This window comes from Streptomyces sp. NPDC047971, assembly GCF_040653355.1.
In the GTDB taxonomy this organism is placed as follows: Bacteria; Actinomycetota; Actinomycetes; order Streptomycetales; family Streptomycetaceae; genus Streptomyces.
This window is the reverse complement of record NZ_JBEZNW010000028.1, coordinates 1-56423: the sequence shown is the minus strand read 5'-3', so window position 1 is coordinate 56423 and position 56423 is coordinate 1. Positions and strand designations below refer to the sequence as shown.

General features: G+C 71.5%; 50 protein-coding genes and 1 pseudogene. 26 read left to right on the top strand and 25 right to left on the bottom strand.

All coding sequences use genetic code 11. The features are described from left to right. The first annotated feature begins 222 nt into the window (after positions 1 to 222). Entirely contained in the window at positions 223 to 1326 is a 1104-nt protein-coding gene (locus AB0D99_RS24585) for an endonuclease/exonuclease/phosphatase family protein (protein ID WP_362366080.1), read from the top strand. Between the two features lie 82 nt (positions 1327 to 1408). Here the strand turns inward: AB0D99_RS24585 and AB0D99_RS24580 are convergent, their stop codons facing one another. Together AB0D99_RS24580 and AB0D99_RS24575 are read right to left on the bottom strand one after the other, a co-directional pair. Continuing rightward, positions 1409 to 1672, bottom strand: a complete 264-nt coding sequence (locus AB0D99_RS24580) for a protealysin inhibitor emfourin (RefSeq protein WP_362366077.1) — start codon at positions 1670 to 1672, stop codon at positions 1409 to 1411. 12 nt (positions 1673 to 1684) lie between these two features. Further along, complete coding sequence (locus AB0D99_RS24575) at positions 1685 to 2752, bottom strand: M4 family metallopeptidase (protein WP_362366074.1); 1068 nt, start codon at positions 2750 to 2752, stop codon at positions 1685 to 1687. A 325-nt stretch (positions 2753 to 3077) separates the two neighbouring features. Here AB0D99_RS24575 and leuA point away from each other — a divergent pair, with 325 nt between their 5' ends. Both leuA and AB0D99_RS24565 read left to right on the top strand, forming a co-directional pair. Continuing rightward, positions 3078 to 4835, top strand: a complete 1758-nt coding sequence (gene leuA, locus AB0D99_RS24570) for a 2-isopropylmalate synthase (protein ID WP_362366071.1) — start codon at positions 3078 to 3080, stop codon at positions 4833 to 4835. A 221-nt stretch (positions 4836 to 5056) separates the two neighbouring features. Next, complete coding sequence (locus tag AB0D99_RS24565; RefSeq protein WP_362366068.1) at positions 5057 to 5749, top strand: TerB family tellurite resistance protein; 693 nt, start codon at positions 5057 to 5059, stop codon at positions 5747 to 5749. 16 nt (positions 5750 to 5765) lie between these two features. On the opposite strand, the gene AB0D99_RS24560 is transcribed toward AB0D99_RS24565, so the two are convergent. Further along, complete coding sequence (locus AB0D99_RS24560) at positions 5766 to 7148, bottom strand: FAD-binding oxidoreductase (protein WP_362366065.1); 1383 nt, start codon at positions 7146 to 7148, stop codon at positions 5766 to 5768. Between the two features lie 215 nt (positions 7149 to 7363). After that, positions 7364 to 9094 (bottom strand): LuxR C-terminal-related transcriptional regulator, encoded by a 1731-nt coding sequence (locus AB0D99_RS24555; protein WP_362366062.1) that lies wholly within the window; start codon positions 9092 to 9094, stop codon positions 7364 to 7366. A 284-nt stretch (positions 9095 to 9378) separates the two neighbouring features. Here AB0D99_RS24555 and AB0D99_RS24550 point away from each other — a divergent pair, with 284 nt between their 5' ends. The 3 genes from AB0D99_RS24550 (at position 9379) to AB0D99_RS24540 (ending at position 13391) form a co-directional block, all read left to right on the top strand. Further along, positions 9379 to 11487, top strand: a complete 2109-nt coding sequence (locus AB0D99_RS24550; protein ID WP_362366059.1) for an MMPL family transporter — start codon at positions 9379 to 9381, stop codon at positions 11485 to 11487. A gap of 63 nt (positions 11488 to 11550) precedes the next feature. After that, positions 11551 to 12738: a histidine kinase gene (locus AB0D99_RS24545; protein ID WP_362366056.1), complete on the top strand. Its 1188-nt coding sequence runs from the start codon at positions 11551 to 11553 to the stop codon at positions 12736 to 12738. A gap of 50 nt (positions 12739 to 12788) precedes the next feature. Further along, positions 12789 to 13391: a response regulator transcription factor gene (locus AB0D99_RS24540; protein ID WP_362366204.1), complete on the top strand. Its 603-nt coding sequence runs from the start codon at positions 12789 to 12791 to the stop codon at positions 13389 to 13391. 166 nt (positions 13392 to 13557) lie between these two features. Here AB0D99_RS24540 and AB0D99_RS24535 read toward each other — a convergent pair whose 3' ends face one another. Then, positions 13558 to 14931 (bottom strand): FAD-dependent oxidoreductase, encoded by a 1374-nt coding sequence (locus AB0D99_RS24535; protein WP_362366053.1) that lies wholly within the window; start codon positions 14929 to 14931, stop codon positions 13558 to 13560. Between the two features lie 364 nt (positions 14932 to 15295). Here AB0D99_RS24535 and AB0D99_RS24530 point away from each other — a divergent pair, with 364 nt between their 5' ends. The 6 genes and pseudogenes from AB0D99_RS24530 to AB0D99_RS24505 form a co-directional block, all read left to right on the top strand. Further along, positions 15296 to 16258, top strand: a complete 963-nt coding sequence (locus tag AB0D99_RS24530) for a cytochrome ubiquinol oxidase subunit I (RefSeq protein ID WP_362366051.1) — start codon at positions 15296 to 15298, stop codon at positions 16256 to 16258. Positions 16259 to 17197: 939 nt separating this feature from the next. Continuing rightward, positions 17198 to 17413 (top strand): hypothetical protein, encoded by a 216-nt coding sequence (locus AB0D99_RS24525; protein ID WP_362366048.1) that lies wholly within the window; start codon positions 17198 to 17200, stop codon positions 17411 to 17413. Between the two features lie 134 nt (positions 17414 to 17547). After that, the gene (recO, locus tag AB0D99_RS24520; protein ID WP_352187931.1) at positions 17548 to 18297 is read left to right on the top strand and encodes a DNA repair protein RecO; all 750 of its coding nucleotides are present in this window, start codon (positions 17548 to 17550) and stop codon (positions 18295 to 18297) included. A 19-nt stretch (positions 18298 to 18316) separates the two neighbouring features. Then, on the top strand, positions 18317 to 19141 hold the full coding sequence (locus AB0D99_RS24515; protein ID WP_362366201.1) for an isoprenyl transferase: 825 nt from the start codon (positions 18317 to 18319) through the stop codon (positions 19139 to 19141). A gap of 173 nt (positions 19142 to 19314) precedes the next feature. Further along, positions 19315 to 19842: a YcxB family protein gene (locus AB0D99_RS24510; RefSeq protein WP_362366044.1), complete on the top strand. Its 528-nt coding sequence runs from the start codon at positions 19315 to 19317 to the stop codon at positions 19840 to 19842. Positions 19843 to 19945: 103 nt separating this feature from the next. Then, positions 19946 to 20239, top strand: a pseudogene (locus tag AB0D99_RS24505) (transposase); the annotation flags it as partial. 19 nt (positions 20240 to 20258) lie between these two features. Here the strand turns inward: AB0D99_RS24505 and AB0D99_RS24500 are convergent. Beyond that, positions 20259 to 21128, bottom strand: coding sequence for a hypothetical protein (locus tag AB0D99_RS24500; RefSeq protein WP_362366041.1), 870 nt, complete (start codon positions 21126 to 21128; stop codon positions 20259 to 20261). Between the two features lie 181 nt (positions 21129 to 21309). Here AB0D99_RS24500 and AB0D99_RS24495 point away from each other — a divergent pair, with 181 nt between their 5' ends. Then, the gene (locus AB0D99_RS24495; RefSeq protein ID WP_362366038.1) at positions 21310 to 21741 is read left to right on the top strand and encodes a hypothetical protein; all 432 of its coding nucleotides are present in this window, start codon (positions 21310 to 21312) and stop codon (positions 21739 to 21741) included. 143 nt (positions 21742 to 21884) lie between these two features. On the opposite strand, the gene AB0D99_RS24490 is transcribed toward AB0D99_RS24495, so the two are convergent. The 4 genes from AB0D99_RS24490 to AB0D99_RS24475 are packed head-to-tail and all read right to left on the bottom strand — an operon-like array spanning position 21885 to position 25059. Next, the gene (locus AB0D99_RS24490) at positions 21885 to 22301 is read right to left on the bottom strand and encodes a Fur family transcriptional regulator (RefSeq protein WP_362366035.1); all 417 of its coding nucleotides are present in this window, start codon (positions 22299 to 22301) and stop codon (positions 21885 to 21887) included. A gap of 46 nt (positions 22302 to 22347) precedes the next feature. Continuing rightward, a complete protein-coding gene (locus AB0D99_RS24485) occupies positions 22348 to 23265 on the bottom strand; it encodes a metal ABC transporter permease (protein WP_362366198.1) in 918 nt (305 codons plus the stop codon). 10 nt (positions 23266 to 23275) lie between these two features. Next, positions 23276 to 24037 carry a metal ABC transporter ATP-binding protein gene (locus tag AB0D99_RS24480; RefSeq protein WP_362366032.1) on the bottom strand — a complete coding sequence of 254 codons (762 nt, stop codon included), beginning with the start codon at positions 24035 to 24037 and terminating at the stop codon, positions 23276 to 23278. A 23-nt stretch (positions 24038 to 24060) separates the two neighbouring features. Then, positions 24061 to 25059: a metal ABC transporter substrate-binding protein gene (locus AB0D99_RS24475; RefSeq protein WP_362366029.1), complete on the bottom strand. Its 999-nt coding sequence runs from the start codon at positions 25057 to 25059 to the stop codon at positions 24061 to 24063. A gap of 245 nt (positions 25060 to 25304) precedes the next feature. On the opposite strand from AB0D99_RS24475, the gene AB0D99_RS24470 reads away from it, so the two are divergent. After that, the gene (locus AB0D99_RS24470; RefSeq protein WP_362366026.1) at positions 25305 to 26687 is read left to right on the top strand and encodes a glycine--tRNA ligase; all 1383 of its coding nucleotides are present in this window, start codon (positions 25305 to 25307) and stop codon (positions 26685 to 26687) included. Between the two features lie 69 nt (positions 26688 to 26756). On the opposite strand, the gene AB0D99_RS24465 is transcribed toward AB0D99_RS24470, so the two are convergent. Both AB0D99_RS24465 and AB0D99_RS24460 read right to left on the bottom strand, forming a co-directional pair. Next, entirely contained in the window at positions 26757 to 27344 is a 588-nt protein-coding gene (locus tag AB0D99_RS24465; protein ID WP_362366023.1) for a TetR family transcriptional regulator, read from the bottom strand. A gap of 30 nt (positions 27345 to 27374) precedes the next feature. Continuing rightward, a complete protein-coding gene (locus tag AB0D99_RS24460) occupies positions 27375 to 28406 on the bottom strand; it encodes an aldo/keto reductase (RefSeq protein ID WP_362366021.1) in 1032 nt (343 codons plus the stop codon). A 257-nt stretch (positions 28407 to 28663) separates the two neighbouring features. On the opposite strand from AB0D99_RS24460, the gene AB0D99_RS24455 reads away from it, so the two are divergent. After that, on the top strand, positions 28664 to 28864 hold the full coding sequence (locus AB0D99_RS24455) for a DUF6243 family protein (RefSeq protein WP_362366018.1): 201 nt from the start codon (positions 28664 to 28666) through the stop codon (positions 28862 to 28864). A gap of 96 nt (positions 28865 to 28960) precedes the next feature. Here AB0D99_RS24455 and AB0D99_RS24450 read toward each other — a convergent pair whose 3' ends face one another. After that, a complete protein-coding gene (locus AB0D99_RS24450; protein ID WP_362366015.1) occupies positions 28961 to 29419 on the bottom strand; it encodes a TIGR03618 family F420-dependent PPOX class oxidoreductase in 459 nt (152 codons plus the stop codon). Positions 29420 to 29569: 150 nt separating this feature from the next. Then, entirely contained in the window at positions 29570 to 31015 is a 1446-nt protein-coding gene (locus AB0D99_RS24445; protein WP_362366012.1) for an MFS transporter, read from the bottom strand. 101 nt (positions 31016 to 31116) lie between these two features. On the opposite strand from AB0D99_RS24445, the gene AB0D99_RS24440 reads away from it, so the two are divergent. From AB0D99_RS24440 to AB0D99_RS24425, 4 genes are all read left to right on the top strand, one after another. Then, a complete protein-coding gene (locus AB0D99_RS24440; protein WP_362366010.1) occupies positions 31117 to 32040 on the top strand; it encodes a helix-turn-helix domain-containing protein in 924 nt (307 codons plus the stop codon). Next, positions 32041 to 33177: a tRNA dihydrouridine synthase DusB gene (dusB, locus tag AB0D99_RS24435; RefSeq protein ID WP_362366007.1), complete on the top strand. Its 1137-nt coding sequence runs from the start codon at positions 32041 to 32043 to the stop codon at positions 33175 to 33177. 409 nt (positions 33178 to 33586) lie between these two features. Continuing rightward, positions 33587 to 36298, top strand: coding sequence for a pyruvate, phosphate dikinase (ppdK, locus tag AB0D99_RS24430; RefSeq protein WP_362366004.1), 2712 nt, complete (start codon positions 33587 to 33589; stop codon positions 36296 to 36298). A 565-nt stretch (positions 36299 to 36863) separates the two neighbouring features. Then, the gene (locus AB0D99_RS24425) at positions 36864 to 37904 is read left to right on the top strand and encodes a winged helix-turn-helix domain-containing protein (protein WP_362366001.1); all 1041 of its coding nucleotides are present in this window, start codon (positions 36864 to 36866) and stop codon (positions 37902 to 37904) included. Here the strand turns inward: AB0D99_RS24425 and AB0D99_RS24420 are convergent. Next, positions 37874 to 39034 (bottom strand): alkaline phosphatase PhoX, encoded by a 1161-nt coding sequence (locus tag AB0D99_RS24420; RefSeq protein ID WP_362365998.1) that lies wholly within the window; start codon positions 39032 to 39034, stop codon positions 37874 to 37876. The two genes, AB0D99_RS24425 and AB0D99_RS24420, sit on opposite strands and share 31 nt — an antisense overlap. Positions 39035 to 39524: 490 nt before the next feature. On the opposite strand from AB0D99_RS24420, the gene AB0D99_RS24415 reads away from it, so the two are divergent. Next, positions 39525 to 39935 carry a VOC family protein gene (locus AB0D99_RS24415; RefSeq protein ID WP_362365995.1) on the top strand — a complete coding sequence of 137 codons (411 nt, stop codon included), beginning with the start codon at positions 39525 to 39527 and terminating at the stop codon, positions 39933 to 39935. A 13-nt stretch (positions 39936 to 39948) separates the two neighbouring features. Here AB0D99_RS24415 and AB0D99_RS24410 read toward each other — a convergent pair whose 3' ends face one another. The 5 genes from AB0D99_RS24410 to AB0D99_RS24390 form a co-directional block, all read right to left on the bottom strand. Further along, positions 39949 to 40710: an SDR family oxidoreductase gene (locus tag AB0D99_RS24410; RefSeq protein WP_362365992.1), complete on the bottom strand. Its 762-nt coding sequence runs from the start codon at positions 40708 to 40710 to the stop codon at positions 39949 to 39951. A gap of 94 nt (positions 40711 to 40804) precedes the next feature. After that, positions 40805 to 41389, bottom strand: a complete 585-nt coding sequence (locus AB0D99_RS24405) for a TetR family transcriptional regulator (RefSeq protein WP_362365989.1) — start codon at positions 41387 to 41389, stop codon at positions 40805 to 40807. A 64-nt stretch (positions 41390 to 41453) separates the two neighbouring features. After that, complete coding sequence (nirD, locus tag AB0D99_RS24400; protein WP_362365986.1) at positions 41454 to 41801, bottom strand: nitrite reductase small subunit NirD; 348 nt, start codon at positions 41799 to 41801, stop codon at positions 41454 to 41456. A gap of 4 nt (positions 41802 to 41805) precedes the next feature. Continuing rightward, positions 41806 to 44346, bottom strand: a complete 2541-nt coding sequence (gene nirB, locus AB0D99_RS24395) for a nitrite reductase large subunit NirB (RefSeq protein ID WP_362365983.1) — start codon at positions 44344 to 44346, stop codon at positions 41806 to 41808. A gap of 1 nt (position 44347) precedes the next feature. Continuing rightward, positions 44348 to 45577 carry an FAD-dependent oxidoreductase gene (locus AB0D99_RS24390; protein ID WP_362365980.1) on the bottom strand — a complete coding sequence of 410 codons (1230 nt, stop codon included), beginning with the start codon at positions 45575 to 45577 and terminating at the stop codon, positions 44348 to 44350. 210 nt (positions 45578 to 45787) lie between these two features. Between AB0D99_RS24390 and AB0D99_RS24385 the strand changes: the two genes are divergently transcribed. The 3 genes from AB0D99_RS24385 to AB0D99_RS24375 are packed head-to-tail and all read left to right on the top strand — an operon-like array spanning position 45788 to position 48192. Beyond that, positions 45788 to 47179 carry a ferric reductase-like transmembrane domain-containing protein gene (locus tag AB0D99_RS24385; RefSeq protein ID WP_362365977.1) on the top strand — a complete coding sequence of 464 codons (1392 nt, stop codon included), beginning with the start codon at positions 45788 to 45790 and terminating at the stop codon, positions 47177 to 47179. Next, positions 47172 to 47375, top strand: coding sequence for a hypothetical protein (locus AB0D99_RS24380; protein ID WP_362365974.1), 204 nt, complete (start codon positions 47172 to 47174; stop codon positions 47373 to 47375). Before AB0D99_RS24385 ends, AB0D99_RS24380 begins: the two co-directional genes overlap by 8 nt. A 37-nt stretch (positions 47376 to 47412) precedes the next feature. Then, a complete protein-coding gene (locus AB0D99_RS24375; RefSeq protein WP_362365971.1) occupies positions 47413 to 48192 on the top strand; it encodes a TSUP family transporter in 780 nt (259 codons plus the stop codon). Between the two features lie 10 nt (positions 48193 to 48202). Here AB0D99_RS24375 and AB0D99_RS24370 read toward each other — a convergent pair whose 3' ends face one another. From AB0D99_RS24370 to AB0D99_RS24350, 5 genes are all read right to left on the bottom strand, one after another. Then, complete coding sequence (locus AB0D99_RS24370) at positions 48203 to 48820, bottom strand: class F sortase (protein ID WP_362365968.1); 618 nt, start codon at positions 48818 to 48820, stop codon at positions 48203 to 48205. Positions 48821 to 48951: 131 nt separating this feature from the next. Next, entirely contained in the window at positions 48952 to 49458 is a 507-nt protein-coding gene (locus tag AB0D99_RS24365) for a hypothetical protein (protein WP_362365965.1), read from the bottom strand. Positions 49459 to 49742: 284 nt separating this feature from the next. After that, positions 49743 to 50141: a hypothetical protein gene (locus AB0D99_RS24360; RefSeq protein WP_362365962.1), complete on the bottom strand. Its 399-nt coding sequence runs from the start codon at positions 50139 to 50141 to the stop codon at positions 49743 to 49745. Next, positions 50138 to 51850 (bottom strand): right-handed parallel beta-helix repeat-containing protein, encoded by a 1713-nt coding sequence (locus AB0D99_RS24355; protein WP_362365960.1) that lies wholly within the window; start codon positions 51848 to 51850, stop codon positions 50138 to 50140. The genes AB0D99_RS24360 and AB0D99_RS24355 overlap by 4 nt, the downstream gene beginning before the upstream one ends. A gap of 107 nt (positions 51851 to 51957) precedes the next feature. After that, positions 51958 to 52728, bottom strand: a complete 771-nt coding sequence (locus AB0D99_RS24350; RefSeq protein WP_362365957.1) for an aminotransferase class IV — start codon at positions 52726 to 52728, stop codon at positions 51958 to 51960. Positions 52729 to 52807: 79 nt separating this feature from the next. On the opposite strand from AB0D99_RS24350, the gene AB0D99_RS24345 reads away from it, so the two are divergent. The 3 genes from AB0D99_RS24345 to AB0D99_RS24335 all read left to right on the top strand — a co-directional run. Then, positions 52808 to 53446 carry an NAD(P)H-dependent oxidoreductase gene (locus tag AB0D99_RS24345; protein WP_362365954.1) on the top strand — a complete coding sequence of 213 codons (639 nt, stop codon included), beginning with the start codon at positions 52808 to 52810 and terminating at the stop codon, positions 53444 to 53446. A 15-nt stretch (positions 53447 to 53461) separates the two neighbouring features. Continuing rightward, positions 53462 to 55195: an ABC transporter ATP-binding protein gene (locus AB0D99_RS24340; protein ID WP_362365951.1), complete on the top strand. Its 1734-nt coding sequence runs from the start codon at positions 53462 to 53464 to the stop codon at positions 55193 to 55195. Further along, positions 55192 to 56423: ABC transporter transmembrane domain-containing protein (locus tag AB0D99_RS24335; protein WP_362365948.1), on the top strand; the 1232-nt coding region annotated here is incomplete at its 3' end. The genes AB0D99_RS24340 and AB0D99_RS24335, both read left to right, overlap by 4 nt.

Here is a 56423-nt window from a genome sequence, read left to right as displayed (position 1 = left end):
CCTGTCGCGCCGCGGATGACGCCGTTCCTCCGGGAACGGCGTTCTGCTTTTCCCGGGCCCCCGCGTGTTGTTGTTTGTTGTTCTCTCTTGTGTGACTGCGTGATCGATGCGCAGACTTTCCCCCACATTCACCCGTCGTTCGGAGTGGGCGTCCAGGCTTCGTGCCGTCCGTGTCACGGCGGTGCGCGGGCGCGTTCGTTCGTTGATTCGTGGAGGTCGTGCATGGTCAGGCGTCGTGAGCTGCTCGGGATGGTCGGTGCGACGGTCGGGGCGGGGGTGCTGGGCGCGGGGACCGCGCGGGCCGCGTCCCCGGGCGGCGGGGACCTCCACCGGTCCTCGCACCGCACGCTCAAGGTCCTGCAGTTCAACATCTGGCTCGGTGGCAGCAGGGTCGAGGGTGGCCGTGCGGGCATAGCCGACACCATCGCCGCGGTCGAGCCGGACGTGGTCATGCTCAGCGAGTCGAATCCGGAGCGCGTGGCCAACCTGCTCTCCGACCTCGCCGACCGCGGCCTGACCTTCCACGACAACCGCAACCCCACCGACCCCGCGGTGATCTCGCGCTACCCGATCGTCGAGCACACGTCCTTCCGCTCCTGGTCGAAGGCGGTGATCGACGTCGACGGAACCCTGGTCGCCGCCTACTCCGGGCACCTGGAGTACCGCTACTACGTCAACTACCTCCCGCGCGGCTACGGCGGTGGCACCCCGGCGCCCCTGGAGACCTCGGAGTACGGCTGGGACGAGATCCCGACCGGCCCGATCACCGACGTCGACCTGATCATGCGGCTCAACGAGGCGTCCGGCCGCACCGCCGTGACGCGGACGATGCTGGAGGACGCCGAGCAGGAGCGGCGCCGCGGGCGCCTCGTCATGCTGGCCGGGGACTTCAACGAGCCCTCGCACCGTGACTGGACCCGCCGCACGCGCAACCTGTTCGATCACCACGGCACGGTCGTCGAGTGGTCGACGACCAAGGCCATCGAGGACGCCGGCTTCCGGGACAGCTACCGCGAGATCCACCCCGACCCCGTGCGCACGCCGGGCTTCACCTGGCCCAGCGACAACCCGGGTGCCGAGACCGGCGAGCTGACGTGGGCGCCGAAGGCGGACGAACGGGACCGCATCGACTTCGTCTTCTACCACCCGGACCGGCGTCTGCGCCTGCTCGACAGCGTGATCGTCGGACCGTCGACCACCATCGTGCGCAACGAGCGGATCGAGGAGAGCGGGAAGGACCCGTTCTGGGAGCCGACCTGGACCTGGCCGACCGACCACAAGGCGGTGCTCAGCACCTTCCGGGTGGCCACCGGCCGCCGGGGCTGATCCATCGGGCACCGGCCCGCGGGCGCGAGACGCGAGGGGTCTCCCGCCCGCGGGGCCGAGGGCCCGCCGGACCGGGCGGACCCTACGCCCCCTCCTTCAGCACCCGGGTGATCAGCGCCCGTTGCGACTCCGTCAGACGCGGGTCGCCGCAGCGGATCGTCGCGCCGTCGACCGTGATCTCGTACGAGAAACCGTCCGGCACCCCCCGGACGTCGCCGTCGCCCTCCCGGACGACGGTGGCGGCCAGGGTGTGCCACCCCTCGGCGTCCGGCCGGCCGGAGGTGTCCACCTCGGCCGACCGCTCGATGCCCGCGAAGCCGCCCGTGCGCCGCACTCGAATACGCATGCCGCAGGTCTATCAGTCCGTCGGTACGCCGACGGCCGTCCACGCCTTCAGCACGGCCTGGATCTCCTCCCCGTCCCCGTACCGCGCCTTGGCCGCCGCCACCGTGGCGGCCGCGAACTCGGTGAACCGGGTCTCGGGGGTGAGCGTCCCGCCCGTCATCACGTCGTACCAGATCTGCCCGGCCCGCTCCCACGCCCTGCCGCCCAGCTCGGTCGCCGCGAGGTAGAACGCGTGGTTCGGGATGCCCGAGTTGATGTGCACCCCGCCGTTGTCCCGGCTCGTGCGGACGTAGTCGTCCATGTGGCCCGGCTGCGGGTCCTTGCCGAGGACGTCGTCGTCGTACGCCGTGCCCGGGGCCTTCATCGAGCGCAGCGCCGTCCCCTCCACGTTCGGGTGGAAGAGGCCCTCGCCGATCAGCCAGTCGGCCTCCTGCGCGCTCTGACCCAGCGTGTACTGCTTCACCAGGGAGCCGAAGACGTCCGATACGGACTCGTTGAGCGCGCCCGACTGGCTGAAGTACTCCAGGTTCGCGGTGTACTGCGTGAAGCCGTGAGCCAGTTCGTGGCCGATCACGTCCACCGGAAGGGTGAAGTCGAGGAAGATCTCGTCGTCGCCGTCGCCGAACACCATCTGCTCGCCGTTCCAGAACGCGTTGCCGTAGTTCCGGTCGTAGTGGACCGTCGCGAGGAGCGGCAGCCCGGCGCCGTCGATCGAGTCCCGCTCGAACGCCTTGAGGAAGAGGTCGAAGGTGGCGCCGAGACCGGCGTACGCGCGGTTCACCGTGGCGTCCCCGGTGGCCTCCTGACCCTCGCCGCGGACCTCGACCCCGGGCAGCTCCGTGCCGCCCCGGGCGTCGTACACCGTGCGCCGGGGGCGGGCCGGCTCCGCGGGTGCCACGGACGTCGCCGTGCCCGGCAGCGAGTGGGCGCGGCTGGTCCGGTTCATCGCGTCGGCGACCAGCGTGCGCCGGGCGACCGCCGCCACGGCGGGGTCGGCGGAGGCCGCGAGGTGCTCCAGCAGGTGGGGCGGCACGATCGTGCAGAAGACCGGATGGGTGGGTACGTACGCGTGGGAGGTCATGCCTGCAATGTGGCACTGGGTCACGCGACTGTCACTAGGGGCGACCATGATCCGCGAAATGGAGTGATTCGTCACCCTTTCGTATTGACGGCCCGGTCGTCCCGCATACTGAAACGGAGGTCCGCCGTCGGCGGACCTGAGCTAGGCTGCGGCACATCATGCGTTTCGGGCTGCTTCTCCTTAGCTGCCGCGGCGAGGGCCTGTAGTCGTAGGCCGACCCCCTCCCCGCGGGACCTGGTGTTGCGTCGACGTCGGCCTCCCCCGAGCTCTCGGATTCGTTCGAGCAGGGGGGACCCCCACTCCCGGACCCGAGGAGCCCCACGCGATGTCCCAGCCTGTCGGCCGCCCCACGCCCATCACCAACGCCACCCAGATGCAGAAGCCGTCCGGGATGCCGATCCACAAGTACGGCCGGTACGAGGCCGTCGAGATCCCCGACCGCACCTGGCCCGAGCGACGCATCACCAAGGCCCCCCGCTGGCTGTCGACCGACCTGCGCGACGGCAACCAGGCCCTGATCGACCCGATGAGCCCCGCCCGCAAGCGCGAGATGTTCGACCTGCTGGTGCGCATGGGCTACAAGGAGATCGAGGTCGGCTTCCCGTCCTCCGGCGAGACCGACTTCAACTTCGTGCGCTCCATCATCGAAGAGGGCGCGATCCCGGACGACGTCACCATCTCCGTGCTGACCCAGGCCCGCGAGGACCTGATCGAGCGGACCGTGGAGTCCCTGGTCGGCGCCAAGCGCGCCACCGTGCACCTGTACAACGCCACCGCGCCCACCTTCCGCCGGGTCGTCTTCCGCGGCTCGAAGGAGGACATCAAGCAGATCGCCGTCGACGGCACGCGGCTGGTCATGGAGTACGCCGACAAGCTGCTGGGCGACGACACGGTCTTCGGCTACCAGTACAGCCCGGAGATCTTCACCGACACCGAGCTGGACTTCGCCCTGGAGGTCTGCGAGGCGGTCTGCGACGTCTGGCAGCCCGAGGAGGGCCGCGAGATCATCCTGAACCTGCCCGCCACCGTGGAGCGTTCGACGCCGTCCACGCACGCGGACCGGTTCGAGTGGATGTCCCGCCACCTGACCCGCCGCGAGTACGTCTGCCTGTCCGTCCACCCGCACAACGACCGCGGTACGGCCGTGGCGGCGGCCGAGCTGGCCATCATGGCCGGTGCCGACCGCATCGAGGGCTGTCTGTTCGGGCAGGGCGAGCGGACCGGCAACGTCGACCTGGTGACGCTGGGCATGAACCTGTTCTCGCAGGGCGTCGACCCGCAGATCGACTTCTCCCAGATCGACGAGATCCGTCGCACCTCGGAGTACTGCAACCAGATGGAGGTCCACCCGCGCCACCCCTACGCGGGCGACCTGGTCTACACCGCCTTCTCCGGCTCCCACCAGGACGCCATCAAGAAGGGCTTCGACGCCATGGAGGCCGACGCGGCCGCCGCCGGCAAGACCGTGGACGAGATCGAGTGGGCGGTGCCGTACCTGCCCATCGACCCGAAGGACGTCGGCCGTTCCTACGAGGCCGTGATCCGGGTCAACTCGCAGTCCGGCAAGGGCGGTATCGCGTACGTCCTGAAGAACGACCACAAGCTGGACCTGCCCCGCCGGATGCAGATCGAGTTCTCGAAGATCATCCAGCAGATGACGGACAGCGAGGGCGGCGAGGTCACCCCGGCCGCGATCTGGTCCGTCTTCCAGGACGAGTACCTGCCGAACCCGGACAACGCCTGGGGCCGCATCCAGCTGCGTTCCGGCCAGACCACCTCCGACACGGACGGCACGGACACGCTGACCGTCGAGGCGGTCGTGGACGGCGTCGACACCGTCCTGAGCGGCTCCGGAAACGGTCCGATCTCGGCCTTCTTCGCCGCCCTGCAGGCGATCGGCGTGGACGCCCGCCTGCTGGACTACCAGGAGCACACCATGAGCGAGGGCGCCTCCGCGCAGGCCGCCTCGTACATCGAGTGCGCGATCGACGGCAAGGTCCTGTGGGGCATCGGCATCGACGCCAACACCACCCGCGCCTCCCTGAAGGCCGTCATCTCGGCCGTGAACCGCTCCGCGCGCTGACCCGCCGCGCTCGTCCCGTCACCCTTTCAGGTCGACTTGAGGAGTGGCGCCGCGAGGGGGCTCGCCCGATCGGGCGAGCCCCCTTCCGCGTCTCCTGGCGGGTGTCGTGTCTCGGCCATGTCCGTGGCGTTCTGTGGACGAGGTGCTGACGCCGCATCACGGATGTGGTTAACATCACGCCCACGTCGGCAATGTTGCCGGTTCGTTAAGGGAGGTGCGGGATGCGGTCTGCCCGGGAGTCACGTAGTCGTAAAGTGGGCATCTGCGGCATTCGCACTTCTTGGAACACCGTAGGAGACGGCGAGTTCTTCTGCGAGGAGTGCGGCGGCGACCGCAACTACCGGCGGCGGACCGGACGTCGGCGCTTCGCCGTCCTCGGTGTCCCCGTCCTGCCCCGCGGCCACGCCGGGCCGGTCGTCGAATGCGCCGCCTGCCACACCCACTTCGGAACCGAGGTCCTCGACCACCCGACGACCAGCCGCTTCTCCGCGATGCTGCGGGACGCCGTCCACACCGTGGCCCTCGCCGTCCTCGCGGCCGGCGGAACCTCCTCCCGTACGGCCGTGGACACCGCCGTCGGGGCGGTCCGGGCCGCAGGATTCGACGAGTGCACCGCCGTCCAGCTCACCGACCTCGTCGAGGCGCTGGCGGCCGACACCGGCCGCTTCCTGCCCGACGAGGGCAGCGGGGGCGCCGCCCTGGCCATCGAGCTCCACGAGGCCCTGGAGCCGCTCGCCCCGCACCTCGCCACCTCCGGCCGCGAGTCGATCCTGCTCCAGGGAGCCAGGATCGCCCTCGCGGACGGCGCGTACAGCACGGCGGAGCGGGACGTGCTCAACACCGTCGGCAACGCGCTGGCGCTCTGCGCCGACGACACCGCCCGGCTGCTCGCCACCGCGAGGACGCTGCTCTAGGGACGGGCGCGCGCGCTCACGGCGCGATGTTGTGGTTCAGGCGGAACAGGTTGCCGGGGTCGTAGCGGCGCTTCACCGCCCGCAGACGGTCGTAGTTCTGCCGGTAGTTCGCGCGCACCCGGTCCTGGTCGTCGGTGTCCATGAAGTTGATGTAGCCGGCCTCCTCCGTGTGCGGGCGCAGCTCCCGGTCGTACTCCCTGGTCCAGGCGATGTTCGCCTCGTTGTCGGCGGGGTCCGTGTGCGTCGTGCCGAACGCGGCCGAGAAGGAGGCGTCGCGGTAGGCGAACGCGGTGTCCTCCGGACCGACGCGGTGGCAGGCGCCGTCGATCGGGAAGAGGGCCGTGTCGCTCTCCATCGAGGGAAGCGTCTCCCCGTAGCGCATGTGCACATCGATGGCACCGTCGCCGAGGTCGCGGCTGAAGTTCCCCTTCCAGTAGTGGTAGAGCCCCGGCGGCAGCTCCTCGTCGAAGAGCGTGTTGACCATCGGATACGGCATCCGCTGCACGAACCTGCCGACGACGGGGCCCAGCTCGTCGAGGAGGGCGAGCACCTTCTCGTCCTCGCTCGCGGGGCCGCTGAAGCAGGTCACCAGACCACAGATCGGACGGCCGTGCCAGCGCTCCGGCAGGAACGGCATGTCCGGGCCCAGCATCATGACGAAGATCGTGTTGAGCTCCTCGGGGGCGTCGGTGATCATGTCCCGCCAGCGCCGGGCCACCTCCGCGTCGAGCGGGAAGCAGGCGACACCGCCCAGGACGTCGGAGACCGGGTGCAGGCGGTAGACGAGCGAGGTGACCACGCCGAAGTTGCCTCCGCCGCCGCGCAGCGCCCAGAACAGGTCCGGATGGTGCTCGGCGTCGCAGGTGACGAGGGTTCCCTCGGCGGTGACGACATCGGCCTGGACGAGGTTGTCGCAGCTCAGGCCGTAGCGTCGGGACAGATTGCCCATCCCGCCGCCCAGGGTGAGTCCGGCGATGCCGGTGGTGGAGACGACCCCGCCGGTCGTGGCCAGGCCGAAGGCGTGCGTGGCGTGGTTGAAGTCGCCCCAGGTGCAGCCGCCCTCCGCGCGGGCGGTACGGGTCGCGGGATCGACGCGGACCGAGCGCAGCCGGGACAGGTCGACGACGAGACCGTCGTCGACGGTGCCGTACCCGGCGACGGAGTGACTGCCGCCGCGGACCGCGAGCGGCAGCCCGTTGTCGCGGGCGAAGAGGACACCGGCGATCACGTCACCGGCGTCCACGGCGCGGACCACGACGGCCGGGTGGCGGTCGTGGATGGCGTTGTAGACACGGCGGGCCTCGTCGTACGACGGGTCGCCGGGAACGACGACATCGCCGCGGACGGCGCCGCGCAGGGTGTCGAGCGAGAGTTCCGTGCTGAGTGTCGTGGTGTTCATGAACCCGTTCTAGGCCGCGGGTGGGGACCCGGGCATCGCCCGAACCACCCACATCGGGGCGGCGGCCCGGCATGGGCGGAACGGCCCATGCCGGGTGGCGACGGGCCGTGCGGGGGTGGGCGGTCGGCCGGTGCGGGGAGGCGGTGGCCCCTGCGGGGTGGGTGGCCGGCCGGTGCGGGGAGGCGGCGGGCCCATGCGGGAGGCGGCGGAGCGGCCTATGCCAGGCGGTGCGAGTAGGCGTAGGCCGTGGCGGCGGTGCGAGAGGTCACGCCCAGCTTGGCGAAGATGTTGTTCAGGTGCCGGGCGACCGTGTGCTCGCTGATCACCAGGGTCTGGGCGATGTCCCTGTTGGTGCCGCCCTCCGCGACCAGGCGCAGCACCTCCGCCTCCCGTCCGGTCAGACCGCCGGGCAGCGGACGGTGGCCCGACAGCAGCGCCGCCGCGCGCCGCGCGTCGGGCAGCGCGCCGAGCCGCTCGAACGCCGTCCGCGCCGCGGCCAGCTCCAGCCGCGCCGCCTCCTCGTCGCCCGCGGCCCGGTCGGCGGCCGCGAGCAGCATCCGTACCTGTGCCGCCTCGTACGGCACGCGCAGCGCCAGCCAGCCCGCCAGCGCGCGGCGCAGCGGCCGCAGCGCGGGCTCGTTCCGGGCCAGTGCGAGGGCGCCGGAGGCGGTGTCGGCCATGGCGCTCAGGAGGGGGGCCTCGGCGGCGAGCGCGGCCAGCTCCGCGACGGCCTCCGCGGCGGTGTCCGGGTCCCCGACGGCCAGCGCGACCTCCGCCTGCGCCGACAGCAGCCGGGCCTTGCCGAGGAGATCGTGGGTGGGGTCGCTCTGGCAGGCCAGGGCCAGCTTCAGGCCCGTCACGGCGGCGTCGGCCTTGCCCTGGGCGAGCCGCAGCAGGGCCAGACCCGGCTGCGGGATCCGGCCGAGCTCATGGGCGTGCCCGTACGAGACGGCGGCGGCGTCGAGCCGCCCCTGGCGGCGCCGGATCTCCCCGGCCGCGTAGTACGCCCCGGCGGCGACGTCCAGGCTGTCCACCGCCACCTCGGAACAGACCCGCTCGGCCTCGGCCTCGGCGAGCGTCCAGGCGCCGAGCAGATCGAGCACCCCGACGTGATGGATCCGGCACAGTCCGCGGAAGGGGTTGTCGGGGGCCGTCTGTGAGCCCGCGGCCGGCTCGGGGGCCGGGGGCGCGGAGGTCTCCGTGTCGGGGCCTTGTGGGCGCACGTGCCGCGACCAGGGGGCCTCGCACCAGACCATCGCCGCGTCCGTCCACTCCACCGCGCGGCCGAAGTCCGCCGCCTCCATGCACTGCGTCAGCGCCAGGCAGAAGAGCCAGCCGGTGAACATCCCGCTCAGCTCGCCCGCCGTGACCGAACACATCGCGTCGTCGAGGAGGGCCAGGCCCTCGTCCCGGCGGCCGTTCGCCAGCAGCACCGCCGCGTGGGCCTGCCGGCTCAGGGCGATGAGATCCAGGCTGCCCGAGTCGCGGGCGAGGTCCTCCATGCGGCGCGCCGCGGCGAGCGCCGCCTCCGGATCATGGTGCTCCTGGGCCTCCTCGGCGTCCGTCCAGGCGAGGAAGCACTGCTCGGGACAGTCCGGTACGTCCTCCAGATGGTGCCGGGACCGGTGCAGCCAGCCCGCGGCCGCCGCGGGTCGCCCCAGGCAGCGGTACTCGAAGTGCAGCCACCACGCCACCTGCCCCGCCCCGCGGTGGTCGCCCGCCGCCACGTACCCGGCGTGGGCCCGCAGCCGGGCCGCGACCGACTCGTCGACGTGCCCCGCCCACCAGGCGGCGTCCGCGAGGAGATCCAGGTCATCCGGGCCCAGCGCGACGGAGGGGTGCAGATCGGCCTCGCGCAGCAGGACGTACGCCTCGGCCCACGACTCCCGGGCCGCCGCGTCCCGAGCCCGCTCGGCGACGCGGGCCTCTTCGACGGGGACGGCCATCGCCGCTCACTTCCCTTCCGGCCCTGCCGGTCCTTCCAGGGTATGAGCGCGTGGCGCGAACGGCACGGGAGCGCGGAGGCGCCCGCCGCCCCCGTACTCCCGCGGGAGTAACCGGGACCCCGCACCGCCCCGGGCAGTACCCCTCAACTCGGCCTGCGGTGCGACGAATCCGCGTTCGGACGGCGGGAGTCTGGGATCCGACCGACAGACCCGGTCCGACCGGGGCCGTGACCGACCCGGCCCGGTCGGACCCGATGACCGCACCGACGGAGGGAGCCCCCGCCATGGAGGGCCGTAAGAGGACCATCGGCTGGGGGGTGCTGGCCCTGTGGGTGATCCTGATCGCCCTCGCCGCACCCCTCGCCGGAAAGCTCGGCGACGTACAGCGCGACCGCGCCGTCGACTACCTGCCCGCGAGCGCCGACTCGACCCAGGTCGCGAAGATCACCGAGCAGATGCCCGGCGGGGACTCGACCGACCTCGTGCTCGTCTACCACCGCGACGGAGGACTGACCGCCGCCGACAAGGCCACCGCCGCCCGGGAGGTGGCGCAGGTCGCCGCCGAGCATCCGCTCACCTCGCCCCCGCGGCCCGTCCCCTCCGAGGACGGCACCACCCTCTTGTACGCCGTGTCCAGCACCGAGCCCGGTACGGACGAAAAGGCCAGGGACGTCCTCGTCCGGGACATCCGCGAGACGGTGAGCGGCGAGGTCGGCGGGCCCGGCGCGCTGGCCACCGACGCGGGCGAGGTCTACAACTCGCTCGACGGCCCGCTGCTCTACACGACCGTCGCCGTCGTGGCCGTCCTGCTGATCATCATCTACCGCAGCCCCTTCCTCTGGCTCGTCCCCCTGGTCGTCGCCGGAGTCGCCGACTACCTCTCCATGGCCGTCACCTACCTCCTCCACCAGGGCTTCGACATCAGCGTCTCGGGCCAGAGCACCGGAGTGATGACGATCCTCGTCTTCGGCGCGGGCACCGACTACGCCCTCCTCCTCGTCTCCCGCTACCGCGAGGAACTGCGCCGCACCCCGCGTCCGTACGACGCCATGGTCACCGCCCTGCGCGGCTGCGGCCCCGCCGTCCTCGCCTCCTCCGGGACCGTCGCCCTCGGGATGCTCTGCCTGCTCGCCGCCGACATGAACAGCAGCCGGGGCATGGGCCCCACGGCCGCCGTCGGGGTGCTCTGCGCCCTCGTCGCGATGATGACGCTGCTGCCCGCGCTGCTCGTCGTCCTCGGCCGGCGGGTGTTCTGGCCGCTGATCCCGGCGTACGGCAGCAAGCCGAAGGCCGCACGCCGTTCCCTCTTCGCGGCGATGGGCTCCTCCGCGGGCCGCCGTCCGCTCGCCGTCCTCGTCGCGGGCGGCGCCGCCCTTGCCGCACTCGCGCTCGGTGCGCTGAACCTGCCCGGGGCCCTCAAGCAGGAGGACACCTTCACCTCCACGCCGGAGGCGGTCGCCGCGATGAAGACGCTCGCCGTCGCGTACCCGGAGATGGGAACCCAGCCCATCACCGTCGTCGCCCCGACCGCCTCGGTCCCCGAGGTCCTGCGCACCGCGCTGGCCACCGAGGGCGTCGCGACGGCCGAACGCGGTCGCAGCGGCGCCGGCTGGACCGAGATCTCCGTCATCGCCTCCGACCCGCCGCAGTCCACGGCCGAGACCACGACGATCAAGGAGCTGCGGACCGCGTTCGGCGAGGGCGTGTACGTCGGCGGGCCCAGCGCCGAGCAACTCGACATGACCGACACCAACGCCGGTGACCGGAACATCGTCGTCCCGCTCGTCATCGTGGTCGTCCTGCTCGTCCTGATCGTGCTGCTGCGCGGCCTCGTCGCACCGCTGATCCTGGTCGCCGCCGTGGTCGCCGTCTGGGGCACGGCCCTCGGCATCGGCGGACTGGTCTTCGGGCCCCTCTTCGGCTTCGAGGGGACCGACCCGGGTCTGGCACTGCTCTCCTTCGTGTTCCTCGTCGCCCTGGGCGTCGACTACGGCATCTTCCTGATGCACCGGATGCGCGAGGAGTGCCTGAACGGAGCGGAGCCGGGCGCCGCGGCCCTGACGGCGCTGCGCACGACGGGCGGCGTGATCGCCTCGGCGGGGCTCGTCCTCGCCGCCACCTTCGCGGTCCTCGTCAACATGCCGATGGTGCAACTGGCGGAGCTGGGCTTCGTGATCGCGGTCGGCGTCCTGCTCGACACCTTCCTGGTCCGTACGTACCTCGTCACGAGCGCGAGCGTGCTGCTCGGCCGGAAGGTGTGGTGGCCGGGACCGCTGGCCAGGAAGCCGGCCTCGAACGGCGGTTCGTCGACCGGTTCGCCGAAGGGCGGTTCGCCGGAGGGCGGTTCGTCACCGGACGGCTCGGGGTCCGGGCAGATTCCCGTACGGGTGTGATCGGGGCGGGTGAGGGGCCTCCCGGACTGTCAGGAGGCCCCGCCCGCGGGGAGGATGAACGTCATGGACTTCGCAGCGGCCTTCACTCGTGACCCGCAGGCGGCGCCGCACCCGGTGCGGCGCGACGCGACGGCCGCCGCGCTCTTCGCGGTCGTCGCCTCGGTGATCGCGCTCACCGTCGACGACGGCCGCCGGCCGGACCTGCTCGGCTGGGCGCTGCTGCTCGCCGCGCACGTCCCCCTGGCCTGGCGGCGCAGGGCACCGATGCCGGTGCTGCTGGCCGTGGTCGCCTGCGTCGCTCCGTACCACGCGCTCGACTACATGCATCTGGCGCCGATACCCGCGTCGATGACCGCGCTGTACACGGTCGCGGCCACCGGCCGTCCGCAGCGGACCCTGATCGTGGGGCTGTCGGTCACGTCCATCACGCTGACCATGCAGATCTTCGTCAACCCGCACGAGATCGTGGAGTTGTTGCGGGTCTCCGGCTGGGTGATCGCGATGCTGGTGTTCGGCGCGAGCATCCGGCTCTACCGGCAGCTGGTCGCGAGCGTGGTCGAGCGGGCGGAGCGCGAGGCGGAGCGGAAGGTCGCCGAGGAGCGGCTGCGCATAGCCCGGGACCTGCACGACCTCCTCGCGCACTCGATCACCCTCATCGGCGTGCAGACGTCGGTCGCCGCGCACGTCCTGGTCGCCGACCCGGACCGGCTGGACCGGGAGGCGCTCGCCCGGGCGCTCGACGGGATAGCCGAGACGTGCCGGGAGGCCCGCTCCGAGGTGCGGACCACCCTGGACGTGCTGCGGGCGGCTCCGGAGGGCCCGCTGCCGGATCTCGCCTCGCTGCCCGATCTCGTGCGGTCCTCGGGCGCGGACCTGACGATCCGGACGGGGGAGGCGAAGGTTCCTGCGGCGGTGGGGGCGGCGGCGTACCGGATCGTGCAGGAGTCGCTGACCAACGCCGTACGGCACGGGGGCGGGAGCGCGCAGGTGCGGGTCGATGTCGGCCTGGCGGACGCGGTGCTGACGGTGCGGGTGACCGATGACGGCGCCGTGGCGGGAGGGGGGATCGATGCGGAGCGAGCCGGCGGCCCGGCCGGCCCGGGCGGCCCGGGCGGCTCCGGTTACGGGATCCTCGGGATGCGGGAGCGGGCGAGGAGCGTGGGAGGGACACTGAGCGCGGGCCCGCGTGCGGGAGGGGGTTTCGAGGTCGCGGCGGCGCTGCCGCTCGCGGCGAGGGGGGTGACAGCGTGATCCGGGTGCTGCTCGCGGACGATCAGACGCTCGTCCGGGCGTCGTTCGCGATGCTCGTCGACTCGGCGTCCGACATGGAGGTCGTGGGCCAGGCGGCGAACGGCAGGGAGGCGGTGGAGCTGGCCCGGTCGGCGCGGGCGGACCTGGTGGTGATGGACGTCCGGATGCCCGAGCTCGACGGGATCGGGGCGACGCGGCTGATCGCCGCGGACGAGGACCTGGCCGGGGTGAAGGTGCTGGTCCTGACGACGTACGACACGGACGAACACATCCTGGAGGCGCTGCGGGCGGGTGCCTCGGGCTTCGTGGTCAAGGACATCCGGCCCGCCGAGCTCCTGGCGGCGATCCGCACGGTCGCCGCGGGGGAGGCCCTGCTGTCCCCGGGGCCGACGGCCCGGCTGATAGCCAGGGTCCTCGCGACCCCGGACACGCCGGTGACGGGAGGGCCGGAAGGACTGTCGGACCGTGAACGACAGGTGCTCGCGCTGGTGGCCAGGGGGCTGAACAACACGGAGATCGCGGAGGCGCTGGGGCTCTCGCCCCTCACGGCGAAGACCCATGTCAGCAGGATCATGGGCAAGCTCGGGGCGCGGGACAGGGCCCAGCTGGTCATCGCGGCGTACGAGTCGGGCCTGGTCGCGCCGGGGCGCTGAAACGGACCGGGCCCCCGCCGGTCGGTGACCGGTGGGGGCCCGGGGAGCCAGGCCGTGGCGTCGGGTGTCAACCCGTCAGGCATCGGCCCGTCGGGCTTCGGTGCCAGGTGCCAGGTGCCAGGTGCCAGGTGCCAGGTGCCAGGTGCAAGGCGTCAGGTGGCAGGCGTCAGGAAAGCTCGACGCCGCTCGCGCGGAGCATGTCCTCGCGCTCGACGATCTTCACGCGCTCACGGCCCTGCGGCTCGCCCAGCGCCTTCTCCGCCGCGTCGAGGGCGTACCAGCCCTCCCACGTCGTGTACGTGAGGCCCTTGCCCTCCAGGAAGGACACGACGGCGTCCGGCTCGGGGGTCTCCGGGGTGAGCAGCCGGCCGTGGGCGAAGTCGTCGAGCAGGTTCGCGACCGTCTCGTTGGCGTCGCCCTTCGTGTGGCCGATGAGACCGACCGGGCCGCGGCGGATCCAGCCGGTGACGTAGGTGGAGGCGAGGTGCTCGCCGCCCTCCTCGATCACGCGGCCGCCCTCGTCCGGGACGGTGCCGGAGGCGGTGTCCCAGGGGAGCTTCGGCAGCTCGTCGGAGAGGTAGCCGACGGCGCGGTAGACGGCCTGGACGTCCCAGTCCGTGGTCTGGCCGGTGCCCTTCACATTGCCGGTCCCGTCCAGCTCGGTCCGCTCGGTGCGGAGGCCGACGACCCGGCCGTCCTCGCCGAGGATCTCGACCGGGGACTCGAAGAAGTGCAGGAAGAGCTTGTGCGGGCGCTCGCCGATGTCGCGGATCGCCCAGTTCTCCAGGGTCTTCGCGACCATGTCGGTCTGCTTGTTCTTGCGCCGCTCGGCGATCGAGCCGTCGTCGTAGTCGATGTCCTCGGGGTTGACGATGACCTCGATGGTGGGGGAGTGGTCCAGCTCGCGCAGCTCCATGGGGCTGAACTTGGCCTGGGCCGGGCCACGGCGGCCGAAGACGTGGATCTCCACGGCCTTGTTGGCCTTCAGACCGTCGTAGACGTTCGGCGGGATCTCGGTCGGCAGCAGCTCGTCCGCCGTCTTGGCGAGGATGCGGGCGATGTCGAGCGCCACGTTGCCCACGCCGAGGACGGCGACCTTCTCGGCCTTCAGGTCCCAGGTGCGCGGGACGTCCGGGTGACCGTCGTACCAGGAGGCGAAGTCGGCGGCGCCGAACGTGCCGTCCAGCTCGACACCGGGGATCTTCAGCTCGCGGTCGGCCATGGCGCCGGTCGAGAAGACCACGGCGTCGTAGAAGGCGCGCAGGTCGTCGAGGTGCACGTCGGTGCCGTAGTCGACGTTGCCGAAGAGGCGGACCTGGGGCTTGTCGAGGACCTGGTGGAGCGCGGTGATGATGCCCTTGATGCGCGGGTGGTCGGGGGCGACGCCGTAGCGGATCAGGCCGAAGGGAGCCGGCATGCGCTCGAAGATGTCGATGGACACGCCCGGCTCGGCGGCGGCCTCGGACTTCAGCAGCGCGTCAGCGGCATAGATCCCGGCGGGGCCGGCGCCGACGATCGCGACCCGGAGAGGGCGGGGCATGTCAGGTTCCCTTCGCAAGCGACGCGGCGACGATAGCCGTCGCCACTTAGGTCACCCTAAATAACGCCTCACGCACAGCGGTACCCGCCCCCCGTCTATGGCCCCATAAGCTGAACTTATGACTTCTCAAAGCCAGGCTGGGGTCTGAAGGGTGTCACGGTCGACCGGCGGGCGCTCCCGGGCGGCGCAAGCGGATCATGGCCTCTCAACTGGCTTGATATCAAGCTCAGTTGGAATGTCCACGACTAGGTTGTGACCATGGAGTACCTGTTACAGCACCGCGCCGCCGAGACGGCGCGCTCATCCCGGACCCCCGCCCACCCCGCGGTTCGGTCCGCGGCCCTCCCCCATCAGGGACGCCACCGTGAACGCGGCTGAACTCGCCCGACTCCAGTTCGCGGTCACGGCCGGGCTGCACTTCCTCTTCGTCGCCCTCACCCTGGGCCTCGTCACCGTCGTCGCCGTGACCCAGACCCGCGCCACCCTGGCCCGCGACCCCGTGGCGCGGGCCACGGGCATGCGCCGGGTCCGCTTCTGGGGCGGCCTGTACGTGATCAACTACGCGCTCGGCATCGTCAGCGGCATCGTGCAGGAGTTTCAGTTCGGACTGAACTGGTCCGGCCTCTCCCACGCGATGGGCAACGTCATCGGCGCCCTGCCGCTGCTGGAGGGCGAGTTGCTGACCGTCCTGCGGGTCCCCGTGGTGATCGTGCTGTGCGCCTGGGTGCTGCGGGACGCCGCCCTGTGGTTCCGCACGGCGCTCCCGTCCGGCGGCTGGCGGCGCACATGGGACGTCGTCCTGCCGGTCACGAGCGCGGTGCTCGCCCTCACCTGGGGTCTGCTGCTCGCGGCCCTGATCCGTGGCCTGTCGACGGACGGCGACGGGCATGCGGTGGCCGCCTTCTCCGACCTGGCGCACCCCTTCGCGCTCGTTTGCGCGGCCGTGGTCGTCGTGGGCAGCCTCCGCCAGGGCGTGCTCTTCGCCGCCCGGCGGCTGCCGGGGACCGATCCCGAGCAGCCGCGGCTGGCGGGATTCGCCCGCCGTCTCCTCTGGCCCCTCGTGGGAGCCGTCCTCCTCGCCGCGGCGGCCGGGGCGCTGCTGCTGGGCAGCGCCCCGCTGGTCGCCCTGCCCGTCGCGGTCGGTGTGGCGAACGGGACGACGGTGCTGGCCACCCGCTCGGGGGAGGGGGCGCTCACCCTGTCCGGCGCGATCGCGGACTCCGCCTCCCTCGGGTTGCTGGCGGTGGTGGCCCTGCCGGCGCTGGCGGCTGTCGCGTACGCCCAGGTCTGGATCTGGCGCGTGTTCGCCCGCCAGGGCGCCCGCTGACTGGGCGGGCGCGGACGCCGTAAGGGGATCGTGCCGTACGACCGGAGGGCGGGCTCGCCACGGAGGCGGGCCCGCCCTCCGGTCTCTCGACGACCCCGCCGGAGCGCGGGCCGCCGGAGACGGCGTCGAACGCGCCGACGCAGGGGGGCGCGCCGCCGTCGTGAGGGCGCCGCTCGGTGGGGACGATGACCACGGTCCGACAGGAGCGCGGGCGGCGCGGGCTCTCTGTGCGGGGAGCGCGGCGGAGGGCGTTCCTGGCTTTCGCGGCGGGCGTGCCGGCGACGGTGGGGCCGGTCGTCAGCCCGTCCTGACCCCGGCGCTCGGCCGTCGACTGGAGATGCGGCGCGTGCGGCGGGACGTCGATGGATTTTCGATACGCTCGTTCGACATGCGCGCCGCTTTGCAGGGCCCTATCGATTTGCTGAGCCGTATCCGGACGCGACTTCCGAATTCCCTGCTCGAACCGGTCGGTGTTCCGTCGGAAACGAACACCAGACCGCCCGGCCCGTCCGTTTCGGCCCCTTGGCCTCCCGCCGGGCCGTCGGCTTCCGGCCCGAGAACTCCCCCGCGCGTCTGGCGCGTCCCTATGGCCAAGGATTAACTCCCGAACCCGGTACGCCAGTTTCCGGACCTGCGCATCTGCCGATCCTACGGATCCCGCACCCCCCTGGATGCGGTAAGCGGGAAATTGATTCGGAAAGGGTTGCGTTGGTGAAGGAAGAACACGAGCGACCGACCGTGGGGACCGTTCACGAGACGCAGGAGGTGGCAGGGGAATTGCGTGGCGCAGTCGCGAGGGCGGGAATCGCGTCGCCCTCGCGCGGGCTCGACGTTCGCACCCTCGCCGCCGATCCCCCTCGGCCGCTCATCGCATCGGGACGCCGCACGGCGGAGACGGCCGGCCGCCGTCGTACCGCCGGGGAAAGAAGGGGGCCGGACGTGAAACTGCCCATCGGGTCGTACGTCGTCGACATCCGTACGGGAAAGGTCGGCACGGTCATGGGGCACGAAGGCCCGTACGTCCAGCTGCGGCCGCTCGGCGGCGGGCGGGAGTGGGACGCGGAGCCGGACGGGGTGCGGGCCGCCACCGCCGCCGAGCGGCTGCGCGCGGCCACGGCGCACGCGAACGCGCGGAGCCGGGGCGAGGTGCCATGAAGGCGGCGGTTCGGCCGATCGGCCACGGACGGGAGGCGGGCCGGTGAGCTGTGGCGCACCGGCCCGCCCGGGCCGGAGTCGCGTGAACGAGCGCGGGTGCCCGGGACGCGGTGTCCGTACGCGAGAATGGCCGCATGAGTCTGTTCCGCGACGACGGCATCGTGCTGCGCACCCAGAAGCTGGGTGAAGCGGACCGCATCATCACGCTCCTCACGCGCGGTCACGGCCGCGTGCGCGCCGTAGCGCGCGGGGTGCGGCGGACCAAGTCGAAGTTCGGGGCGAGGCTCGAACCCTTCTCCCACGTCGACGTGCAGTTCTTCGCTCGCGGGAGTGATCTCGTCGGGCGCGGGCTGCCGCTCTGCACACAGAGCGAGACCATCGCCGCGTACGGCGGCGGGATCGTCACCGACTACGCCCGCTACACCGCGGGGACGGCGATGCTGGAGACGGCGGAGCGCTTCACGGACAACGAGGGCGAGCCGGCCGTACAGCAGTACCTGCTGCTCGTCGGCGGCCTGCGGACACTCGCCCGGGGCGAGCACGCGCCGCACCTCATCCTCGACGCCTTCCTGCTGCGCTCCCTCGCCGTCAACGGCTACGCGCCGAGCTTCGAGGACTGCGCGAAATGCGGACTCCACGGTCCGAACCGGTTCTTCTCGGTCGCGGCGGGCGGGGTCATATGCGGGGACTGCCGGGTGCCCGGCAGCGTCGTACCCTCTCCGGAGGCCATCGGCCTGCTCAGCGCGCTGCTCACCGGCGACTGGGCGACGGCGGACGCGTGCGAGCCGCGTCACGTCAGGGAGGGGAGCGGGCTGGTGTCCGCCTACCTCCACTGGCACCTGGAGCGCGGCCTGCGCTCCCTGCGGTATGTAGAGAAGAGCTAGGAGATCCATCGCCATGGCCATCGCACGACGCGGAATCCTCGGACGGCAGCGCCGGGAGTACAAGGTCCCCGAGCCGCACCCCTCCGGTGCCCGTCCGCCGAAGCTCCCCGCCGAGCTCGTGCCGAACCACGTGGCCTGTGTGATGGACGGCAACGGCCGCTGGGCCAAGGAGCGCGGCCTGCCGCGTACCGAGGGGCACAAGGTCGGCGAGGGCGTGGTCCTCGACGTGCTCAAGGGCTGCCTGGAGATGGGAGTCAAGAACCTCTCCCTCTACGCCTTCTCCACCGAGAACTGGAAGCGTTCCCCCGAGGAGGTCCGCTTCCTGATGAACTTCAACCGGGACGTGATCCGTCGCCGGCGCGACGAGATGGACGAGCTGGGCATCCGCATCCGCTGGGTCGGCCGGATGCCGAAGATGTGGAAGTCGGTCGTCCAGGAGCTCCAGATCGCCCAGGAGCAGACCGTCGGCAACGACGCGATGACGCTGTACTTCTGTGTGAACTACGGCGGCAGGGCCGAGGTCGCCGACGCCGCGAAGAAGATCGCGGAGGACGTGGCGGCGGGGAGGCTGGACCCGTCGAAGGTCAACGAGAAGACCTTCCAGAAGTACCTCTACTACCCGGACATGCCGGACGTCGACCTCTTCCTGCGCCCCAGCGGTGAGCAGCGCACCTCGAACTACCTGATCTGGCAGAGCAGTTACGCGGAGATGATCTTCCAGGACGTGCTGTGGCCGGACTTCGACCGCCGCGACCTGTGGCGCGCCTGCGTGGAGTACGCCTCCCGCGACCGCCGCTTCGGCGGCGTGGACGCGGCGGACCTGGCCGTGCTCGACAAGAACTGACCGGGCCGGAGAAGGCGGGGCCGCGCGGACGCCGCCGCGTACGGCCCGGCCCTCCCCGCCGCGCTCGGGTGCCGGCCGTACGCGTCCCGGGCCGCCGCGGAGAGGGCGGCCGCCCCGGGACGCCCGGGCCCCGCTACGATCACGCCTCGCAGCCGAGCCACCGGGGAGGGACCGTGCAGGGGACGAGCGCCGTCGAGTTGGTCTACGTGCCGACGAGGGCCGAGGTCACGGAGGCGGTCCGAGTGCGGATGCGCCACTCGCCGACGGGGCGGCGGCTGCGGTGGCTGCTGCCCGGCACCGGGGTCCTGGCCTTCCTGATCGTGGCGTGGGAGCTGGCGGGGCCGGGGGAGCCGGAGCTGTCGAAGGTGTTCCTCTTCGGCGGGCTCGGCGCCTTCGTCCTCGTGCTGGGACCGCTCGTGCCGCGCCTGACGGGACGGCAGATGTACGGGCTCGTCGAGCCGCAGGGGGAGGTCCGCGCCGTCGTGGACGACGACGGGGTGACCTGGACCACGGGCGTCAGCGAGACCACGAGCCGGTGGGCGATGCTGCCCCTGTACGTCGAGACGCCCTCGCTCTTCGTCCTGCTCTCCGCCGACAAGGCGGGCGTCGGCGTCGCCGCGCTGCCCAAGCGGGGCGTGGCCTCGCCCGCCGACCTCGAACGGCTGCGGGCGGTTCTGGAACGCCGGGTGAAGCCGGTCTGAGAGGCCGGTTCGTGAGCCTTTGACAGGTTCTGTCGTCGCCTGATGGTGTGGGGGCAGGGCGGAATCCGCCGGTCCGTAGCCGCTCGTCTGCTGGTGTGATGATGTGAGTGAACGCAAGCCGTACCCCAGCGACTTATCGGACGAGCAGTGGGCGTTGATCGAGCCGGTGATCACTGTATGGAAGGACCGGCACCGCTCGGTCAGCGGCCATCAGGGCGCCTACGAGATGCGCGAGATCGTCAACGCGATCCTCTACCAGGGCCGGACCGGCTGCCAGTGGGCCTACCTCCCGCACGACCTGCCGCAGAAGAGCGCGACGTACTACTACTTCGCCGCCTGGCGGGACGACGGAGCCGACCAGGTCATCCACGAACTCCTGCGCTGCCAGGTCCGTGAACGGGCCAGCACCGGATGGCTTACCGCTGCCGCGTAAGGATGTACCGCTCACCCGAATCCGGCTCGCCGATCCAGGTGAAGACCGTCGGGTGTTCCTCCGTACCGCCGATGTCCCAGCCGAAGGACAGGCTCTCGCAGTCCGCGATGCTGAGCTCGAACGGCCGACCGACACCGTCGTTCTCGGTCAGCTGCCATTTCCCGGTGCAGTTGGAGGCACCGGACTGCTCACCCGTGGCCTCGTACTGGTTGACGCCCTTCGCCGTCACCGTGCCGTCCGCCTCGAAGCGGAGGCTTCCGCCGTCGCCGTCCGTCCAGGTGCCGACCATGTCGGCTTCAGTGAGCCGGGGCGGTTCGTAGATCTTGAGGATCCCCGAGCTGTACGCCGCGACCCCGACCGCAAGCGTCACCGCGAGCAGCCCCAGACCGCCCAGCGCTACGCCCCCGAGCACCCGCCATCGGGCCCCGGGCTTTCCGGGGTTCCCCGCCGCCCGGGCGCACAGGGTCGCGGGTGCCAGCCCGACGATGAGGCTGAGGGCAAGGACGGGATAAACGAGCAGGTCGCCGGGGCCGCCGAAGCCGGCCAGGAGCATGCAGGAGCCGATGAGCAGCGCCAGGGCGGCGGCAACGACCGCCACAGTGGCCAGGGTGAGCTGCCAGCTGTCGCGCCGACCCGTACGGCGGGCCACCGCACGCCCGAGGAGGACGAGGGGGAGCACCGCCATTGCCGAACCGGCCAGCCCTGCGATCATCGAAATGACTGCCAGCAGCACGAGCGCGAATATGGTGCCGAACAGCCATCCCAGGCCGCCTTCGCCTCCGTGGGACTCGGACTGCAAGCTGTACAGGACGGCGACCAGCGCGGCGATCACGGTCTCAGCCCCGATTGCCACAGCCCCGACGGTGAACACCGCAGCGTTCCCGCCGTCCGGAGGCCGCACAGGCATGAACCCCTGCGGCGGCACACCCGGATTCCCAGGAGCCCCCGGCGGTGTCAGCCCCCATTTCGGCGGCGCGGTCTGCGTCATGCGTCCCCCCTATGTCCAGGCACATCATGCACCTAGGCACACCGGCGTGATCAAAGGGGGGGCAAAGCGCTCGCTTCCCGCGATCGAGCAGCGACCCCGGCAGGAGGTCCGGACAAACCATGAAAGGTGCCCCGCCACCAGCGACTTCCGTCACAGGGACGAGGCACCTTTCGTCGGTGCCTCGCGGGAGGCAGAGACCCACCTCGAACACCTCGCGATCACCCGGAAGACCCTCACTGGCCTCGCCGACCGGCTCCCGGCCGTCCCACCGGCCCTGCCCGAGCACCCGGACTACCCCCGCATCCTCGGTGTCCTCAACGATGCGACCGGACCGCTACGGGCCCGGGACGTCTGCGAAGCCCTCGATCACGAACTGCTGCCGAAGAACATCGAGGGCACCCGCGCCAAGCTGAAACGCCTGGTCAAGCTCGGCATCCTCACCGAAATCGACACGGGCAGCTTCGCCAGGAAGCAATAGCCGACCGAGCCCCGCGACCAGCGGTCCTGTCCCAACCTCACCGGGAAACGGACATCAGATCACGAACCGCCCTCTGAGACCTGTGCTCCCGCATGCGGAAGGGGCCCGCACCGGTGCGATCCGGTGCGGGCCCCTTCGGTGCGTCAGGCCACCTTCTGCGCGCAGTCCGCGCAGGTGCCGAAGATCTCGACCGTGTGCGCCACGTTGACGTAGCCGTGCTGGGACGCGATCGTCTCCGCCCACTGCTCCACCGCCGGACCCTCCACCTCGACCGCCTTGCCGCAGACGCGGCAGACGAGATGGTGGTGGTGGTCGCCCGTCGAGCAGCGGCGGTAGACCGTCTCGCCCTCGCTGGTGCGCAGCGCGTCGACCTCGCCCGCGTCCGCGAGGGACTGGAGCGTGCGGTACACCGTCGTGAGGCCGACCGAGTCGCCGCGGTGCTTGAGCATGTCGTGCAGCTCCTGGGCGCTGCGGAACTCGTCCACCTCGTTCAGTGCCGCCGACACCGCGGCCCGCTGCTTGGTCGAGCGGCCGCGTACGGGGGGTCCTGCCGTCGCCACAGGGGCCTCCTAGTTGAGTCGTCGCCCCCGCCATTCTGCCAGGCTGCTAGACCCTGGCGTCGTCCGTGGGTCGCCGCGTGGACGGAACGGCCATGTCGCACTCCGCCGAGGACGGGGACGAGGAGGAGGCCGCCGCCTCCGCCGCCCGGGCGCGGCGCCTGGCCAGCGGAGCGGCGAGCGCGGTCAGGACCACGAAGACGGCGATCGCGAGCAGCACGATCAGCGAGCCCGGCGGCAGGTCCTGGTAGTACGTGGTGACGGTGCCCGTGAGGGTGACGCCGGTGCCGATGACGATCGCGAGGACGAACGTCGTCCGGAAGGAGCGGGACAGCTGCTGCGCCGCCGCGACCGGGACCACCATCAGCGCGCTGACGAGGAGCAGTCCGACGACCCGCATCGCGACCGTGACGGTCACGGCGGCCGTGATCGCGACCAGCAGGTTGAGGGCGCGCACCGGCAGGCCGGTGACCCGGGCGAACTCCTCGTCCTGGCTGACGGCGAAGAGCTGGCGGCGCAGGCCGATGGTGACGAGGACGACGAAGGCGGCGAGCACGGCGATCGCGGTGACGTCCTCGGACGACACCGTGGACAAGGATCCGAAGAGGTACGAGAGCAGGTTGGCGTTGGAGCCGCCCCCGACCTGGATCAGCATGACGCCGCCCGCCATGCCTCCGTAGAAGAGCAGGGCGAGCGCGAGGTCGCCGCGGGTGCGCCCGTACGTCCGGATCAGCTCCATCAGCACGGCGCCCGCGACCGCGACGAGGGTGGCCATCCACACCGGGCTGCTGTTCAGCAGGAAGCCGAGGCCGACGCCGGTCATGGCGACATGGCCGATGCCGTCGCCCATCAGCGCCTGGCGGCGCTGGACGAGGAAGATGCCGACGGCGGGCGCGGTGATGCCGACGAGGACGGCCGCGAGGAGCGCCCGCTGCATGAAGGCGGGTTCGAGGAATTCCATGATCAGGTCAGCTTCCTCAGGTCAGCAGACCCGTACGGAGCGGCTCACCGGCCGCGTGCGGATGGACGTGGTCGTGGCCGGGCAGCGCGTGCTGGCCGACGGCCTGCGGCGGCGGCCCGTCGTGGACGACGCAGCCGTCGCGGAGGACCACGGCCCGGTCGATCAGCGGCTCCAGCGGGCCCAGCTCGTGCAGCACGAGCAGGACGCTGGTACCGCCCGCGACCTGCTCGCGCAGGGTGGAGGCGAGGATCTCCTGGCTGGCGAGGTCGACCCCGGCCATCGGCTCGTCCATGATCAGCAGCTCGGGCTCGGAGGCGAGCGCGCGGGCGATCAGGACGCGCTGGTGCTGGCCGCCGGAGAGGGCGCTCACCGAGTCGCCGGCGCGGTCGGCGAGGCCGACGAGGTCGATGGCGCGGTCGATGGCGGCCTTGTCGGTCCTGGTCAGCGGGCCGAACCTCCGGCGGGAGAGCCGGCCGGAGGAGACCACCTCGCGGATCGTGGCGGGGACGCCGGACGCCGCCGTGGTGCGCTGCGGTACGTAGCCGACGCGGGCCCACTGGCGGAACCGCTTCTGCTCGGTGCCGAAGAGCGAGATCGTGCCGCCGGTCAGCGGCACCTGCCCGATGATCGCGCGGACCGCGGTGGACTTTCCGGAGCCGTTGGCGCCGAGCAGCGCGACGACCTCGCCGGGGTTCACGGCGAGGTCGATCCCGCGCAGGACGGGGCGCGAGCCGAGGGTCGCCGTGGCTCCGCGGACGGATATGACGGGCGCGGTCACGGGTGCCTCCTGCTGTGCGTGGGTCACTTCGCGCCGAGGGCCTTCTTCAGCGCGGCGAGGTTGGACTGCATGACCTCGATGTAGTCATCGCCCTTGGACGCGTCCGTGATTCCCTCCAGCGGGTCCAGGACGTCGGTCTTCAGGCCGGTGTCCTGGGCGAGGGTCTTCGCGGTCCTGTCGCTGGCGAGCGTCTCGAAGAAGACGGTGGAGACCTTCTCCTTCTTCGCGATGGACTGGAGCTCCTTGACGCGGGCGGGGCTCGGCTCCGACTCGGGGTCGATGCCGGTGATGCCCTCCTGGTCCAGGCCGTAGCGCTCGGCGAGGTAGCCGAAGGCGGAGTGGGTGGTGATGAACGTCTTGGTGGTGGTGTTCTTCAGACCGGTCTCGAACGCCGTGTCCAGGTCGCCGAGCTTCTTCACCAGGGCGTCGGTGTTCTTCTTGTAGGCGGCGGCGTGGTCCGGGTCGGCCTTCTCCAGGGAGGCGCCGACGCCCTTGGCGACCTCGGCGTACTTCACCGGGTCGAGCCAGATGTGCGGGTCGGCTCCGGCCTCGGACTCGTGTCCGTGGTCGTGCCCCTCCTCGCCGTGGCCCGCCTCCTCGTGACCGTGCTCCTCGGCGCCGTGGTCGTGCCCGCCGCCGGTGCCGTGGTTCTCGAGCTTCGTGAGGGTGGCGGCGTCGACGGTGTTCTTGACGCCCGCCTGGGCGATCGCTTCGTCGACGGCGGGCTGGACGCCCTTGAGGTAGAGGATGTAGTCGGCGTCGCCGAGCTCGCCTATCTGCCGAGGCTTGAGCTCCAGGTCGTGCGGCTCGACGCCGGGGGCGGTGAGCGTTTCGACGGAGACGTGTTCGCCGCCTATCTGCTCGGCCAGGTACTGCAGGGGATAGAACGACGCCACCACGCTGAGCTTGCCCTCGCCCTTGTCGGCGGCGTCGGACGTTCCGGCGCAGGCGGACAGGGTCACGAGTCCGAGTGCGACGGCTCCGGCGACGGCGGTGGGGGGTATCAGGCGGCGTACGTTCATGACACTCATTTTCAACAAAGTTGGAAACGGTTGTCAATTGCCCTTTCTGTGTTCCCGGCCACGCCCGGCCACACCGAGGCACGCCCGTCCGCGTACGTGGCGAGAAGCCGAACCGATTTGATACGGGGGGCAGGGGCGCCGGTAACCTGAAGCATTCGCCCACCCGTCTCCCGACCACCACCCCCCAACGAGGCGCTTCGCGCCGCTGTTCACATCCTTTCCGCCGTCGTAATGAAGAGAGCACCGTGGCCGCCGACAAGATCGACACCATCGTCAGCCTGAGCAAGCGCCGTGGCTTCGTCTACCCGTGCAGTGAGATCTACGGCGGCCAGCGTGCCGCCTGGGACTACGGGCCGCTGGGTGTCGAGCTCAAGGAGAACATCAAGCGTCAGTGGTGGCGTTACATGGTCACCGCGCGCGAGGACGTCGTCGGCATCGACTCGTCGGTGATCCTGGCCACCGAGGTCTGGGAGGCCTCCGGTCACGTCGCCACCTTCACCGACCCGCTGACCGAGTGCACCTCCTGTCACAAGCGCTACCGCGCCGACCACCTGGAGGAGGCGTACGAGGAGAAGCACGGCCGTCTCCCCGAGAACGGCCTCACCGACCTGAACTGCCCCAACTGCGGCAACAAGGGCACCTTCACCGAGCCCAAGCAGTTCTCCGGTCTGCTCTCCACCCACCTCGGCCCGACCCAGGACTCCGGTTCGGTCGCCTACCTGCGCCCCGAGACCGCGCAGGGCATCTTCACCAACTTCGGCCAGGTGCAGCAGACCTCGCGCAAGAAGCCGCCGTTCGGCATCGCGCAGATGGGCAAGTCCTTCCGGAACGAGATCACTCCGGGCAACTTCATCTTCCGCACCCGCGAGTTCGAGCAGATGGAGATGGAGTTCTTCGTCAAGCCGGGCGAGGACGAGCAGTGGCACGAGTACTGGATGGAGCAGCGCTGGAACTGGTACACGGGCCTGGGTCTCCGTGAGGAGAACATGCGCTGGTTCGAGCACCCGAAGGAGAAGCTCTCCCACTACTCCAAGCGGACCGCCGACATCGAGTACCGCTTCCAGTTCGGCGGCAGCGAGTGGGGCGAGCTCGAGGGTGTCGCCAACCGCACCGACTACGACCTGAACGCCCACTCCAAGGCGTCCGGCAACGACCTGTCCTTCTTCGACCAGGAGGCCGGCGAGCGCTGGACCCCCTACGTCATCGAGCCGGCGGCCGGTGTCGGCCGGACGATGCTGGCGTTCATGCTCGACGCGTTCAACGAGGACGAGGCCCCGAACGCCAAGGGCGTCATGGAGAAGCGCACCGTGATGCGCTTCGACCCGCGCATCGCGCCGATCAAGGTCGCCGTCCTGCCGCTGTCCCGCAACCCGCAGCTGTCGCCGAAGGCCAAGGGCCTCGCCGCCGACCTGCGGCAGAACTGGAACATCGAGTTCGACGACGCCGGCGCCATCGGCCGCCGCTACCGCCGCCAGGACGAGATCGGTACGCCGTTCTGCGTCACCGTCGACTTCGACACCCTGGACGACAACGCGGTGACCGTGCGCGAGCGCGACACGATGAAGCAGGAGCGCGTCTCCCTCGACCAGATCCAGGGCTACCTGGGCAGCCGCCTGCTCGGCTGCTGAGTCCCCGCTCCACGGGAAGGCCCCCGGTTCCGTACGGAACCGGGGGCCTTCCCGTGTGTTCGAGGGCCGCTACGGGCGCAGTCCGCGCAGCAGCAGTTCCACGACCGCGTGGAACTCCGCGTCGATCGTGGGGCGCTGCCACTCCGCGGCGTAGGCAGGGTCGTGGAAGTGGGCCGTCGCCATGAAGAGCGCGCGGGCCGAGGCGCCGGGGTCGGGGGCACCGAATTCGCCCGCGCGGACGCCTTCCTCGACGATCGCGCGGACCTGGTCGACCAGCGCCTCGATGTGGTGGTCGACCACGCCGCTGGCCTCGTCGATCAGCACCCCGTACGTCGCGAACAGCTCGGGGTCGTCGCCGGCCTTGTGCCGCTTGGCCTCGAAGAGGCATGCGAACCAGGCGCGGAGCTTCTCCGCGGCCGGGCGGTCCGACGCCGCGATCAGCTCCGCGAGCGCGACCTCGGCGCGGGAGAGCCACCGCTCGGTGACCGCCTCGCGGAGCGCCGCCTTCGTGCGGAAGTGGCGGTAGACGCTGCCGTGGCTGACGCCGAGCACCCGGGCCACGTCCACGACCGTCGCCTTCGCCGGGCCGTATCGGCGCAGGACCTCCTCGGTGGCTTCGAGGATGCGCTCGGCGGTCAGGGTCTCGGTGGCGGCCATGGAATGACAGTACCCGTCGCCCCGGACGGCTCAGTGCTCGCTGTCCAGGTGGGCCATCTGCGCCTGCGGGTAGCGCTCGCCGGCCGCCGCGCCGACGGGAACGGCCGCCTCGATCGCCGCCAGGTCGGCGGCGTCGAGGGTCACCTCCAGGGCGCCGAGAGCCTCCGAGAGCCGGTCACGGCGGCGAGCGCCGATCAGCGGCACGATGTCGGCGCCGTGCCGGGGCCCCTGGGCCAGGACCCAGGCGATCGCGGTCTGCGCGACCGTCACGCCCTTGGCCTCGGCGACGGCGCGCAGCCGGTCCACGAGATCCAGGTTCCGGTGGAGGTTGTCGCCCTGGAAGCGCGGGGACATCCCCCGGAAGTCGCCCGGCGCGAGTTCGCGGTCGCGGGTGAAGTGGCCGCTGATCAGACCACGCGACAGGACTCCGTACGCCGTGATGCCGATGCCCAGCTCGCGGGCGGTGGGAAGGATCTTCTCCTCGATGCCGCGGGAGATCAGGGAGTACTCGATCTGGAGGTCGGCGATCGGGGCGACGGCGGCCGCCCGGCGCAGGGTGTCGGCGCCCACCTCGGAGAGGCCGATGTGCCGGACGTGCCCGGCCTCGACCAGCTCGGCTATCGCACCGACGGTCTCCTCGATCGGCACGTCGGGGTCCACCCGGGCGATCCGGTAGATGTCGATGTGGTCGGTGCCCAGGCGCTGCAGGGAGTACGCCGCGAAGTTCTTCACCGCGGCGGGTCGGCCGTCGTACCCGGTGAAGCCGCCCTCGACCGTGCGCAGCGCGCCGAACTTCACGCTGGTCAGGGCCTGGTCGCGGACGGCTGCCGGGGCCGTGCGCAGGGCTTCGTTGATCAGCAGCTCGTTGTGCCCCATTCCGTAGAAGTCGCCGGTGTCGAGCAGCGTGACCCCGGCGTCCAGGGCGGCGTGGAGGGTCGCGATCGACTCGGCGCGGTCGCTCTCGCCGTACAGCGCGGACATGCCCATGCAGCCGAGGCCGACCGCGGAGACCTGAGGGCCGGTGCTGCCGAGAGGACGGAGAGGGATGCGGGTGGAGGTCATGGGGGTCTCCTCGTCGGGAGGGAGTCGGAACGCCGGGGGAGCGGCGCACGACAACTATGGCATGACGACTGACAGATTTCAATGTTTGTCATTCACTCGCCCGAGTGAGGAAAATGGCGTGCCGGGACGTGCGGCGGCGGGTAGCGTCTGCGCCATGTTCTCGTTCTTCCAGATCTACGAGTGAGAGCGCCGCGGGTCCGACTCCCGCGCAGCGCCAGCCGATTGACGACCGCACATCTCACTGATGGGAGAACCCCATGGCCAAGGGCCGCAACAACCTTCTCGGCGTCGGCGGACAGCGCAGGAAGCTGTCCCGTGCCGACCAGCAGGGCGCCGCTCAGAGCCGTAGCGCCGACCGCAAGGCCGCGGTCGACCAGAAGCAGGAGCTGCTGAAGAAGATGCGCGAGCGCGCGCTGGGTGCCGAAGGCGCCGGTACGGCGGCCGCCGGCGAGGAGTAGACGCCACGTGGATGACGAAGGAGCCCGGATCGCTGGTGCGGTCCGGGCTCCTTTCGTCGTCCACGGGCCCGGCATGCGTCGGGGGCGCGGAGCGCGCTACGCCCCTTCCGTGACGTCCAGGGCGGTGCCGTAGAGGCGGGACACCTTGAGGCGGAGGACGACGCGCCCTTCGGCGACGGCCTCCTCCAGGAAGGCGGCCTCGTCCGGCGGCGCCCCGCCCGCGGAGGCCATGGCGAGCAGTTCGCGGCCGACCGCGTCGCCAGGGGTCGTGGTGGGCTCCGACACCTCCACCTCGCCCTCGGCGACCGCGTAGGCCCAGACGTCACGGCTGACGTGCAGGGCCGCATGCGGATCGGCTCGCAGGTGGCGGGGCTTGAGCCGGTCCCGTGTGGTGGAGATCCGCGCGACGCGCTCCTTCGGGTCCCAGTGGTGGAGGACCGTGGCCAGGTGCGGGTGGCCCGTCCTGCGGACGCTGGCGAGCACGCCGAACCGCTGCTCGCGGAGGATGCCGTCGAGTTCTGTCTCGGAGAGTGCGCGTGGAGCCGGACCGGGCATGGCGGTGATCCCTTCGTGGAGCGCCGGGTAGCGCAATAGAAGGACCGTAGCAGATGGTTCGGTTGCAGACTATCTTTCTTCGGATCACCTGGGTCCGGATCGTCGCGAGGTCGGGGGCGCCACCGCAGCGGCGGCGCCCCCGACCTCGGCTCAGCTCACGACGCGCGGCAGGCGCAGGCTCAGCAGGACGGTCAGGACCACCGCGGCGAGCTGCACCAGGAGCGTCACGGTCAGCGCGGTGCCCATCGAGCCGGAGGCCGCGAGCGAGAGGAACAGGGAGCCGAGCGTGGCCACGCCGAGAGCCAGGGCCGACTGCTGGGCGGTCACCAGGACCCCGCTGCCCACGCCCGCCCGTTCGGCCGGAACATCGGAGAGCACGACCCGGAACAGCACCGGCTGCTGCAGGCCCTGGCCGAGGCCCGCGACGGCCATGCCCGGCAGGAGGCTCCACGCGGACAGGTCCGGCCAGGACCGCCAGGCCGCCAGGGCGAGCAGGCCGATCCCGAGGGCCTGCAGGAGACCGCCCACGGTGACGATCCGGGTACCCCACCGGCGCACGAGGCGCGGTCCGGCGAGCGAGGCCCCGAAGAACGCCACCGCCATCGGGACCAGCGCCAGGCCCGAGATCACCGCGCCGAGGCCGAGGCCCTGCTGGAGCGCGACCGCGATCACGAACATGAAGCCGCCGAACCCGATCGAGAACGGCACGACCAGGGCGAGACCCCGGCGCAGCGAGACCAGGCCCAGCAGGCTCGGCGGCACCAGCGGCGTACGGCCCCGCCGGTCGGCCCGCAGCTCCACCCGCCAGAACGCCGCCGCGGCGAACGGGAAGATACCGAGAGAGATCCAGGTCCACAGCGGCCAGCCCGACGCCCTCCCCTCGGTGAGCGGGGCGAGGAGCGTGAGCAGGGCGAGGCCGAGGAGCAGGGTGCCCGGGACGTCCACCGGAGCCGGACCCTGGGAGCGGGTCTCCGGGACGGTACGGACGGCGAGGAGCAGCCCGGCCACCGCCACCGGCACGTTGACCAGGAAGATCGCGCGCCAGCCGCTGCCCGCGAGGTCGGCCGCGACGAGGATCCCGCCCAGGATCTGACCGGCCACCATCGCGAGGCCGCCGGTCGCCCCGTACAGGCTCAGCGCCTTCGCGCGCCGGGCGCCCGTCGTCGAGGAGTGAATGGTCGCGAGGACCTGCGGGAGCATCAGCGCCGCCGCGGCACCCTGTGCCACCCGCGCGCCGACCAGGGTCCAGGCGTCCGGTGCGAGCCCGCAGGCCAGCGAGGTCAGGCCGAAGGCCGCCATGCCCACGAGGAAGAGCCTGCGGCGGCCGAAAAGGTCCCCGAGCCGCCCGCCGAGGACGAGCAGCACGGCGTAGCTGAGCCCGTACCCGGCCACGACCAGCTCCAGCACGGCCGGGCCGGCCGCCAGGTCGTGGTCGATGGAGGGCAGGGCGACGTTGACGATGAAGAAGTCGATCAGCGGCAGCGCGGCACCGAGGAGCACGGTGAACAGGCCGAGGGGGCCGAGGGCGGGCGTCGCGTGGTCGACGGCGACGCCGGACCCGCGGGCGGGGGCGACGGTGGAGGCGGTAGTACTCACGCCATCGAAGATCCACCTCCGCTCAGCCTGGTACCAGAGTCTCTTTATCCTGGTACAGGAAGTACCTGGAAACGGGCTGAGCGCCCCGGCACCCTGGGAGCATGACGACCATGGCCATGGAGACGGGAACGACCGTCGACGTCCGGCGGCACGAGCTCGCCGCGTTCCTGCGCAGCCGCCGCGAGCGCATCACCCCCGAGCAGGTCGGTCTGGTGCGCGGCCGGCGGCGCCGCACCCCGGGGCTGCGCCGCGAGGAGGTCGCACACCTCTCCGCCGTCGGCGTCACCTGGTACACCTGGCTGGAGCAGGCGCGGGACATCCATGTCTCGCCACAGGTCCTCGACGCCCTCGCCCGGGCCCTGCTGCTCGACCCGACCGAGCGCACCCATCTCTTCGCCCTCGGCGGCGAGGCCGACCCGCACCCCGAGTCGCCCTGCCCGACCGTCACACCGGCGCTGCGCGCGATGCTCGACCGGCTGGAGCCGCTGCCCGCCTGCGTCCAGAACAGCCGGTACGACATCCTCGCCTACAACCGCACGTACGGCAGGCTGCTCTGCGACCTCGACGCTCTGCCGCGCGAGGACCGCAACTGCATCTGGCTCGCCTTCACCAACGACGAGTGGCGGGCCGCCGTCGCCGAGCTGCCGGACGTCACGCGCGCGATGGCGGGCAAGTTCCGGGCCTCGATGGCCGAGCACCTTGCCGAGCCCGCCTGGAAGGCCCTGCTGCACCGCCTGGAGGCGGCCTCGCCGGAGTTCCGGGAGATCTGGGCGCGCCACGAGGTGGTGGCCCAGGGCGGCCGCACCAAGATCATCCGCAATGCCCACGTCGGCCCGCTGCACCTGGAGCACACCAATCTCTGGCTCGGACCGACCTCCGGGCCGCGGCTGGTGACGTACGTCCCGGTGGACGAGGAGTCCCGGGCCGGCCTCGAACGCCTGGGTGACCTGTGCGGACGATCCGACGGGTCCGCGCGGGAAAGTACGGCCGTCCGACAAACCCGCGCGGTGCGCGACAATGGCTGAATGACCGCGTTCTCCCCCCTCGCCATCGGGCCGCACGTCGTGCAGCCCCCGGTGGTGCTCGCGCCGATGGCCGGCATCACCAACGCCCCGTTCCGCACCCTCTGCCGCGAGTACAGCGGAGGCAAGGGCCTGTTCGTGAGCGAGATGATCACGACGCGGGCGCTGGTCGAGCGCAACGAGAAGACCATGCAGCTCATCCGCTTCGACGAGAGCGAGAAGCCGCGGTCGATCCAGCTCTACGGCGTCGACCCCGTCACCGTCGGCAAGGCCGTGCGGATGATCGCGGACGAGGACCTGGCCGACCACATCGACCTGAACTTCGGCTGCCCGGTCCCCAAGGTCACCCGCAAGGGCGGCGGCTCGGCGCTGCCGTACAAGCGGCCGCTGCTGCGGGCGATCCTGAACGAGGCCGTGTCCAACGCGGGCGACCTGCCGGTCACGATGAAGATGCGCAAGGGCATCGACGACGACCACATCACCTTCCTGGACGCCGGTCGCATCGCGGTCGAGGAGGGTGTCACCGCGATCGCCCTGCACGGGCGGACGGCGGCGCAGCACTACGGCGGTACGGCGGACTGGGACGCCATCGCGCGCCTCAAGGAGCACGTGCCGGAGATCCCCGTGCTCGGCAACGGCGACATCTGGTCCGCGGACGACGCGCTGCGGATGATGCGCGAGACGGGCTGCGACGGCGTGGTCGTGGGGCGCGGCTGTCTGGGGCGGCCGTGGCTCTTCGGCGACCTGGTGGCGGCGTTCGAGGGCACGGGCGCCTACGCCCAGCCGGGGCTGCGCGAGGTCGCCGACGCGATGGTGCGGCACGCACGGCTGCTCGGCGAGTGGCTGGGGGACGAGTCCCGCGGTGTCATCGACTTCCGCAAGCACGTGGCCTGGTACCTGAAGGGCTTCTCGGTCGGCTCCGAGATGCGCAAGAGGCTCGCGGTCACCTCGTCCCTGGACGAGCTGAGCGCTCAGTTGAGCGAGCTGGACCTGGACCAGCCGTGGCCGGTGGGTGCCGACGGTCCGCGGGGCCGTACGTCGGGCAACAACCGGGTGGTGCTGCCGGACGGCTGGCTGAAGGACCCGTACGACTGTGCGGGCATCAGCGAGGAGGCCGAGCTGGACACGTCCGGAGGGTGAAGTTCCGGAGGTCGGGGGCCGTCCGGAGGGTGACCGAGGACGTCCGGATCGTGGGAAAAAAGACGCTCGTAGGGAGTGATTCGCGCCACCCTTGATAGAGGGCGTGCTCAGATGAGCGAATTACATGGCGTTGCACTTCTGGAGGGGTGGCACTGGGTGCCACCCCTTCTGCGTTCAAGAGTTGAACGCACCTGCTCGGTATGGCGCTCAGATGAGCGCTTAGGCTCTGCTTTGAGTCAAGTGGGCTTCGACGTTTGAAAGCGGAAGCTACCAGTCGGTTACTTTCGATGTGCTGGCGGACGGGTGGTTAAGACCACGCGACCGGTAGGCGTACCTCCCCAGGAGCCTTCGATCTGGGTATGTTCCTCGCCGTCAGGGCAGCCACCGAGTCCTCGAGGAGTCGAGACACGTGTCGGAAAACAAAGATCAGAAGTTCGTGTACGACTTCACCGAGGGCAACAGGGACCTGAAGGACCTGCTCGGTGGCAAGGGTGCGAACCTCGCCGAGATGACCAACCTCGGCCTCCCGGTTCCCCCCGGCTTCACGATCACCACCGAGGCGTGCAAGGTCTACCTCGACAGCGGCTCCGAGCCGGTCGAACTCCGTGACGAGGTCAGCGCGCACCTCGACACCCTTGAGCGGCAGATGGGGAAGAAGCTCGGCCAGGCCGACGACCCGCTGCTCGTCTCCGTCCGCTCGGGCGCCAAGTTCTCCATGCCCGGCATGATGGACACGGTCCTGAACATCGGTCTCTCCGACAAGTCCGTCGAGGGCCTCACCGCCCAGGCGGGCGACGAGCGCTTCGCCTGGGACTCGTACCGCCGCCTCATCCAGATGTTCGGCAAGACCGTCCTCGACGTCGACGGCGAGCTCTTCGAGGAGGCCCTCGACGAGGCCAAGGCCGCCAAGAAGGTCACCGTCGACACCGACCTCGACGCCGCCGACCTGAAGAAGCTGGTCAAGCAGTTCAAGAAGATCGTGAAGGCCGAGGCCGGCCGCGACTTCCCGCAGGACCCGCGCGAGCAGATGGACCTCGCCATCGAGGCCGTCTTCAACTCCTGGAACACCGACCGCGCCAAGCTCTACCGGCGCCAGGAGCGCATCCCGGGCGACCTCGGCACCGCGGTCAACGTCTGCTCCATGGTCTTCGGCAACCTCGGCCCCGACTCCGGCACCGGCGTCGCCTTCACCCGCGACCCCGCCTCCGGCCACCAGGGCGTCTACGGCGACTACCTGCAGAACGCGCAGGGCGAGGACGTCGTCGCCGGTATCCGCAACACCGTGCCGCTCGCCGAGCTGGAGTCGATCGACAAGAAGTCGTACGACCAGCTGATGCAGATCATGGAGACGCTGGAGACCCACTACAAGGATCTCTGCGACATCGAGTTCACCATCGAGCGCGGCCAGCTGTGGATGCTGCAGACCCGCGTCGGCAAGCGCACCGCGGGCGCAGCCTTCCGGATCGCCACCCAGCTCGTGGACCAGGGCCTGATCGACGAGGCCGAGGCGCTCCAGCGCGTCAACGGCGCGCAGCTCGCCCAGCTGATGTTCCCCAAGTTCGACGAGGCCGCCAAGGTCGAGCAGATCGGCCGCGGCATCGCCGCCTCCCCGGGCGCGGCCGTGGGCAAGGCCGTCTTCGACTCGTACACGGCCGTCAAGTGGTCGCGCTCCGGCGAGAAGGTCATCCTGATCCGTCGTGAGACCAACCCGGACGACCTGGACGGCATGATCGCCTCCGAGGGCATCCTCACCTCCCGCGGCGGCAAGACCTCGCACGCCGCCGTCGTGGCCCGCGGCATGGGCAAGACCTGTGTCTGCGGTGCCGAGGAGCTGGAGGTCGACACCAAGCGCCGCCGGATGACCACGGCCTCGGGCCAGGTCGTCGAGGAGGGTGACGTCGTCTCCATCGACGGCTCCACCGGCAAGGTCTACCTCGGTGAGGTACCCGTCGTACCGTCCCCGGTCGTCGAGTACTTCGAGGGCCGGATGCACGCCGGCGCCGACGACGCCGACGAGCTCGTCTCGGCCGTCCACCGGATCATGGCGTACGCGGACCGCGTCCGCCGGCTGCGGGTCCGCGCCAACGCCGACAACGCCGAGGACGCGCTCCGCGCCCGCCGCTTCGGCGCCCAGGGCATCGGCCTGTGCCGCACCGAGCACATGTTCCTCGGCGAGCGCCGCGAGATGGTCGAGAAGCTGATCCTCGCGGACACCGACGAGGAGCGCACGGAGGCCCTGGAGGCCCTGCTCCCGCAGCAGAAGCAGGACTTCGTCGAGCTCTTCGAGGCCATGGACGGTCTGCCCGTCACGGTCCGTCTGCTCGACCCGCCGCTGCACGAGTTCCTCCCCGACATCACCGAGCTGTCGGTGCGCGTCGCCCTCGCCGAGGCCCGCAAGGACCCGAACGAGAACGACCTGCGCCTGCTCCAGGCCGTGCACCGGCTGCACGAGCAGAACCCGATGCTGGGTCTGCGCGGTGTCCGGCTCGGCCTGGTCATCCCCGGCCTGTTCACCATGCAGGTCCGGGCGATCGCCGAGGCCGCGGCCCAGCGCATCGACGCCAAGGGCGACCCGCGCGCCGAGATCATGATCCCGCTCGTCGGCACCGTCCAGGAGCTGGAGATCGTCCGCGACGAGGCGGAGCAGGTCATCGCCGAGGTGCAGGCCAGGACCGGCGTCGAGCTGAAGCTCGCGCTCGGCACCATGATCGAGCTGCCGCGCGCGGCCGTGACCGCCGGCCAGATCGCCGAGGCCGCCGAGTTCTTCTCCTTCGGCACCAACGACCTCACCCAGACGGTCTGGGGCTTCTCCCGGGACGACGTGGAGGCCAGCTTCTTCACCGCGTACCTGGAGAAGGGCATCTTCGGGGTCTCGCCGTTCGAGACCATCGACAAGGACGGCGTCGGCGCGCTGGTCCGCAGCGCCGTCGAGTCCGGCCGTGCCACCCGCCCCGACATCAAGCTGGGCGTCTGCGGCGAGCACGGCGGCGACCCGGAGTCGGTGCACTTCTTCCACGAGGTCGGCCTCGACTACGTCTCCTGCTCGCCGTTCCGGATCCCGGTGGCGCGTCTGGAGGCCGGTCGCGCGGCCGCCGAGGCGAAGGGCTCGGACAGCCGCTGACCCCCCTCATGGGGCGCCCACTGACCGGGCGTTCAGTAGCAAAGACCACCGGAACCGCCGCTCGTCCCCGACCCTCAAACCGATGGGCGGCGGTTCCGGTCTGCAAGAGGGACGGGGCGGACACCTTGTGCGGAGGTGTCCGCCCCGTCGTATTTCGTCCGCTCCTGGCCGGCACCGCGATGTTCGGCAAATGTGAGTTCATGTTCAATCGAGGCCGGTTGAATTATTGGCCGTTGAACTTTCCGCTTTGAACTTTCCTCGATTGGTCCCGCAAAGAACGGTACGGGCGCGGCCCCCGGATCCCCACCCGGTGACCGCGCCCATTACCCATGTCGGGCAGGTGAGCCGCAACCCTCGCCGACCGCCGCCGGACGCGTGAAGCCCCCCACGGTCTTCGCCACGCCACCTCGGTCCTGAAGGTTTCCTGCCCGACCCGCACAGCTTTTCGGTTCGCCCCCGTTCGCCGCGAGGCTTTTCAAGTGTGGCTGAAACACCCTGGTAACGTCCTGTGATGACGTGCATACTCTTCGACGGGGGTGGTTGCGAGTGCACAGGTGGGGGTTCAATGCTGCGGATTCATTTCACCGCAAACGACTTGGCGGGCGTCCGGATGGCCGCCCGGCCCGACGTTCTGTGGGAAACGATTCTCAGTTTTCACCGTTTAAGAGACCGGCGCGGGCCGGTCGTCTACGGGGAATGGCGCTCGGACACCCGCACACGCCTCAACGGTGAGACCCGGCTCCTCGCCGCCCTCGTTCCCAGTCGCGGTTACTTTCCCGACTTCCTGACCCCGTCCCAGGGCGTGCACGGCCTCGACGAGGGCCTCCAGGCGATCCGCGAGACCCCCCAGGCCCGGCTCCGGCGCGAGCTGGCGCTGCTGGGCGTCGACCGGGCCGGCGGGCGGACCGTGCCCCACTCGCTGCGCGCCCTCGCCGAGGGCGGCGCGGAGCCGTTCAGCCGGCTCATCGGGGCGCTGGGCAGCTATCACCGGGCGGCGATCGCGCCGTACTGGCCCCATATCCGCGCCCGGGTCGAGGCCGACCGGGCGGTGCGCGGCCGGGCCCTGCTCGACGGAGGCGCGGAGGAGCTCCTCGCCTCGCTGCCGCCGATGTTCCGCTGGCGCGCGCCCGTCCTGGAGGCGGACTATCCCGTCGAGCGCGATCTGCACCTCGACGGCAGGGGCCTGTTGCTCCAGCCCTCGTACTTCTGCCGCGGCACGCCGGTCGTCCTGCGCGACCCCTCGCTGCCGCCGGTGCTGGTCTACCCGACGACCCACTGCGAGGCGCCGACCGTTCGGGAGCCGGGCGGGTCCTCCCTGGCCAAGCTGGTCGGCAACACCCGCTCCGCGGTCCTGCACGCCATCGGGGACGGCGGGACCACGAGCGAACTGGCCCGCAGGGCGGGGGTGTCGCTCGCCTCGGCCAGCCAGCACGCGGGCGTGCTCCGCGAGGCCGGCCTCGTGGCGACCCTGCGGCACGGCAACGCGGTCCTGCACACGCTGACGCCTCTGGGCGCCGCCCTGCTCGGCGGCGCCCAGAGTGTCGCGGGTCCCTCACGGGCCCCCGCCGAACGTGTCTATGCGCGGAACGGGCCCGTCACCTCGTAGGTGATGCCGCCCGAGGAGCTGCCGCTCGTGCCGCGCTGGCTGGAGAAGTAGAGCCGGCTGCCGTCGGGGGAGAAGGCGGGTCCGCAGATCTCGGAGCTGGACTGGCCGCCGATCCGCAGGAACGGGGCGACGACGTCGTCCGGCGTGATGATGCAGATCTCCATGTTGCCGCCGTCCTCGGCGATGAACAGGTCGCCGGAGGAGGAACCGGTCACGTTGTCCACGCCGGTCAGCGGGGCGCCGCCGCCGACCACGAGCGAGTCGTCGTAGGCCAGCTCGTAGGTGCTGTTGGCCAGGTTGAGCTGCCAGAGGCGGTTGTCGCCCTTGGTGGTGAACCAGACGGTGTCGTTGGCGTAGTGACAGCCCTCGCCGCCGTTGAACTTCTTCGAGCCGGACACCTGGCTGCGGGTGGCCGTCGGGGAGCCGTCCGGGTCGGGGACGTTCTGCCAGGTGAAGGAGCCGGAGGTGGCGGTTCCGGCCACCAGCACCTGGAGCGTGCCGGAGGAGAGGTTGCCCCACGTGGTGGGGATGAAGCGGTAGAAGCAGCCGCTGCTCTCGTCCTCGGTCAGGTAGATCACCTGACGCACGGGGTCGGCGGCGGCGGCCTCGTGCTTGAAGCGGCCCATCGCGTCACGGCGGACCGCCGCGTTCACCCCGTACGGGTCGGCCTCGTAGACGTAGCCGAGGCTGACCTCCTCGCAGGAGAGCCAGGTGTTCCACGGGGTCTTGCCGCCCGCGCAGTTCTGCCGGGTGTTGGAGAGGATGCGGTACGCGCCGGTGATGGCGCCGGTCGAGCCGAACCTGACCGCGCTCGCGCCGCCGCTCGGGTTGATCTCCGAGTTGGAGACGTAGATCCAGCCCGATCCGTTGGCGTAGCAGGCGCCGCCGTCGGGCGCGTTGTGCCAGGTGTACGAGGTGCCGGAGACCGTCTGCCCCGACCGGGCGATGACCCGGCTGCTGAATCCGCTCGGCAGCTGGATGCCGTTGGCGTCGGCCGCGCCGAGGGCCCCGTAGGGGCCGGCGCCGGGCTGGGCGGGCGCCGCGTAGGCGGCCCCGCGCATCAGGGTGCCGCCGAACGCGGCGGCCGAGGTGCCGATGACCGCTCCGCGCAGGAAACTGCGTCGCTCCACGTCTCACTCCAGAGTGGGTGGTGGTGACCGCCCCGCCGCACCGGTCGGCGGCGGGGTCGCGCGCTTCGGGAACCTAGGAGTACGGAGTTGGTTCGGAGTTGACGGTGCGGCAACAACCGGTGAAGGGGAAGCGTCGGTACGAATGTCGGCGGGTTTCGTCCCGGTCGGCGCCGTCGCGGCCCGCGCCGTCGCGGTCGCCACGGGCAGGGCCTCTCGGCCGACGGCGCTCGACACGTGCCGGTCGCACGAGCGGGAGCCTCGTCGGAGAGCCATACTGGCCGCCGGGCCCGTGGACGACGCCGGCGTGGGCCGGGAGGGCGCCCCGGAGCCTTCGGCGGCCCCGGAGGGCCCTCCGGAAGAACCTCGAAAAAAAGATCGCCGGAAAGCGATGAGTTCCGCGCGCCCCCCATGTCTTACCTCTCGAAAGCGACGCCACGAAGCGCCGGCACGGCGAACGGCGCGGACGAACCACAGGAGAGAGTGACCCACCATGACGCAGATGATCTTCGTGAACCTGCCCGTGAAGGACCTGGAGGCCACGAAGGGCTTCTGGACGAAGCTCGGCTACTCCTTCAACCCGCAGTTCAGCGACGAGAACACCGGGTGTCTGGTCATCAGCGACACCATCTTCGCGATGCTGCTGACCGAGCCGAAGTTCAAGGAGTTCACCGCGCCCGGCAAGGAGGTCTCCGACGCGACGAAGACGACCGAGGTGCTGATCACGCTGAGCGCCGAGAGCCGCGAGGCCGTCGACGCGCTGGCGGACGGGGCCCTCGCGGCCGGCGGGTCGGCGGCGAAGGAGCCGCTGGACCACGGCTTCATGTACGGGCGCTCCTTCGCGGACCCGGACGGCCACCACTGGGAGGTCTTCTGGATGGACCCGGCGGCCGTCCAGGGCTGATGCCCCGCGGGTGTCAGGCCGAGACGCCGCCGTCGATCACCAGGTCGGTGCCGACCACCGACCCGGCGTCCTCCGAGGCGAGGTACAGCACCGCCGCCGCCACCTCGGAGGCCGCCGTCACGCGCCCGAGCGGGGACTGCTCCTTCATCCGCACCTCCCGATCGGCCTCGGTCTCGCCGGGCAGCAGCGACATGGACGACTCCGAGGCACCCGGGCTGACCGCGTTGATCCGGACGCCTTCGGCGATGTGGTCGCGGGCGGCGGCACGGGTGAGCGCGGAGACCGCCGCCTTGGAGACCTGGTAGCCGAAGACGCCCGGGATGCGGACGTGCGGGCCGAGGTTGGACGAGATGTTGACGATCGCGCCGCCGCCGTGGGCCCGCATGTGGGCCACCTCGGCCTGGAGCGAGTGCAGGACACCGGTCACGTTGGTGTCGAGCAGCGCCTGCCAGTCCTCCAGCGGGAAGTCGGCGGCCGAGGCGCCGCCACGGAAGATACCGGCGTTGTTCACCGCGACGTCGAGGGAGCCGAAGAGCGCGACCGTGCGGCTGACGAGGTGACCGAGGTCCTCGGCCCTGGCCACGTCGGCGGTGACGGCGGCCGCGGTGCCGCCGGCGGCCTCGATCAGGGACACCGTCTCGTCGAGGGGCGCGGCGCGCCGGCCGGAGACGACCACCTTCGCGCCCTCGGCGGCGAAGGCGAGCGCGATGGCCCGGCCGAGGCCGCTGCCGGCGCCGGTGACGAGGACGGTCTTGTTCGTGAAGCGTGCGGACATGTCTGTGCCACTCCTTGTCAGAGAATTCTTGACCGTACGTTCCAATATCGAGGCCCAAGAAAAGGGCGCCCGACGGCGCCCTTTCCGGAGGGTCTCAGTCCAGCAGGGAGAGAGCCTGCTCGGCGGCGTCGCGGACCCTGGCCGGGTCGCTCGACGCCTTGCCGACCAGGCGGATGCCCTGCATCAGGACGAGCAGCATCCGGGCCAGTGCCCGCGGATCGCGATCCGCGGGCAGCTCGCCCTGGGCGCGGGCCCGGACCAGCGAGGCGTGGAGCAGGGTCTCGATCTGCTCCCAGCTCAGCTCCACCCGCCGCGCCACGGCCCCGTCGTGGGGCCCCAGTTCGGCGGCCGAGTTGGTGATGAAGCAGCCGGTCAGGCGGACTTCGTCGGTCGCCGCCTCGTCGGCGAAGCGGCGGACCAGGGCCCGGACGGGCGGCAGTGCGGGGCCCGGCGCGGAGAGCTCCTCCGTCATCGCCGGGTCGTTCGCCCGGAGGTAGCGCTCCATCGCCTTCATGTAGAGCTCGTGCTTGTTGCCGAAGGTGGCGTAGATGCTGGCGCGGCCGATCCCGAGGTGCTCGACGAGGTCCGACATCGTCGTCGCCTCGTAGCCACGCCGCCAGAACAGCTCCAGCGCTGCCTGCAGCGCGGCCTCCGGATCGAATTCCTTGGTCCTGGCCACGCCCACACCGTAGATCTATCTGGAACGAGCGGTCAAGTAATTCTGATGGATCGTGCCCTCGGAGTCAGACCGAGTGGAGCGCGCCCTCGTGGAGCCGGACCGGATAGACCTCCACCGTGACCTCCTCGTCGTCCAGGCAGCGGCCCGTCTCCAGGTCGAAGCGCTGCTTCAGGAGCGGCGAGGCCACGAACGGCCGCCCCTCCGCCGAACCGAGCAGCCCGCGCGACAGCACCTGCGCCCCGGTGAACGGATCGCGGTTGTCGATCGCGTACGCACGTCCCGCCCGGTCCTTGAACAGCGCCACCTGCCGGCCGTCCGGGAGCAGCGCGGCCACGCCCCGGCCCGGCGTCAGCCGGGACTCCTCGCAGACCGGCATCCAGGCGTCGGGGGAGGGGGAGAGTTCGAGCTTCATGGCGTCAGACCCTTTCCAGGCGGGTTCCGATGGTGAGGACGGTCAGGTCCGGCTTGATCTGGTCGCGCTCGGGCACGAACTTCACCGACGGGTCGGGCGCGTCCGGCGCGTTGACGAACGACACGAAGCGGCGCAGCCGGTCGGGGTCGTCCAGGGTCTGCGCCCACTCGTCCTGGTAGTCCGCGACATGGGCCGCCATCAGCGCCTCCAGCTCGTCGCAGAGCCCCAGCGAGTCGCGCACGACCACGTCCTTGACGTGCTCCAGGCCGCCCTCCAGACGCTCCAGCCACGTCGAGGTGCGCTCCAGGCGGTCGGCGGTGCGGATGTAGAACATCAGGAACCGGTCGATCAGCCGCACCAGTTCGGTGTCGGACAGGTCCTGGGCGAGCAGGTCCGCGTGGCGCGGGGTCGCGCCGCCGTTGCCGCCCACGTACAGGTTCCAGCCGCTCGCCGTCGCGATGACGCCGAAGTCCTTCGACTGCGCCTCGGCGCACTCGCGGGCGCAGCCGGACACCGCCGACTTGAGCTTGTGCGGGGAGCGCAGGCCCCGGTAGCGCAGCTCCAGCTGGATCGCCATCCTCACCGAGTCCTGCACCCCGTAGCGGCACCAGGTCTGTCCCACACAGGACTTCACGGTGCGCAGCGACTTCCCGTACGCGTGCCCCGACTCGAAGCCCGCGTCCACGAGGCGGGTCCAGATCGCCGGCAGCTGCTCGACGCGGGCGCCGAACATGTCGATCCGCTGGCCTCCGGTGATCTTGGTGTAGAGCCCGAAGTCCCGGGCCACCTCGCCTATCACGATCAGCTTGTCCGGGGTGATCTCACCGCCGGGGATGCGCGGCACGACCGAGTACGAGCCGTTGCGCTGGAGGTTCGCCAGGAAGTGGTCGTTGGTGTCCTGGAGGGACGCCTGCTCGCCGTCCAGGATGTAGCCGCCCACCCCGATCGTCGGCGCGAGGCTCGCGAGGATCGAGCCGACGGTCGGCTTGCAGATCTCGCAGCCCTCCCCGCCGCGCGCCTCGGGGCGCCCGTGCGAGTCGAGCAGCGCCGCGAAGGAGGTCAGCCGCAGCGTGCGGGTGATCTCGTACAGCTCGCTCCGCGTGTACGAGAAGCAGGCGCACAGCCCCTTGTCCTTCGGCTCCGGCAGCAGCTGCCCGATGAGCTTCACACAACTGCCGCACCCCGTACCGGCCTTGGTGCACTTCTTCACCTCGGGCAGCGTCTCGCACTGGGTGATGGCGTGCTTGGTGACGTTGTGGCACGAGCAGATGACGGCGTCGTCCGGCAGCGCGGACGGGCCGAGCGCGACCGGCGCCCCGGAGCCCGCCGGCAGCACCAGCTGCTCGGGGGAGACCGGCGGGACGGAGCCGGTGAGCGGCCGCAGCATCCCGTACGAGTCGGCGTCGCCGACCAGGACACCGCCGAGCAGCCGGCCCTCGCCGTCGACGACCAGCTTCTTGTAGACCCCCGAGCGGGAGTCGGAGTACACGACGTCGAGGCAGCCCTCGGCCGTGCCGTGCGCGTCACCGAAGGAGGCCACGTCGACCCCCAGCAGCTTCAGCTTGGTCGACATGTCGGCACCGGTGAAGCCGTCCACGGCCTCGTCGGCGATCGTCGCCGCGGCGATCAGCGCCATCTCGTAACCGGGCGCCACCAGGCCGTACACCCGGCCGTCGGAGGCCAGCGCGCATTCGCCGATCGCGTACACGGCCGGGTCGGACGTCCTGCACCGTTCGTCCACCGCGACGCCGCCGCGCTCGCCGACCGTCAGTCCGCAGTCGCGGGCCAGCTGGTCGCGGGGGCGTACGCCCGCCGAGAACACCACCATGTCCGTGGCCAGTTCGGAGCCGTCCGACAGCCGCATCCCCGTGACCGCGCCGTTCTCGGTCACGACCTCCTGGGTGCCGGTGCCCGTGTGGACGCTCAGCCCCATCTGCTCGATCGTGCGCAGCAGCGCCGCGCCACCGCCCTCGTCGACCTGTACCGGCATCAGCCGGGGCGCGAACTCCACGATGTGCGTGTCGAGTCCGAGACCCTTGAGCGCGCCCGCGGCCTCCAGACCGAGCAGTCCGCCGCCGACGACCGCACCGGTCGTCGCCGTCTTCGCGTACTCCTCGATGGCCAGCAGGTCCTCGATCGTCCGATAGACGAAGCAGCCGCGCGCGTCCTTGCCGGGGACGGGCGGCACGAAGGGGTACGAGCCGGTGGCGAGGACGAGCGTGTCGTACGGGACGACCCGACCGGAGCGCGCGGTGACCGTACGGGCCTCGCGGTCCACCGACTCGGCCGGGTCGCCGACGTACAGCTCGATGCCGTGCTTCGCCATGAAGCCGTCCTCGACCATCGAGAGATCGTCGGCGCTGCGGCCGTTGAAGTACGAGGTCAGCTGGACCCGGTCGTAGGCGGGGCGCGGCTCCTCGCAGAGCACCACGACGCGGGCGCGCTCGGTGACGCCACGGTCCGCCAGCGCCTCCAGGAAACGCTGGCCGACCATGCCGTGGCCGACCAGGACGACAGTGGGGGTGTGCGCGGGCGTGGTCGACATCTCAGGAGCCTCCGTCATGGGTGAGCAGGTGAAGCAGGGGAGCGGGCGGAAGGGCCTCGTCGCCCTCCCAGGCCCGGGCGAGCGCCCCGACCGCGGCGAGATCGCCGAGGAGCACGCCGCCGACGAGGCGGTCGCCGCGGACGACGACCTTGCGGTAGGCGCGCCGGGTGGCGTCGGTCAGCTGCACGACGTCGTCGCCGGGCAGCGGCGTGGCCTCGCCGAAGGCGGCCAGGTCGAGCGCCTCGGGCCCGCCCAGGGTCAGGCGGGTCAGGGCGCGGGTTCCGGTGTAGGCGGGCCGCGGCCTCGCCTCCGGCACCGTCGTGGCGGCCCGGTCGCCGGACGTCTCGGACAGCAGGAGCTCCGCCAGGGCGTCCGCCTGTTCCAGGGCCGGGCCGGCCAGTCCGTAGACCCGGCCGTCGTGCTCGGCGCAGTCGCCGATGGCGTGGACGTACGGATCGGAGGTCCGCAGCTCGTCGTCGACGACGATGCCCCGGCGGACGTCCAGACCGGCGTCACGGGCGAGCCCGACACGCGGCCTGACCCCGCAGGCGAGGACCACGACCCCGGCGTCGAGCACGAAGCCGTCCGCCAGCTCCACGGCCGTGACCGCGCCCTCCTCCTGGCGCAGGCCGCTGACCCGGCACTCGGTGTGCACCTCGACGCCGAGGGACTCCACGTGCTCCCGGAGCAGCTCCGAGGCCCGCGCGTCGAGCTGGCGTTCCATGAGCCGCTCGCCCTGCTGGGTGAGCACGACCTCGGCGCCGAGGGCCGCCAGCGCGCGGGCCGCGGAGACCCCGAGCAGCCCGCCGCCGATGACGACCGCGCGGACCCCGGGCCGCACGAGCCCCCGCAGCTCCAGGCAGTCGTCGAGCGTGCGGAACGGGTGGACGCCCGACGGCAGCCGCGAGCCGCGCAGTCCGCGCAGCGGCGGCAGCACGGGATTGGAGCCGGTCGCCAGGACCAGCCGGTCGTAGCCGACCGTCGTCCCGTCCTCGCACGCGACGGTCCTGGCGGCCCGGTCGATCCGCACCGCCCGCACCCCGCGCCGCACCGGCTCCAGGGGAGCGGGCAGCGCGATCACCTCGGGCGCGTACCGCCCGGCGAGGACGTCCGCGAGCAGCACCCTGTTGTACGGTGCGTGCGGCTCTTCGCCGAGGAGGGTGACCGGCAGGCGCTGGGCGAGCCGGACGCCCGCCGTGCCGCCTCCGACCACCACGATCCGTGTACTCATGTCTCGAAGCGTGCGGGGCGGGTGTTACCCGTCGGCATCCCGTTTGTTTCTCCCGCGGAACGCTGATCTCAGACCCGTGGGGTTCGCACTGTGAGGCGGACGGGTGTGAGGCTTAACCGGTGGTCAGAGTCGCCTCAAGGGGACCTTAAGGATCGCGGGGGAGCGGCTGACCTGGGCTTCTCGTATACGGGCGGACCCTAGTGTGCCGGTGTGACGACCGAGGTCAGTGAACCCCTCCTGGACGCGCGCCCGGCGGCGCGTCCGCTTCCGCAGGCCCCCGCGGCCGCGCCCCCGCTCCGTCTCGCCCCCGAGCGGCTGCGCGACGCCGTCGTCGGCGGGGCCGGGGCCGTCGCCCTGCTCTGGGGCGTCCAGGTCGAACCGTCCGCGCGCCTGGACGCCCTCTTCGCCACCGGCGCGCATCTGACCGGGCTGCTCGCCGGCTACGGCGTCCTCGTGATGCTCTTCCTGATGGCCCGTGTCCCCGCCGTCGAGCACGGTGTCGGAGCCGACCGGCTCGCCCGCTGGCACGCCCTGGGCGGCCGGTACGTCCTCGGTCTCGTCGCCGCCCACGCGCTCCTCGCCCTCTGCGGCTACGCCGTGCACACCGGTACCGACCTCGTCACCGCCACCCTCGGGCTGCTCTCCTACCCGGCGCTGGCCGCCGCCACCGCCGGCACCGCCCTCCTCGTCGCCGTCGGCGTCACCTCCGCCCGGGCGGCCCGACGGCGGCTGAGGCACGAGACCTGGCGGGCGATCCATCTCGGCAGCCATCTCGCCGCCGCCCTCGGCTTCGTGCACCAGCTCGCGGGACCCGACCTCGCGGAGAGCCTGCCGCTGGTCTGGGCCTGGTCGATGGCGCACGCGACCGTCGCCGTGCTCCTCGTCTGGTACCGGATCGTCGTCCCCGTCCGGCAGGCGCTGCGCCACACGCTCCGGGTGAGCGAGGTGCGCGCCGAGGGGCCGAACGTCGTCTCGGTGACCATCCGCGGCACCGGTCTGGAGCGGCTGTGCGCCGAACCGGGCCAGTTCTTCCGCTGGCGCTTCCTGACCCGCAGGCTGTGGCGGACCGCGCTGCCCTTCTCCCTCTCCGCCCCCGTCCACGACGACACCCTGCGCATCACGGTCAAGGCTATCGGCGACCACACCCGCCGGATCCGGCGCCTGCGCCCCGGCACCCGGGTCCTGGCCACCGGCCCGTTCGGCGCGCTCACCGCGCACCGCCGTACGCGCCGCAAGGTGCTCCTGCTCGCCGGGGGCGTGGGGATCACCCCGATGCGGGCACTCTTCGAGACGCTGCCCGGGGGCCCCGGCGACGTGACGCTGCTGTACCGGGCGTCCGACGCGGACGGGCTGGTGCTGCGCGGGGAACTGGAGCGGATCGCCCACCGGCGACAGGCCGCCCTCCACTACCTGCTCGGCCCCTCCGACGCCTCCTTCGACCCGCTCGCGCCCCAGGCGCTGCGCAATCTCGTGCCCGACCTGGCCGCCCACGACGTCTATCTGTGCGGGCCGCCCGGGATGGCCCGCGCCGCCACCGACGCACTCGTCAGGGCCGGGGTCCCCGCCCGCCGCATCCACTCCGAGGACTTCAGCCATGACTAAGCACCGTGCGCCGCGCTCCCACGTCGCCGTCCACGCGACCGACCGGGCCCGCCGACGGCTCGCCGCCGGGCTCCTCACGGCCGGCGCCCTCGCCGCGACCTTCCTGACGGCCGCCGTCGACCCGGCCGCTCCGCCCGCGCCCGACCGCGCGCCGACCGGCGCAACCTCAGACGTAGCTCAACTCTCCAGGGATTGATGGACGGCACACCGATCTCCTCCCTAGGCTCGCGATCATGCCTGACATATCCCTCACCACCGTCGTCCTGCTCTGCGTCGCCGCACTCGTGGCCGGCTGGATCGACGCGGTGGTCGGCGGGGGAGGGCTCCTGCTGCTGCCGGCTCTGCTGCTCGGGCTCCCGCAGGCCGGCGCCGCGCAGATCCTCGGCACCAACAAGGCCGTCGCGATCGTGGGCACGACCGGCGCCGCCGTCACCTACGTGCGCAAGGCGCCGGTGCAGGTGAGGACGGCGGTACGGATCGGGCTCGCGGCCCTCGCCGGGTCCATGGCCGGGGCGTTCTTCGCGGCCGGGATCAGCAGCGAGGTGCTGCGCCCCGTCATCATGGTGGTGCTGGTCGGCGTGGCCGCCTTCGTGATGCTGCGGCCGTCCTTCGGGACCCAGGGAGGGGACAGGGCGCCCGTGACGCGGGCCCGGGTCGTCACCGCGATCGTGCTCGTCGGCGGTGGCATCGGCCTCTACGACGGGCTGTTCGGGCCCGGAACCGGGACGTTCCTGGTCCTCGCGCTCACCGCCGTGCTCCATCTCGACCTGGTGACCGCCTCCGCCACCGCCAAGATCGTCAACGTCTGCACCAACGCGGGGGCTCTCGCGATGTTCGCCTACCAGGGCAGCGTCCTGTGGCAGCTGGCCGCCGTCATGGCGGTCTTCAATCTGGCCGGCGGGATGATCGGGGCGCGGATGGCCCTGAGCAAGGGCGCGGAGTTCGTCCGCGGGGTGCTGCTCTTCGTGGTGTTCTCGCTGGTCGCGAAGCTCGCCTTCGACCAGTGGAGCTGACGGCGGCCGCTCAGCGCACCCCGATGAGGTGACCGAAGGCCACCACGTTCCCCTGGTAGCCGGACTTCTCGGTGAACCCGCCTCCGCAGGTGATCACCCGTAGCTCGGCCCGGTCCTTCTCCCCGTAGACGCGCTCGTCCGGGAAGTCCTCGTTCTCGTACACCTCGATGGCGTCGATCGTGAAGACGGCGGTACGCCCGTCCTCCCGGTCCACCTCGATCCTGTTGCCCTTCTTGAGCGCGCCGAGCGCGTAGAAGACCGCCGGACCCCGCGCGTTGTCGACATGACCGGCGACGATCGAGGTGCCCTTGGCGCCGGGCGTGGTGCCGTCCTCGTACCAGCCGGCCAGATTGCGGTCGTCGGCCGGCGGCACGTCGAGCGCGCCGTCCGGGCCCAGCCCGAGCCCGGTCATGGGCGCGTCGACGTCGATCTCGGGGATGCGCAGCCGGACGGGGGCGGAGGGCGGCAGCGGGTCGGCGGCGGCGTCCGTGTGCGCGTTCGGCCCGGCGGCGAACGCCTCCGCGGCCGACGGCAGCGGCGGGGTGACGTTCTCCGAGCCGTTCTGCACGAGCCAGATGCCGACGCATGCGGCGATGGCTATGCCCCAGCCCTTGGTCCTGCTGCTCACGGTCTGCCCTCTCGGGGTGGTGCGGGAGGAGATGTGGCCCTGCCCCCGCCGGGCCTCGTAGGGGGCGCGCGGTGGGGGCAGGGCACGGGCGGTACACCCAGGGAGCCCGGACAGAGGCCCGGGAGCAATCCCTAGTCGTCCTGCGCGCCGCTCGCCCGGCGGCGCAGGAGCCAGGTACCGCCGACGGCAGCCGCGGCCAGCACCGCCGCGCCCGCCGTGATCTGGGCGGTGTCGGGGCCGATGCTGCCCCCGACACCGGTCTGGACATGGCCGCTCGGGCTCTTGTGCTTCACGACGAGTTCGCCCCGGGCGGTCTTGCCGTTGTCGCACGCGACGCTGATGCCGTACGTACCGGCCTTGGCGTGGTGCGGAACGGTGAACTGGCCGACCACGACCTCCTTGTGCGTGCTCGGGTTCAGCTGGAACTCGCCCGCGCCGAGCGAGTTCGCGTCCCCGACGCCGTGCCCGTGCGAACCGCAGGCGAGGGTGTTCACGGTGACGGTCGTGCCGGGGGTGGCGGAGGACGGATAGACCTCCAGGGCCTCGTGGTCCCCTGCGTACGCCGCCGGTGAGGCGAGGGCGCCGATCGCGGCGACCGTCATCGCGGTACCGGTGAGCAGACGGGCAGTGGTGCGCATGGGGTCCTCCGGGGCGCGAGCGGACGTGCCGGGGAGGTCTCCCGGGAGGGACTTCCCGGGACCTACCTCCTAGGACCGAGATAAGGGCCGCCGCGCGCGCCCCGCCTGCTGATGGAGGATCAGAATTACGCCGTCCGGTGCGGTGTGTCGCCTGGCCGGCGAGTGTTTACGCAGGTCAGGCCCGGCTGTGAGGCGCCGTCCGGGACCCCGTGCCGAACGGGTGACGCCGGTGGGGCCGCACTCCCGGAGGCTCTCCCCGCCGGCGGCCCCCATCGCCGCCGCCGTCAGACGATCAGGCCCTCGATCGCCGTGCGGGCCCACTCCTGTGCCGCCACGGTCGTGCCGGCGGCGACCCCGCTCGCGACGGGGACGAGCGCGCCTCTGAGCGTGGCGAGCGCGCGGCGCACCCTGCCCGCCTCGGGTTCCGGCCGGGTGATGACGTCCAGGACCTCTCCGGCCGCGGCCTCGGCGTCCTCGCGGTCCTGCTCGGCGAGGCCGGCTCCGGGCAGCTGCCGGAGCAGCTCGGCGACCCGCTCGGCCAGCGCCTCGTACCCCGCCGCGACCTCACCGTTGATCTGCTGGTTCTGGGTCACGGTCTCGTTGTTCCAGGCGAACTGGTTGTGGGATGCGGGACCGTTGAACACCGGCCCGTCGTAGGTGTGCACCTCGTGAGGTTCGCTCATGCGCGGGAACCGTCCCCTTCGGTCTGCTGCTGGACGACGTTGTCGTTGTTCCACGAGAACTGGCTGTTGGTGACCGTGCCGTAGAAGACGGGCCCGATCTGGTTGATGACCGTCGGCGTCGGCTCGACCGTGTGCACCTTCTCGTCGACGACCGGCAGCGACGTGCGCAGCGAGTCGAGGTCGACGCGGCCGTTGTGCTGCACGGCCGTTCCCTCCGTCCCTGTCACGGAGCAGCCGACCAGGCGGCCGGCGGAGTCGTCGGCGAACAGGGCGCCGGCCTTCGCGCAGTCCGCGAACACGCTGTCCGCGACGTCCAGGTAGGCGGTGCCGGCCGCGGTCAGCCCCGTTCCCTCCGACCCGTTCACGGTGAGGTTCCTCGCGAAGAGGCCGGCGTTGCCGTACACGACGACACCTCCGACGCGGATCGCCGCGACGTCGCAGTCGTGCACGAGCAGCCGGGCCTCCTCGCCGGCGCCGAAGCCCACCACCCCGCGCTCCGCCGTGACGCCCTTGAGCGTGACCCTGGACTGGCCGAGGGCGGTGACCGCGGTGACGTCGAAGTCGCGGAACACCACGTCGGTGAGGTCGGCGGTGGTGCCGCCGTCGCCCTGGGTGGTGTCCAGTCCCTGCGAGCAGCGGTCCACCCGGACGCCCTCGAACACCCCCTGGGAACCGTCCCAGACGCGGAGCGCCGAGCCGGCCAGGTCCTCGATCCCGACCCGGGTGAAGCGGCCTCGCCCGGCGTCCGTCAGGGCGATCCCGACGTTTCCTCCGGAGACGCGGCAGTCGCGCACCTCCGGAGCGCCGCCCGTGGTGGAGAAGACCGCGACGTTGCCCGCGCGGACGACGTGACAGTCCTCGAAGGTGCCCCGGGCCTTCGTCTGCACGTTGATGCCGGAGTCGTGGCAGTCGGTGAACACGCAGCCGCGGACCACCGGGTTCGCGCCGCTCGCCACCGCGATGCCGTGCCGCGCGTCGGTGACGCGTGTGCGGTCCACGGAGCCCCGGGACTGTTCGCTGAACATGATCCCCTCGCCCTGGACGGCGCTGATCGCGCAGTCGGCCACGGCGAGTTCGGCCCGCGCGTCCGCCGCGAGGGCGGAGTGCCCGGTGCCGGTCAGCTCACAGCCGGTGACCTCGGCCTGCGCGTCGCAGACGCGCACCCCGTGGATCAGGCTGCCCTCGATCCGGCTGCCGCGGACGGCGACCCGGGCGCCCTCGATCACGGCGATCGCGTTGTCGGCGGCGTCGGTGAACCGGCACCGCTCGATCAGCCCGGTGGACGCGGTGAAGACGGTGCGGCCGTGCCGGACGACGCTGTCGCGCAGGGTGACGTGGGTGTTCGGCCGGGCGTGCACGCCGGCGCCGCCGGGCGTGCGCACCTCCGCGCGGTCCAGGGTGAGGGTGCCGGCCAGGCAGGTGACGGTGTCGGCCTCGGTGTCGCGCCCGGTCAGGACGAGACCTTCGACGCACACCGACCCGCTGGTCTCCAGGACGGTCCCGCGCGGCCGGTTCACCACGACGGACCCCGGTCCGTCGGCCGCGACCAGCCGGACCTCCCCGACGGCGACGAGGTGCTCCTCGTAGGTCCCGGGCGCGATCTCGATCAGCGCCGCCCGGTTCCGGCCGGCGGCGGCCCGCAGGGCGGAGGCGATGTCGGGGTGGGCGCGACGACCGCCCCGCGGCGAGACGACGTACCTCGCGACCATCTTCGGACCCCCATGTCACCCACCTGCACCACCGATGCTACCTGGGTGGTGTCCCGAACGCCCCCTGGTGGACGGTGTGTTGCCCGCGCGGGACGGCGTCGGGTCCGCTACAGCTCGTCCCACGGAACCGAGGCGCCGGCCGCGTGCACGCGCCGCATCAGGTCCTCGTCCACCTCGAACTCCACGTCGTCGATCCCGGCGACCGGTGAGATCCCCCGGGAGTTCGTCACGAAGGCCGCGCGGAAGCCCGCGAGGTCGTCCCTGGTCACCCGGCGCCGTACGGATTCCAGCCGGGCCTCCAGCAGGGTCATCGTGATGCCGTGCAGGCAGGGGGCCGAAGGCCAGACCAGTGACGCGCCGTCCCAGAAGGCGATGTTGGTGACCGCGCCCTCGGAGACCTCGCCGTCCGGCGACGTCAGCAGTGCCTCGTCGAAGCCCTCGCGCCGCACCGCCTCCCCGTAGTACGTCTGGCCGAAGCCGCCCACGTGCTTGATGTGGGGCGCGGGCCGCCCGTACACGACGGACTTCAGCCGCTGCGGGGTCGGGACGTGGGTGTACGGCTCCCTCAGCGTCACCACGGTCCGGGTGCCTCCGGCGAGGCCCGGAAAGACGTACACCCGGGCCGCCGCGTCCCGTCGGCCCGCCGATTCCAGGGCGCCGCGCAGCAGTGCCCGTACGCGTTCCCCGTCCACGCCCTCGTCGAACAGCTCCCGGCCGGCCCGGTCGAGGCGCGCCAGATGCAGGTCCAGGCCCTGTATCCGGCCGTCCCGCACCTGGGCGGCGGTGAAGTGGCCGAAGCCGGTCAGGAGAGCGGCGAGAACCTCCGGGTCGGTGGCGGGGGAGCCGTCGATCTCGATGTGCGGGACAGGCGTCGTCATGCCCTCACCGTATGCGGAAGCGCGCGCGGAGAAATCGGGGCTTGACCTCAACCAAACTTGAGGTATCAAGATCCTGGACATGGACATCACGAACTCCGCGAACTCCGCCGTCTCCACGGACTCCACCGACTCCGCCGACGCCGCGCCGCTCAGGCTCGCCGTCATCGTGGCCAGCAACCGCGAGGGCCGTTTCGGCCCCGTCGTGGCCGACTGGTTCCTCGGCCGGACCACCGGGCGCGACGACTTCACCGTCGACGTCGTCGACCTCGCCGAGGCCGACCTGCCGACCTCCCTCTCGTACAGCCCCGACCCCGCCGTCCGCGCCGAACTCGACAAGGTCTCCCCGGTCCTCGCCGCCGCCGACGCCTTCGTCGTCCTCACCCCCGAGTACAACCACTCCTTCCCCGCGGCCCTCAAGTCCCTCATCGACTGGCACTACACCGAGTGGCAGGCCAAGCCCGTCGGCTTCGTCTCGTACGGAGGGATGTCCGGAGGGCTGCGCGCCGTCGAGCAACTGCGCCAGGTCTTCGCCGAGATGCACGCCGTGACCGTCCGGGACACCGTCTCCTTCCACAACGCCCACGGCCACTTCGACGAGGACGGGCGCCACAAGGACCCCACCGGACCGGACGCCGCCGCCAAGTCGATGCTCGACCAGATCGCCTGGTGGGCACAGGCGCTCCGCACCGCCAAGTCCACCCGTCCGTACGCGGCTTGAGGGAGCACGGAAACCATGCTGTTCCGACTCGTCGGCGGGCGGCTGCGACCCTACCGGCGCACCCTGGCCCTGGTCGTCCTCCTCCAGCTCGTCCAGTCCCTCGCCTCCCTCACCCTGCCCACCCTCAACGCCGACGTCATCGACGACGGAGTCCTGCGCGGTGACACCGCCCATGTGCTGGCCGGCGGCGGCCTGATGGCCGCCGTCACGCTCCTCCAGGCGGTGGCGGCCGCCACCGCCGTCTACTTCGGCGCCAGGATCGCCATGGGGATCGCGCGCGATCTGCGCGCCGCGGCCTTCCGTCGCGTCCAGGACTTCTCCGCCCGCGAGATGAGCCGCTTCGGCACCGCCTCCCTCATCACCCGCACCACCAACGACGTCCAGCAGGTCCAGACGTTCACCGTCCTCGTCCTGACGATGCTGGTGGCCGCGCCCCTGATGTGCGTCGGCGGCATCGTCATGGCCCTCGACCAGGACGTCCCCCTCGCCCTCCTGCTGCTGCTGTTCGTGCCGCTCATGGCCGGGGGCGTCGGCACGGTCGTGCTGCGGATGCGGCCGCTGTTCCGCGGGATGCAGGAGCGCGTCGACCGGGTCAACCGCGTGATGCGCGAACAGATCACCGGCATCCGGGTCGTGCGGGCCTTCGTCCGCGACCGGCACGAGCAGCGGAGGTTCGGCGCCGCCAACGACGAACTGCGCGAGGTCGGACTGCGGGTCGGACGGCTGCAGTCCGTGATGTTCCCGATCGTGCTGATCGTCTGGGAGCTCGCGACCGTCGCCATCGTCTGGGCCGGGGCCCACCGGATCGAGTCCGGTGCCCTGCAGGCCGGTTCGCTGATCGCGTTCCTCGGCTATCTGCTCCAGATCATGATGTCGGTGATGATGGTCCTCTTCCTGATGATGCACATGCCCCGCGCCGAGGTCAGCGCCGAACGCATCCAGGAGATCCTCGCCACCGAGCCGTCCGTCGCCCCGCCCGCGGCCCCCGTCCGGGAGCTGCGCGAGGAGGGACGGCTGGAGATCCGCTCCGCCGACTTCAGCTACCCCGGCGCCGAGGAGCCCGTCCTCCGCTCGGTGAGCCTCACCGCCCGCCCCGGCCGCACCACCGCCGTCATCGGCTCCACCGGCAGCGGCAAGACCACCCTCCTCGGGCTCGTCCCGCGCCTCTTCGACGCGACCGACGGCGACGTCAGGATCGGCGGCGTCGACGTCCGCGACATGGACCGCGCCCTGCTCGCCCGTACCGTCGGACTCGTCCCGCAGAAGCCCTATCTCTTCTCCGGCACGGTCGCGAGCAACCTGCGGTACGGGAAGCCCGACGCCACCGACGAGGAACTGTGGCACGCCCTCGAAACGGCCCAGGCCGCCGACTTCGTACGGAACCTCCCCGAGGGCCTCGACGCACCGGTCGCCCAGGGCGGCACCAACCTCTCCGGCGGCCAGCGTCAGCGTCTCGCCATCGCCCGGGTCCTCGTCGCCCGCCCCCGGGTCTATCTCTTCGACGACTCCTTCTCCGCCCTCGACAACCGGACCGACGCGCTGCTCCGTGAAGCCCTCGCCAGGGAGACCGCCGACGCGACCGTCGTCATCGTCGCCCAGCGCGTCTCCACCATCCGCGGCGCCGACCGGATCCTCGTCCTCGACCAGGGCCGGGCCGTCGGCAGCGGCACCCACGAGGAACTCATGCGGGACAACGCCACCTACCGGGAGATCGTCCTCTCCCAGATCACCGAGGAGGAAGCAGCGTGAGCGCCCCCCAGCGCCGGGGACCCGCCGTCCAGCAGCGCGGTCCCGGCATCGCCACCCCCTCCCTCGAACGGTCGCTGGACTTCCGGAGCTCCGGCCTGCGACTGCTGCGCACCATGGCCCCCGAACGCCCGCGGCTGCTGGCCGTGTTCGCGACCGCGGCGGTCGGCGTCACCCTCGCCGTCCTCAGCCCGATGATCCTCGGCCACGCCACCGACCTCGTCGTCTCCGGCGCCGCGAGCCCGGCCGGCGTCGACTTCCGGGCGGTCGCGAACGTCCTCGCGCTCTCCGTCGCCCTGGTCACCCTCTCCGCCGGACTCAACTGGGTCCAGCAGCGGCTCGCCACGACCGTCGTCCAGCGCGCCGGCCACCGGCTGCGCGAGCAGGCGCAGCACAAGCTCGCCCGGCTGCCGCTCTCGTACGTCGACCGGCAGCCGCGCGGCGAGGTCCTCAGCCGCACCACCAACGACATCGACAACATCACCCAGACCCTCCAGCAGGCGTTCAGTCAGATGGTCCGGGCGCTGCTCACCCTCGTGGGCGTGCTGGTGATGATGTTCTGGATCTCCCCGCTGCTCGCCCTGGTCGCGCTGGCGACCGTCCCCGTCTCGCTGTTCACGGCCGCCCGGATCGGCAAGCGGGCCCAGCCGCAGTTCGTGAAGCAGTGGGCCGTCACCGGGCGTCTCAACAGCCATGTGGAGGAGATGTTCACCGGCCACGCGGAGGTCGTCGCCTTCGGGCGGCGCGACGACGCGGTGGCCCGCTTCGACGAGCTGGGAGAGGAGCTGTACGCGGCGAGCTTCCGCGCCCAGTTCATGTCCGGCTTCATCCAGCCGGCCCTCACCTTCCTCGGCAACGTCAACTACGTCCTGATCGCCGTGGTCGGCGGGCTGAGGGTGGCGAGCGGCACGCTGTCCGTCGGCGACGTGCAGGCGTTCATCCAGTACTCCTACGAGTTCAACGGCCCGATCACCCAGGTCGCGGCCATGGCCAATCTGCTCCAGTCCGGAGTCGCCTCCGCCGAGCGGGTCTTCGACCTCCTCGACGCCGAGGAGGAGTCCCCGGCGCCCGCGGGAGCGCGACGCCCCGAGACCGTGACCGGCCGGGTCTCCTTCGAGAAGGCCGCGTTCCGCTATGAGCCGGAGAAGCCGCTCATCGAGGACCTGTCGCTGACGGTGGAGCCCGGCCAGACGGTCGCCATCGTCGGACCGACCGGCGCCGGCAAGACCAC

What these genes read in the sequence shown, in the direction of transcription:
- AB0D99_RS24425 (WP_362366001.1), top strand. Translation starts at nt 36,864, where the DNA reads ATGCTGCGGATTCATTTCACCGCAAACGACTTGGCGGGCGTCCGGATG.
- recO (WP_352187931.1), top strand. Translation starts at nt 17,548, where the DNA reads ATGAGTCTGTTCCGCGACGACGGCATCGTGCTGCGCACCCAGAAGCTG.
- leuA (WP_362366071.1), top strand. Translation starts at nt 3,078, where the DNA reads ATGTCCCAGCCTGTCGGCCGCCCCACGCCCATCACCAACGCCACCCAG.
- AB0D99_RS24440 (WP_362366010.1), top strand. Translation starts at nt 31,117, where the DNA reads ATGACGACCATGGCCATGGAGACGGGAACGACCGTCGACGTCCGGCGG.
- AB0D99_RS24380 (WP_362365974.1), top strand. Translation starts at nt 47,172, where the DNA reads ATGACTAAGCACCGTGCGCCGCGCTCCCACGTCGCCGTCCACGCGACC.
- AB0D99_RS24375 (WP_362365971.1), top strand. Translation starts at nt 47,413, where the DNA reads ATGCCTGACATATCCCTCACCACCGTCGTCCTGCTCTGCGTCGCCGCA.
- AB0D99_RS24545 (WP_362366056.1), top strand. Translation starts at nt 11,551, where the DNA reads ATGGACTTCGCAGCGGCCTTCACTCGTGACCCGCAGGCGGCGCCGCAC.
- AB0D99_RS24585 (WP_362366080.1), top strand. Translation starts at nt 223, where the DNA reads ATGGTCAGGCGTCGTGAGCTGCTCGGGATGGTCGGTGCGACGGTCGGG.
- AB0D99_RS24390 (WP_362365980.1), bottom strand. Translation starts at nt 45,577, where the DNA reads ATGAGTACACGGATCGTGGTGGTCGGAGGCGGCACGGCGGGCGTCCGG.
- AB0D99_RS24345 (WP_362365954.1), top strand. Translation starts at nt 52,808, where the DNA reads ATGGACATCACGAACTCCGCGAACTCCGCCGTCTCCACGGACTCCACC.
- AB0D99_RS24550 (WP_362366059.1), top strand. Translation starts at nt 9,379, where the DNA reads ATGGAGGGCCGTAAGAGGACCATCGGCTGGGGGGTGCTGGCCCTGTGG.
- AB0D99_RS24410 (WP_362365992.1), bottom strand. Translation starts at nt 40,710, where the DNA reads ATGTCCGCACGCTTCACGAACAAGACCGTCCTCGTCACCGGCGCCGGC.
- AB0D99_RS24540 (WP_362366204.1), top strand. Translation starts at nt 12,789, where the DNA reads ATGCTCGTCGACTCGGCGTCCGACATGGAGGTCGTGGGCCAGGCGGCG.
- AB0D99_RS24460 (WP_362366021.1), bottom strand. Translation starts at nt 28,406, where the DNA reads ATGACCTCCACCCGCATCCCTCTCCGTCCTCTCGGCAGCACCGGCCCT.
- AB0D99_RS24560 (WP_362366065.1), bottom strand. Translation starts at nt 7,148, where the DNA reads ATGAACACCACGACACTCAGCACGGAACTCTCGCTCGACACCCTGCGC.
- dusB (WP_362366007.1), top strand. Translation starts at nt 32,041, where the DNA reads ATGACCGCGTTCTCCCCCCTCGCCATCGGGCCGCACGTCGTGCAGCCC.
- AB0D99_RS24565 (WP_362366068.1), top strand. Translation starts at nt 5,057, where the DNA reads ATGCGGTCTGCCCGGGAGTCACGTAGTCGTAAAGTGGGCATCTGCGGC.
- AB0D99_RS24575 (WP_362366074.1), bottom strand. Translation starts at nt 2,752, where the DNA reads ATGACCTCCCACGCGTACGTACCCACCCATCCGGTCTTCTGCACGATC.
- AB0D99_RS24455 (WP_362366018.1), top strand. Translation starts at nt 28,664, where the DNA reads ATGGCCAAGGGCCGCAACAACCTTCTCGGCGTCGGCGGACAGCGCAGG.
- AB0D99_RS24465 (WP_362366023.1), bottom strand. Translation starts at nt 27,344, where the DNA reads ATGGCCGCCACCGAGACCCTGACCGCCGAGCGCATCCTCGAAGCCACC.
- AB0D99_RS24415 (WP_362365995.1), top strand. Translation starts at nt 39,525, where the DNA reads ATGACGCAGATGATCTTCGTGAACCTGCCCGTGAAGGACCTGGAGGCC.
- nirD (WP_362365986.1), bottom strand. Translation starts at nt 41,801, where the DNA reads ATGAAGCTCGAACTCTCCCCCTCCCCCGACGCCTGGATGCCGGTCTGC.
- AB0D99_RS24555 (WP_362366062.1), bottom strand. Translation starts at nt 9,094, where the DNA reads ATGGCCGTCCCCGTCGAAGAGGCCCGCGTCGCCGAGCGGGCTCGGGAC.
- AB0D99_RS24360 (WP_362365962.1), bottom strand. Translation starts at nt 50,141, where the DNA reads ATGAGCGAACCTCACGAGGTGCACACCTACGACGGGCCGGTGTTCAAC.
- nirB (WP_362365983.1), bottom strand. Translation starts at nt 44,346, where the DNA reads ATGTCGACCACGCCCGCGCACACCCCCACTGTCGTCCTGGTCGGCCAC.
- AB0D99_RS24355 (WP_362365960.1), bottom strand. Translation starts at nt 51,850, where the DNA reads ATGGTCGCGAGGTACGTCGTCTCGCCGCGGGGCGGTCGTCGCGCCCAC.
- AB0D99_RS24580 (WP_362366077.1), bottom strand. Translation starts at nt 1,672, where the DNA reads ATGCGTATTCGAGTGCGGCGCACGGGCGGCTTCGCGGGCATCGAGCGG.
- AB0D99_RS24340 (WP_362365951.1), top strand. Translation starts at nt 53,462, where the DNA reads ATGCTGTTCCGACTCGTCGGCGGGCGGCTGCGACCCTACCGGCGCACC.
- AB0D99_RS24450 (WP_362366015.1), bottom strand. Translation starts at nt 29,419, where the DNA reads ATGCCCGGTCCGGCTCCACGCGCACTCTCCGAGACAGAACTCGACGGC.
- AB0D99_RS24535 (WP_362366053.1), bottom strand. Translation starts at nt 14,931, where the DNA reads ATGCCCCGCCCTCTCCGGGTCGCGATCGTCGGCGCCGGCCCCGCCGGG.
- AB0D99_RS24365 (WP_362365965.1), bottom strand. Translation starts at nt 49,458, where the DNA reads ATGCGCACCACTGCCCGTCTGCTCACCGGTACCGCGATGACGGTCGCC.
- AB0D99_RS24350 (WP_362365957.1), bottom strand. Translation starts at nt 52,728, where the DNA reads ATGACGACGCCTGTCCCGCACATCGAGATCGACGGCTCCCCCGCCACC.
- AB0D99_RS24475 (WP_362366029.1), bottom strand. Translation starts at nt 25,059, where the DNA reads ATGAACGTACGCCGCCTGATACCCCCCACCGCCGTCGCCGGAGCCGTC.